The organism is Nonomuraea sp. B10E15, assembly GCF_039871615.1.
In the GTDB taxonomy this organism is placed as follows: Bacteria; Actinomycetota; Actinomycetes; order Streptosporangiales; family Streptosporangiaceae; genus Nonomuraea.
Map to the genome: position 1 here is coordinate 1 of NZ_JBDPMB010000042.1, position 42,352 is coordinate 42,352.

The following is a 42,352-nucleotide window of genomic DNA, read 5'->3' on the forward strand; positions in this document are numbered from 1 at the left end:
CACGTCCGGTGGGTGCAGGCGAGCACTTCCCGCTCAGACCGACAGATCCCGTTGAAGACCCGAGGTCAGTCAGAGGGTGGGTCAGGACTGGCGGGAGGTGCTCCCCTACATCATCTCTGTCAGCGGGTGAAGCTGATCTCCACCCTGCGGTTCCTGGCGCGGCCCTTGGGGTTGTCGCCCCCGTCGGGCAGGACGTTGGGCGCGACGGGGTCTTCCTCGCCGTGGCCGGCCACGGCGAAGTCGGTGTCCGGCACGAGCTCGCCGAGCGCGTCGCGCACCGCGTTCGCCCGTTCGCGCGACAACTCCAGGTTGTAGGAGTCGGAGCCCTTGGTGTCAGTGTAGCCGTCGATCTTCACCGGCTTGCCCGCCGCCTCGGCCTTGAGCAGCTCGGCGGCCTGCGCGAGCCGGCTCTTGGCCTTGCCGGTCAGCGTGGCCTTGTCGAAGGCGAACAGCACGTCGGCGGCCACCGTGATCGTGCGTTCCCTGCCGCTGGTCTCGTTGGTCACCGACTCGTCGAGGTTGGAGATCCGCTCGGAGATGTCGAGGATCTTGCCGCTGATGTCGAGCACCGGCGCGGTGGCCGGCTCCCCTCCTCCCACGGGCACCTGGACGGGTTGCGAGGGCGAGGGGGTGGGCGTGAGCGTCACGAGCAACAACAGGACGAGCGCGCTAGCTGATCGGTACATTCGCCAGCGTCCCCACGTTCGGAATGTGCACGTCCACCGAGCCCACGTCCGCGGGCGGCGCGGCGAACGTGGCGGAGAAGACCGCGCTCTGGTCCTGCCTCAGGAACAGGGCTTCGATCCGGCTGCACACGCATTTGCCCTCGCTGTCCAGCGCCACGAGGTGCTTCTTGGCGTTCTTGACGTCGACGAGGTGGACGCCGTCCACGGTCGGCCTGGGCGAGGGGACGGCCGAGAAGGCGTTGTTCACCTGCCACCCGAGCGGGTCTCCGCCCTCCTTCGTCACCGTGACGGTGAAGGTGAGGTTGACGAACCGCTCCCTGCGGATCAGCTGGACGATCTCCACCTCGAACGTGTGGCCGTCGAACGTCCCTTCCCGGCCGGCCAGGACCTGGTCAGGAGGGATGGTGGCCGGCGTGGTGGCCGGTGTGGTCGCCTGCTTGACCGGCTCGGACCTGGAGGGCGCGTCCTCCTCCGTGGCTCGCGGCGAGGATGGCTGGCCGAGCTGGCATCCTGTGACGAGCACGGGAACAAGCACGGTGGCGAGCACGGAAGTGAGAACTTTCGTCAGCCTGATGCGGCCGGAATTATACCGATATTTCAGGTCGATGATCGAGAGGAACTCGCCGCCTCCCACATCCGCAGGTACGCCTCGGCGCCCGCCGCCAGGTCCCGCACGATCTCGTCGCCGGCGATGATCCGCATGTCCTCGATCCAGTCGGGTACCAGGCCGTAGTTGGCGACCCCGTCGGTGTTGACGTCCCACACCCGCTCGCCGGTGCGCAACCGGTCAAGGCGCTCGCCGCCGTCGAAGGTCGCGAACGGGTACGTCACGGGGTTACCGGAGTTGCCGGCCCTCGGCCCGGGCAGCCTCCCCATCCCGTTGACGTCCAGGCCGTAGCCGTAACCGGCGATCCGGTGCTCCCGCCGGAGCGGCTCGGTGCGGGCCCACTCGGCGACGAAGTGCTCGGCGTCGTGCCCGTACTGGGTGATCATGCCGCCGAGTGCGTAGACGCGCCCGAAGAAATGCGGGTCGGTCCAGCTGTGGGAGGAGATCACGCCCGGGTACCGGGCGGCTTCGAGGAGGTCGAGCGTGCGTTCCGCGGCCTTCACACTCATGTGATCGATCTCGACCAGCATGCCGCGTTCGATCATGCCCTTGACCATGTACTCGCCGAGCTCGGTCAGGCCCCTCGTGTTGCAGTGCGGCGCCGGCGGATAGAGCGGGAGCGAGACGCCGGGCGGGAGCAGGCCGGCGATCGGATCGGGCAGGACGCCGCCCGGGTCGATCGGGTTGTCGTGCGCCGGGCCGGTGCAGGTGCGGGCCTGCCAGAACGACCCGCCGCTGAGCAGGTTGCCCAGGTTGACGATCGCGCCCTGCGTGCCGGAGTCGAAGCGCACGCCGCACAGCGCGTTGTCGTACTTGTGGCACACGAACATGCTGCGCACGCCGAGCGCGTGCATCTCGTCGAGCCCTCGGTCGATCTGTCCCCTGGTGCAGCGGGGGATGCCGAGCAGCGTGCGGCAGCCGAACGGCTCGGAGGTCTCGACGCCCAGGACGACCGCGAGCTTGCCGGCCTGGACGACCTGCCTGGCTTCGGCCGGGTCGCGCACGATGCGGAACCAGCCCTGCCCGGGGCCTCCGTGCTCGGCGTCGATGTGGTCCTGCAGCTCGCGGGCCCGCTCGGCCTGCCGCCTGATCGAGGCCATCTCGTCGCAGGCGTTCCGCTTCAGCGGGTAGATGACGCAGAGTTGCCGGTTGGCGACCAGGTGGTTGACCATGACGCGGAGCCCGCCCCGCCAGGCGCGTTCCACCCACGTGTAGTACGCCTGCTGGTGGGTCAGGGAGTCGTGCGCCGGCCAGTCGCGGAACGTGGGCCAGCCGACCGGGTCGTGGGTCCCGGTCGGCGACCCGGTGCGGGTGAGGTTCTCGTACCAGGCGAGCTCGCCGTTCGGGTGGTGGTCGGCGCAGTCGGTCAGGGCCTTCTCTACGCCCTGCGCGTGGAACGGCCGCCCGCACATCAGCAGGCCGCCGAACGCCTCGTAGGAGAACAGGTGGCTGTGGGCGTCGACGAACCCGCGGACCTCGGCCTCCGCCGCGGCGGGGCTGGTCCGCGGGATCGTCAGCGTGCCGGTCACGAGGAGCAGCACGGCGATGGCTGCGAGGGCTGAGCGGCGGGACATCACACCTCGCCAGGCTGGGGGGTCGCTGCCCTCCCAGCATCCGCCGCCGTCACCGGCCCCGCAAGGCCCAAACATGAGCGGGTCTCATGTGCCTAGGGTGATCGCGTCGAGGTTGAGGTAGTTGCCGGCCCCCAGCTCCATCCGGATCGTGTTGTGCCCGCGCGCCAGCCTGACCCCGTCGAGCACGGCGGTGCCCCACTGGCCCCAGCCCTGCGTGGCGGGGAAGCGCAGGTCGCCGGCCTGGGCGCCGTTCACCAGGACGCGGCGCCCCGCGTCGCCCGCCCCGGCGGCGTAGCGGAAGCGCAGCTGGTGGCGCCCGGCGCGGCCCACGTTCACGTGAATGGTCAGCGCCTGGTCCGCGGCGTTCCAGCCGGCGAGATAGCCCCTGCCGGTGAAGCCCGGCTGGCTGCTCTCCCCTCCGATGCCCTCGGAGCGCGCGTTCTCGGCCTCGTACACGCCGTTCTCCGGCTGGAGCCCGCCGTTGCCGTCGGGCTTGACGAGCTGGAGCATGCTGACGGGGGCCGCCGCCGTCAGGCTCTGCAGGAACGTGTCAGGCGCGGGCGCGGACCAGTCGGGGCCCATCAGGCCGTCGGAAGGACGCCGGTGCTGCCACGCCTGGGTGGCGTTGCGCTGCAGGAACGGCAGATACCTCGTCTGGCCGTGCCGGGTGACCAGCACGTTGAGATAGCGGACCAGCAGCGCCTTGAAGCCGCCACCGTCGTTGACGCCCTCGTGCAGCAGGGTGCCGCCGTTGGTGAGGTTGGCGGTGGCCCAGTCGGCGGCGGCGCGGGCGTCGGCGAGGTAGGAGGCCTCGCCCGTCGCCTCGTGGAGCGCGGCGGCGGCGCCGATGTAGGTGCCGAAGTTGTAGGTGAAGTCCCACTTGACGAGCGTGCCGTCGGCTTCGAAGTGGTCGTGGACGTGCCCGTCCTCCTGCAGGTTCTCCTTGACCCAGGCGAACAGGCCCCGCGCCCGCGACAGGTAGGAGGCCTCGCCCGTCGCGGCGTGCAGCTTCGCGGCGGTGATCGCCGCGGGGGCGTTGGTGGCGACGTTCTTCTGGTCGCGCACGTCGTTGCGCCACCAGATGCCGCCGCCGTGGGTGTCGTCGCGCTCGGCCCAGATCCGGTCGAACAGCTCCTTCGACCGGTTCAGGTACGTCTCGTCCCCCGTCAGCTCGTACGCCCGGGCGCTCGCCAGCGCCCACCACCCGAGGTCGTCGTTGAAGTCGTTGGCGAAGTCCGGGTAGTAGGCGACGAAGCCGGCGTACACGTCGTCGACCATCCGGCGGTACTCCGGGCTGCGGGTGCGCTCGTAGGCGTCCATCACCAGCTCCCACAGCTGCGCCTCCCACCAGAAGTCGGTGTAGAGCCCGTCCTCCGGTCCGTGGGCGTGCTCGTGCACACGGTGGTCGCTGTTGGTGTAGAAGTACTTCTTCTCCGGGTCCCAGAAGGCGTCGACGAAGGCCGACATGGCGGCGTCGGCGTCCCGGGGGACGGTGGCGTGCGCCGGCTGGGCGGCGAGGCCGGCCTGCAGCAGGGCGAATAACGCCACGCAGGCGGCGGTCATGCGCGCTTTCACGATGCTCTCCTCAGTCGAGGTTGTTCTGGGTCAGGACGCGGTCCCCCTGCTCCTGGGCCTTGGCCAGGGACTGCTGGGCGGTGGCCTTGCCGCCGAGGAACAACTGCAGGTTGGGGATGAGGGCGTCGTCCTCCATCGGCGGGTAGCCGGCGCAGGCCGGCCGGACCTTGGCGTACTCGAGCGTGTCGAGGATCGGCTTCCAGAACGGGTCGCCGGTGAAGAAGGGATCCTTCGCGGCCTCCACGTTGCCGGGGATGTTCAGGCTGGTCCTGGCCCACTTCAGCGCGTTGTCCTTCTCGGCCGTCCACCACTTGACGAACTCCCAGGCGGCGTCCTTCTGCTTGGCCGCGCGCGGGATCACCAGGCCGAACCCGCCCATGAGGCTGGCCTGGTCACCCTGCGGCCCCGCCGGCGGCGGCACGATGCCGAAGTCGAGGTCCTTGCCGTACTTGCGGTAGGTGGTGATGTTCCACGGGCCCGTGAAGATCATGGAGACCTTGCCGGTGGCGAACGCGTCGGTGCCTTCTCCCAGGCCGGTCTCGAACCCGGTCTGGTAGACGCCGCCCTTGATCATGCGGCTCCATAGGTCGAGCGCCTGCGCGCCCTGCGGGCTGTTGAAGGTCGTGCGGGAGCAGTCGTCGGTGACCATCTGGCCGCCGGCCTGGCGCAGGTACATGCTGAACAGGCCCGCGTCGTCCATCGACAGCCCGGCGCGGACGAGCTTGCCGCCCTCCCGCCTGGTCAGCTTGATCGCCGCCTGCTCCAGTTCGGCCCAGGTCCGCGGCGGCTCCACCCCGGCCTCCTTCAGGTGGGCCTTGTTGTAGAACAGGGCCCGCGCGTCGACGGTCAGCGGCAGGCCGTACACCTTGCCGTCGTGGGTCAGCTCGCGCACCGCCTCGCCGTAGAACCGCTCGCGCTCGACACCGTCCTTCTTCATCCGCTCGTCGAGCGGCTCCAGCACGTTCTTGGGCGCGTACGTGGCCGTGCGCCAGCGGTCCCAGAACATGACGTCGGGCGCCTGGCCGGAGGTGGAGGCGGTGAGGAACTTGGTGAGTATGTCCTCCTGCACGACGTACTCGACCTGGATGCCGGGGTGGGTCTTGTTGAAGGCGTCGGTCATCGTCCTGAACTGCTGTTCGCCTTCGCCCGACCAGTCGCCCCAGAAGGTCAGCTCGACCACCCCGCCGGAGCCGGAGGAGTCGTCGGAGGACGGGGCGCAGCCGGTGGAGATCACGGTCAGGAGGGCGACGGTGGTGACGGCCGGCCGCCCGGGCAGAGTCCAGCGCATCGGCGGCTCTTTCCTTTCTCGGAGATCACAAGGGGTGTCACTTCGAGCCCGTGCCGGTGAAGGCCAGGCCGCGGGTGAGGTAGCGCTGTCCGAAGGCGAACAGCAGGAGTGTGGGCACCATGGCGACGATGGATCCGGCCATGAGCGGCCCGTAGTCGGTCTTCTGGTTGAAGGAGAAGGCGGCCAGGCTCATCTGGATCGTCATCATGTCGGGGTCGTTGAGCACGATCAGCGGCCACAGGAAGCCGTTCCAGCCGGCGACGAACGTGAACACCGACAGCGTGGCCAGCGCCGGACGGCACAGCGGCAGGTAGATGCTCCAGAAGATGCGGAACTCGCGGCACCCGTCGACGCGTGCCGCCTCGCCCAGGTCCTTGGGCAGCGCCAGGAAGAACTGCCGCATCATGAACACCGCGAACGCCCCGACCGCGCCGGGCAGGATGACCGCCCAGTACGTGTTGAGCAGCCCGGCCCCGCCCTGGCCGGCGAGGTCGTTGCCGCCTGCCAGCGGCATGCTCCTGACGATGATGAACGACGGCACCAGCGTCACGACGGGCGGCACCATCATCGACGCCAGCAGCAGCCGGAACAGCAGCCGGTTGCCGCGGAAGGCCAGCCGGGCGAAGGCGTAGCCCGCCAGCGCCCCGAGCAGCACGTTGGTCGCCACGCCCGCGACGGCCAGCAGCATGGAGTTGGCGAAGTGCCGGGCGAACGGGACGGTGGTGAACGCCGACCAGTAGTGCTCGAAGGTGATCGAGCCGGGCAGCCACTTGACGGGCAGCGCGATGATGTCCTCGTCCGGCTTGAGCGACGTGCTCAGCGACCACAGGAACGGCAGCAGCATGAACAGCCCCACCACGGTCAGGACGCCGTAGAAGGCCGTGCAGCCGAGCGCGAGGCGGATCGTTCTGGTGGTCCTGCTGGTGGTCATAAGCATCACTCCGGCACCTGGTCGCGGTTGACCCGCATGTTGATCACCGTGACGGCGACGATGATGATGAAGAGGGTGAAGGCCTGGGCCGAGGCGTAGCCCATCTGCAGCCGGTTGAAGCCGGTCTCGTAGATCTGGTAGACGGGCGTCAGCGTCGTGTTGCCGGGACCGCCTTTGGTCATCACGTACGCCTGGTCGAAGAGCTGGAACGCGCCGATCAGCGACAGGGTCGTGACGAAGAACGTCGTCGTGCGCAGCGAGGGCCAGGTGATGTGCAGGAAGGACCGCCAGCGGCCGGCCCCGTCGAGGGCGGCGGCCTCGTACAGGTGGGCGGGGACGTTCTGCAGGCCGGCCAGGTAGATGAGCATGTTGGAGCCCACCCCCTGCCACAGCGTGACGATCACGATGGACACCATGGCCGTGCTGCCGTCGCCCAGCCAGGCGGGGCCGGGGATGCCGAGGTAGCCGAGGATCTCGTTGACGGGGCCGTAGTGGCTGTTCAGCATCCACGCCCATACGGTCGCGGCGGCGACGGGTGAGGTGACGACCGGGATGAAGTAGACGGTGCGGAAGATCGCCATGCCCGGGAGCCGCCGGCTGAGCGCCAGCGCCAGCACCAGCGAGAGGGCGATCATGGCGGGCACGAACATGGCGCAGTAGTAGAGGATGTTCTTCAGCGTGGTGAAGAACGTGTCGTCCTCCAGGAGACGGGCGTAGTTGGCCAGGCCGGCCCAGGACGGAGGCGTGAGCACGTCGTACGCGGTGAAGCTGAGGCCGAAGGCTCCGACCACGGGCAGCACGGTGAAGACGAGGAACAACACCATCGCCGGCGCGGTGAACACCATCCCGGCGCGTGCCTGGTGGCGGCCCAGTGCCGAACGTTCGGGGGGCCGGCGGTGGGGAGCAGGGCCGGCGGCGGGCCCGCGGATGTCCGGCCCTGTGGCGAGCGTCCTGGTCACGCGGTCTCCTTCGGGACTTCCCGGAGATGTCACTTGTGGGAAAGGTAGAAAGCATGTTGATATAAGTCAATATGTTGGAGATACCAGGACGAAATATCTCTGCAACGGAGACCAGCAAGACGGGCAGGTAAGATGGTATATATCTAGCTTTCGCTGACATACCAACTTTCGTGGCCTAAGGGGAAGAGTGGTCGCAAGAGGCCCGCTGCTCTACGAGCGGATCATCGATTACGTGCTGGACGAGATCAGGCGGGGCGCCCTGGTCCCGGGAGACCGTGTCTCCTCAGAGATGGAGCTGGCCGAGCAGTTCGAGGTCAGCCGCATCACCTCGAAGCGCGCCCTGGAGCTCCTCAGACAGGCGGGCGTCGTCGAGCGGATCCGCGGCAAGGGCTCGTTCGTCGCCGGCGAGCTGCCCGACCTCGACCAGCTCGCGATCCCGGCCCAGGGAGCCGCGGCCGAGCGCGCGGCACCGGGCGAGCGGGCTCCCGGCGCGATCGCGCTGATCTATCCCGACGCGTCGGAGGCGTACGGTCTCGAACTGCTCGCCGCCGTGGAGGAGCGCTGCGCGGAACACGGGATCGCCCTCGTGATCAAGCGCACCCGCGGCGACCAGGCGGAGGAGGAGCGCGCGATCGCGTCCATGGTGGACGGCGGCCTCGTCGACGGTCTGATCGTCTTCCCCGTCCACGGCGAGTACTACAACGCCCGCCTGCTGCGGACCATCCTCGCCGGCTACCCTCTGGTGCTGGTCGACCGCTATCTGGCGGGCATCCAGGCCTGCGCCGTCCACACCGACAACGTGGCGGCCGCCCGCACCCTCACCGACCGCCTGCTCGATCTGGGGCACCGGCACATCGCGTTCGTCTCGCCCCCGCCGGAGAACACCTCGAGCATCGAGGAGCGGCTGGAGGGGTTCCGCACCGCCCTGGCGGGGCGCGGCCTGCCGCTCAGCCACCAGCACCTGCTGACCGGCCTGTCCAGCACCCTGCCCGGCGCCTTCAGCGCGGAGAACGTGCGGGCCGACGTGGAGCGGGTCCGCGCCTTCCAGGAGCGCGAACCCGAGGTCACCGCGTTCGTGGTCTGCGAGTACAACCTGGCGCGCGTGATGGACCGGGCCGTGGCGGCCCCGCCCGGCCGCGCCAGGCCCCTCATCGCCTGCTTCGACTCCGCCGGCGACCCCGTCGCCGGGCCCGCCTTCCTGCACGTGCGCCAGGACCAGCGCGAGATGGGCAGGCGCGCGGTCGACCTGCTGCTCGCCCAGACGCGCGGCGAACCCGTGCCCTCGCGATCCATCGTCCCCTTCACGATCGTCGAGGCCCACGACCAGCGCGAGCCGCGCTAGAAGCGGCCCCCGGACTCAAGGACCACCCGCAACGACGAACGGAGAACGCCTGGTGTCGCCCGAGCCCGATCCCCGCACCCTCTGGAACGACCGCGCCGACGTGGCGCAGCGCAGCCTGGATCACTATTTCGCCGCCCCCGGCCGCCAGCTGTACGACAACTGGCACCCGCTGGGTCCCGGCGACAACGACGTCTTCAACTACTGGTGGCTGGCGCACGCCCTGGACGCGCGGGTGGACGCGTACGAGCGGACCTCGGACCCGTCGTGGCTGGACCGGGCCAGGGAGATCCACGACAACATCCTCGCGCGCAACGACGGGTCGCTGTTCAACGACTACTTCGACGACATGCTCTGGTTCGGCCTGGCGATCCTGCGGCTGGCCGACGCCCGCGGTGACGACGGGCTGCGCGCCGAGGCGGCCGCGATCTGGCGGCACGTGCTGGACAACGGCTGGAACGAGCACGAAGGGGGCGGCATCGCCTGGCGGGTCCCCCAGCCGTACTACAAGAACACCCCCGCCAACGGTCCCTTCGTGCTGCTCTCCGCCCGCCTGCACCGGCACACGGGCGACCCCGCGCAGCTGGACTGGGGGCGGCGGGCGATGGACTGGCTCGAGCGCGTGCTGGTGCGGGAGGACGGGTTCGTCCACGACGGCATCAACCGGCAGCAGGACCACGCCATCGACGAGCAGTGGCGCTTCACGTACAACCAGGGTCTGTACATCGGGGCCTGCGTGGAGCTGGCGGGCGCTCTCGGGGATGACGACTACCTGCGGCGGGCCACCAGGACGGCGCGCACGGCCCTCACGGAGCTGGCCCCGGCCGGGGTCTTCGCCGACGAGGGCGGCGGCGGTGACGAAGGGCTGTTCAAGGGTGTCTTCTACCGGTACGCCCGCCTCCTGGTGGACGCGGCCGACGTGCCGGACCTGCGGGACTTCATGCTGGCCAGCACTGAGCGGGTGTGGCGGTCGTGCGCCCGCGACGGCACGATCCTGGCCGGGCCGGTGTGGACGCGCGCGGCGGACGGCAAGGTGCCCCTGTCGGCGCAGCTGAGCGCCGTCATGGCCACCGAGGCCTGCGCCGCCCTCGTCTCCTCCCCCGTCGCCCCCGCCTGACCGGGCGGCGAGCCGTTCCCCGTCCCCGCGGGACCGAGCCGGCGGGGAGGGGTCAGTCGGAGGTGGTGGTGCGGCGGCCCCGGGCCGGGGGTTTCTTGCGGCCGGCCACCAGCGTGTCGCCCGGCGTCGGCGCCGGGTCCTCGCCGCTCTTCTGCTCACCGGAGCGCGGACGCGGGTGCGGCGCCGTGTCCTCCGTGGCCTGGGCGTCGGGCGCGGGTTCGGATTTGCCCGTCTTGGTGGGCTTATCCCTGGCATCTGGCTTGTCTGGCTTGGTGTCGGGTTCGCGGAGTGAGGCGATGACGTTGTCCGCCTCCCTGTCGGCGGCGAACTCGTCCGCCGCCTCCGACTCCCGCCGCCGGATCACCACCATGTGGTCCACCGAGGCCCGTCCCGCCCCCACCACGGCCAGCAGCAGGGACGCCGCGCCGAGGAGGATCAGCTCATTGAGGCTGATGGGGTTGAGCGGCGGCGCGACCAGGAAGACGGCGAGCGCCTCGGCGAAGAGGATCAGCCCGGTGACGGAGACCGCCAGCCCGGCGATCAGTAAGGCGCCGCCGATGAGCTCGGCCAGCATCGTGATCGGAGCCCAGGCGCCGGGGGCGGGGGCGCCCTGTTCCAGGAACTTCTCCCCGGTGATCTTCAGCCCGTCTTCCAGCTTGGCCCAGCCGTTGGCGAAGAAGATACCGCCCACGCCGATGCGGGCGACTAAAGCGGCAAGATCGCTCAAGGCCTGTCTCACGGTAATTGTCTGCCCTGATCGGGACATGGCACACCTCAATCACGGCTGAGCAACGTGGCCACCGCGACGGCGGTCAGGCTCAGCAGAACGACGCTCACGACCACGGTCGTGTGCAGGGCGTTGACGAAGGCCCACCGGGCGGCGTCGAGCAGCGCGCCACCGGCTCGGCCGCCGACCTCGTCCGCGACGTGCGCGGCCGAGGCGAGCGACTGCCTGGCCTTGTCCATGCCGCCCGCGGACACTCCGGGCACGGCGGGCAAGCCGGGGGCGTACACGATGGCGGTGATCGTGCCGAGCACGGCCACGCCCAGGCCGGCCCCCAGCTCGTAGGCGGTCTCCTCGATGGCCGCGGCCCCACCCGCCTGGGACTCGGTCGCCGACGACATGATCGTGTCGGAGGCGGCCAGGAGCGCCACCTGCACTCCGAAGCCGATGCCGACGAAGCAGATCGCCAGCATCACGGGATGGCCCTCGACCCCCCAGCTCAGTGTGGGCGTCAGCGCCAGCGCGACGAGGCCGAGACCGCCGCTCATCGTGGCCCGCATGCCGATCCTCGGCAGGATGTGGGCGGCGGCGAGCCCGCCGGAGATGGCGGAGATGACCAGCGGCAACATCCGGACCGCGGCGCGCAGCGGGCTGTCGCCGAGCACGAGCTGAAGGTATTGGGCGAGCATGAGCTGGAGCCCGACCAGCGCGAACACGCCGAGCAGCACGCCCGCGACCCCGGTGGCGAACTCGCGCCGCCGGAACAGTCCGATCTCCAGCAGCGGCGTCGGCAGCCGCGTCTGCCGCCGGACGAAGGCGGCCAGCAGCCCGAGCCCGGTCAGGAACACCAGCACGGACGCCCACAACGGCATCAGGCTGCCCGAGCCCGCCTCCTTCAGCCCGAACGCCAGCGCCAGGATCCCGAGCACGGAGAGCACGGCGCTCATCGCGTCCCACGGCCGGTCCTTGTGCTCGCGCGAGTCCGGCAGCAGCCGGACGGCGGCGGGCAGCAGCACCAGCAGGATCGGCACGTTGATCAGGAAGACCGCGCCCCACCAGACGCCGACGAGCACGCCGCCGACGAGCGGCCCGACGGCCGCGCCCGCGGCGGCGACCGCGCTCCAGACGCCCAGCGCGATGGCCCGCTCGCGCCGGTCGGTGAACACCTGGCGGATCAGCGACAGCGTGGCCGGCATGATCATCGCGCCGCCGACGCCGAGTAGCGCCCTGGCCAGGATGAGGGTCAGCGGCGTCGGGGCGAACGCCGCGCCCGCCGAGGCCAGGCCGAACAGCGCGAAGCCGCACAGGACCATGCGTTTGCGACCGTACTTGTCACCCAGCGTGCCGAACATGATCAGCAGGGGCGCGACCACCAGCGAGTAGATGTCGATGATCCACAGCAGCTGCACGGCGGAGGGTTCGAGCGCGGCCGTGAGCGCGGGCACCGCGATGTGCAGGACCGTGGCGTCCACGGTGATCAGCAGCAGGCTCAGGCACAGGAGCACGAGGATGGACCAGCGGTGGTCCCGGTGCTCCCGGTCCGCAGTCCGTACGAAAAGTGCGGCCTGTGTGACGGTCATGGGCCTCCTTGCAGGCCGATCCGTGTCCAGGGCCCGCACGTGCTCTCGGGTCGGCGCGTGGGATTGCGGCTCGGCACTCGCTCCTTCCGAGGCCTCGCGCCCGGCTCCTCCGCTCCGGCTTGCGTGGCAGCTTAGGCCATGTCAGGCACTTGTCGTAGCGGTATCGCCTGATCCAGGGTCACACACGAACCTCTCTAGAGAGATACAGCCATATGTCGGTATCTATCCAACGATCGTTCGCGAAGCGATCATGGGACCGTGGGGACCGATCAACATGGCAGAAAAGGCAATCTTCCCGACCGGTCCTCCCGCGAGTGGTGCGCCGAGGCCCTGGCCAGGCTGAACGCCGGCCGTCCCGACTCCGCGCTCGACGCCGCCCGGAGGGCGTCCGGCCTTGATCCGTCCGCCGAGTGGGCGCACCGGCTCATCAGCCTCGCCCACGAGCGGCTGGGCCGCGACGCCGATGCCGTGCCCGCCGCGGAGCGGGCCGTCGAGCTCGCCCGCGGCTCCTGGCCGGCCCGCCTGCGCCTGGCCTCGATCCTGCGCCGCGTGCCCGGCCGCTGGGGCGACGCGGCCGAGCACGCCACGCTGGCGGCGAAGTTCGCGCCCGAGGAGGCCGGCCCGAGGGTCCTGCTGGGCGATCTGGCCCTGCTGCGCGGCGATCACGCCGCCGCCGAGCGGTCCTACCGCGCCGCGCTCGCCACCGAGCCCGGCCACCCGCAGGCCCGCGTGAACCTCGGCCTGTCGCTGCTGCGCTGGGACCGCCCCCGCCCGCACCACGATCCCGCATGGCCGGTGCACCCGCGCGACACCGGCAGGGCGAGGCGCGCCCTGGAGGTCTGGTCCCGCCAGGCACGCCTGCTGGTCGCCCTGGCCACGGTCGCGATAGCCGCGGCCGCGCTGCTGACCGGCTGGGGCGCGCAGGCAGAGCTCGGCGGCTTCGCGGTGCTGGCCCTGCTGGTGCCGCTCACGGTCAGGCAGGCCAGGCGGGTGGGTCTGTGGCGGTACGTGCGGCCGATGCTCTGCCGGGACCCCTGGCTCGGCGCGCACCTCGTCTCGGCGGCGGTGTCGGTGGCGGCGTTCGCCGCCTGGCTGCTGCTGGCGGCCATGCCGGCGCTGCCGGCCGCGTTCGACCCCGTCTGGGCCGGTCTGGCGGGCATCGCGGTGCTGGGCTGGCCGGCGCTGGCCGCCGTACGCGCCCTGGCCGAGGCATGGCGTGGCCGCCCGCTGCGGGCGCTGGCCGCGTCGGCGCGGGCCCAGGAGAGCGAGCGCACCGCCAGGCGGAACACCGGCGTGACGCTCTGGATCCTGCTCGTCAGGACCTGGACGGTGCTCGTTCCGCTGCTCGGCGGGGCCCTCGCCGTGGAGCCCACGGCCGCGCTGGCGGCGGTCGCGGTGCCGTACCCGATGGTGCGCGGATACCTGCGCGCCCGGCACCGCGGAGACAGGTGGCTGCTCATCGCGACGGGCCTCGTCGTGCTGTCCGCCGTGGCGAGCGCGGCGGGCGGGCTGCTCGGGTCGGCGTGGGCGTGGCGGACCGGGCTCGGCGGCCTGGGCGTGGCGATGGGCGTGTTCCTGGCCCGCGCGGCGCGCGCGTGGTGGCGCGGCGGCGCCGGCCCGTGGCGGGCCTCCCTCCTGATGTGCGACCTGCCCATGGGCGCCGAGCCGTCCGTCCCGCTCGACCCGGAGGTGCGCCGGACCTTCTCGTACGCCCGCAGCATCGTCCTGTCGTACGCCGACTCCCTCGGTCCCCGGGTCGCGGGCGCGGTGGCGTCCGTCACCTCGTCGGGCGAGCTGCGGCTGATCGCGGAGACGGAGGCCTGGGACGCCATCGAGGCCGACCCCAGGGTGGCGGTGTTCGCCACGGACCCGTTGCAGCGGCGCTTCTGGGTGGAGGTGCGCGGCATCGCCCAGGCCGACTCGGACGTCCTGCGCATCACGCCCAAGGAGGTGTTCCTGGGCGAGTTTCCCGGCCGCCACCAGCGCCGCCGGACCTGAGCGTGACCGCACGCCGATGGCACGCCGGCGGGACAGGGCGCGGCCCGCCGATCCCGCGTAGAATATTATTCTATGGACGTCCTGCGCACGCCTGAAGAGCGCTTCGCCGGCCTGCCCGGCTTCCCCTACGAACCCCGCTACGCCGACGTCGCCGACGGCCTGCGCATGGCCTACGTCGAGGCGGGCCCCGCCGAGGGCGAGCCCGTCGTGCTGCTGCACGGAGAGCCGACCTGGTCGTTCCTCTACCGGCACGTCATGCCGGAGCTGGCCGCGGCCGGGCTGCGCGCGATCGCCGTCGACCTCGTCGGATTCGGCCGCTCCGACAAGCCGGCCGACCTCGCCGCCCACACGTACGCCAGGCACGTGGAGTGGACCCGCGCCCTGCTGTTCGACGCGCTCGGCCTGAGCGGCGTCACCGTCGTCGGCCAGGACTGGGGCGGGCTGATCGGGCTGCGCGTCGCCGCCGAACACCCCGAGCGCGTCGCCAGGATCGTGGCAGCCAACACGGGCTTGCCGACCGGTGACATTCCCATGCCCGAGGTGTGGCACCAGTTCAAGGCCACCGTGCTCAGGGCCCCGGTCCTGGACATCGCCCGGCTCGTGCAGGCGGGCTGCAGGACGCGGCTGGCCGGGGAGGTCCGCGCGGCCTACGACGCGCCGTTCCCCGGCGAGGCGTACAAAGCGGGGCCGCGGGCCATGCCCGGCCTCGTGCCGATCACGCCCGACGACCCCGCCGCGCCCGCCAACCGCGCTGCCTGGCAGGTTCTCACCACCCTCGACCGGCCGTTCCTGGTGGCGTTCTCGGACGGCGATCCGATCACCGGCGGCATGGCGCCGATCCTGCTCAAATCGATCTCCGGCACCTCCGGCCTGCGGCATCCCGTGATCGAGGGCGCCGGCCACTTCCTCCAGGAGGACGCGGGCACCGAACTCGGCCGCCACGTCGCCGCTTTCGTGACCTCCACCTAGCGTGTCAGGACCGCCCAATCGCCCGTCCGGTGCGGTATAACCGGGGGCGGACCGGGGAGGCGTGATGCGTGAGTCCGACAGGGCCCAGGCGGCGGGGCGGGCCGCGGCGCGGGATCTGTTCGAGAAGGTGCGGCAGCGTTACTACCAGATTCCCCCCGCCGTGCGCCGGGTGCTCTACGTGGTCGTGCTGGTCGCCGCCATGGGCGTGGGCGCCGCACTCGGCTGGGACCTGCTGCGCACCTTCCCGCTCGTCCTCATGGCGCTCGCGTTCGTCGCGCTGACCATGCGCTTCCCGCGCGCCGCCGCCACCGCCCTGGTGGTCGCGGGCTGGGTCGTGCTGGCGCTGCCCCTCTTCTCCGGGCTGTTCCCGGCCGGCTCGGGCTCGGTGCACCTCATGGTCGGGCTGGCGCTGCCCGTGGCGGCCGGCGCCCATCTGATCCGCTGGGTGACGCCGTGGGTGAGCACGCTGGTGGCGCTCGCCCCCGCGGGCCTGCTCGCCGTCCCGCTCTCCTTCGCCTCCGAGAGCGTCGCCGTCTGGGTCGCGTACGCCGCCGCCCTCGCGGTGCTGATCCAGCGCTTCCTGCTGGCCCGCAAGGCCAAGGCCGAGCGCGCGGCGGCCGAGGAGCAGCAGGTCCGGGTCAGGGCCCGCGAGGGGAGGCCGGAGTCGCCACAGGACAGATCCGCCGCGCCGCCGCAGATCTCCGTCGAAGAGGCGCTGGGCGAGCTGGAGAGCATGGTCGGCCTGTCGCCGGTCAAGGAGCAGGTGCGCTCGATCGCCGCCTCCATCGAGGCGTCCAGGCTGCGGGCCGAGGCCGGCTACACGACCGGCCGGCCCACCAGGCACTTCGTCTTCGTCGGCCCGCCCGGCACCGGCAAGACCAGCGTGGCCCGCGCGCTGGCCAAGATCTTCTACGCGTTCGGCCTGCTGGAAACCCCCTACGTCGTCGAGGCGCAGCGGGCCGACCTGGTGGGCGAGTTCCTCGGCGCCACCGCGATCAAGACCAACGAGCTGGTCGATCGCGCGCTGGGCGGCGTGTTGTTCATCGACGAGGCGTACGGGCTGGTCAACTCCTCCGACGGGCAGCCCGACAGGTTCGGCGCGGAGGCGGTGCAGACCCTGCTCAAGCGGGCGGAGGACGACCGCGACCGGCTGATCATCATCCTGGCCGGCTACGAGCAGGAGATGGGCTCGTTCCTGTCCAGCAACCCCGGCCTGGCCAGCAGGTTCGCCACGCGTGTGCGCTTCCCCGGCTACTCCCCCGCCGAGCTCGTCGAGGTCACCGAGCTGCTGCAGAAGCGCAGGGGCGACACGATGGGCGACGACACCAAGCGGGTGCTGCTCGGCCTCTTCGACGACGTGCACCGGCGCGGCCTGGTCGACGAGCTAGGCAACGCCAGGTTCGCGCGCAGCCTGGTGGAGGCCGCCGCGCAGGCCCGCGACGTGCGCGTGGTGGGCGCCGGCGGCACTCCGAGCACGCACGACCTCGTCACCACCACGACGCCCGACGTCACCAAGGCGTTCGAGGAGCTGACCGCGCGGTTCCGCGGCTACGTGGCCACGCCCACGCTGGAGGAGGCGCTGGCCGACCTCGACAGGATGGCCGGCCTGGAGCCCGTCAAACGGCAGGTGCACGCCATCGCCGCGCAGCTCCAGGTGGCCAGGATGCGGCAGGAGCGCGGGCTGCCCACCCCGCCGCAGATGCGGCACTTCGTGTTCGCCGGCCCGCCCGGCACCGGCAAGACCACGGTCGCCAGGGTCCTGGGCCGGGTGTTCGCCGCGCTCGGCCTGCTGGCCAGGCCCGACGTCGTCGAGGCGCACCGGGCCGACCTGGTCGGCCAGCACCTCGGCGCCACCGCCATCAAGACCAACGAGCTGGTCGACCGGGCGCTGGGCGGGGTGCTCTTCATCGACGAGGCCTACAGCCTGGTCAATCCCGGCTACCAGGGCGGCGACGCGTTCGGCGCCGAGGCCGTGCAGACCCTGCTCAAGCGCGCCGAGGACGACCGCGACCGGCTCGTGATCGTGCTGGCCGGCTACCAGCGCGAGATGGACTCCTTCCTGGCCACCAACCCCGGCCTGGCCAGCCGGTTCAACCAGCGGGTGGCCTTCCCCAGCTACTCCCCCTCCGAGCTGTCCGAGATCGCGGTGCTGCTCGCGGAGCGGTCCGGCGACTCGTTCGACGAGGAGGCGCTGCGCCGGCTCGACGAGGTGTTCGCCTGGGTGTGCGAGGAGCGGCTGATCGACGGGCTCGGCAACGGCCGCTTCGCCCGGTCGCTGTTCGAGCGCGCCGCCATGCGCCGCGACGTCAGGCTGGCCGCGCACGCCTCGCGTGGCGGTTCGGCCAGCTCCGCCGACCTGACGACGATCACGAGCGAGGACGTCCGCACCGCCGTGGACGAACTTTCCGGCCGGTAATCCACCACGACGCTCACCCTGTGTAGCAAGATGAGCACGACGGGTGGCTCGGCGTCGAAGGGGGAGCGATGGCGGGGTTCCTTGCCCGCAGGTTGCTCAACTACGCCGTGCTCGTCGTGGTGGCCGCCAGTCTCGCCTACCTTCTGGCGGCCACGGCCCTCGACCCCCGCTCCAACTACGCCGACCGCACGCCGAAGCCGCCGGCCGCCGTGGTCGACGCCCAGCTGACCGCGCTCAACCTCAACGACAGGACACCCCTGCTGCAGCGCCACGCCACGTGGGCGGCGGGCGTGCTGCACGGCGACTTCGGCAGGTCAGTCGGAGGCACACCGGTCAACGACGACCTCAAACGCCGCATGGGCGTGACCTTCCGGCTGGTCGTGCTGGGGCTGGCGTGCGGGAGCCTGCTGGGCGTGCTGGCCGGCGCGCTGGCCGCGGCCCGGCAGTACGGATGGTTCGACCGCATCTCGACCGGCCTGTCGTTCGTGGTGCTCGCCGTGCCGGTGGTGGTGCTGGCCAACATCCTGATCCTGGGGGCCACGTGGGCCAACGAACACGTCTTCGGCCGCCAGGTGTTCCTGGTCAGCGGCGAATACAGCGACGGCCTCGACACCGGGTTCTGGGGTCACGCGCTCGACCGGCTGCAACACCTGATCCTGCCGACCGTCTCGCTGTCGGTGGGGCTCATCGCCGTCTTCAGCCGCTACCAGCGCAACATGATGCTCGACGTGCTGGGCGCCGACTACGTGCGCACCGCCATGGCCAAAGGGCTGAGCAGAAGGAGGGCGCTCATCCGCCACGCGCTGCGGACCGCGCTCATCCCCGTGGCGACCTACTTCGCGTTCACGTTCGGGACGCTGCTGACGGGGGCCACGTTCACCGAGAAGATCTTCGGCTGGCACGGCCTGGGCGAGCAGCTGATCAACTCGATCTTCCGCAACGACGTCAACACCGTCGCCGCCATCTCCCTCCTGGCGGCCGTCGCCGTGTTGTGCGCCTCGCTGGCCGCCGACCTGCTGCACGCCGCGCTCGACCCGAGGGTGCGGGCACGATGACGCTGTCCGAGGAGGAGCTGGCCGAGGAGCTTCGCGACGGCGTCATGGCGGGCGCGCCGTCCAGGACGCGCCTGATCGCCGGGCGGTTCTTCCGCTCAGGGCAGGGGCGGCTCGGGTTCGCGGTGCTCGCGCTGATGTTCCTGCTGGCTTTCGCGGGGCCTCTGGTCAGCCCGTGGAGCTACCTCGACAAGGACTTCACCGCGTTCCTGCAGCCGCCGTCGCCCGACCACTGGTTCGGAACGCTCCAGACGGGCGCCGACGTCTTCGCGGTGACGCTGCGCGGCATGCAGAAGTCGCTGGTCGTGGGGCTGCTCGCGGCGCTGGTGTCCACGGCGTTGGCGGCCGTGGTCGGGGCGTTCGCGGGCTATTTCCTGGGATGGACCGACCGGACGCTGACCTGGGTGAGCGACCTGCTGCTTGTGCTGCCCGCGTTCCTCGTTCTGGCGATCATGTCGCCGCTGTTCGGGTCCGGCCGGTGGCCGCTGTTCGTGATCACGCTGGCGCTGTTCCTGTGGATGGTGACCTCGAAGGTCGTCCGCGGGATGACGATCTCGACGAAGGAGCGGGAGTTCATCCAGGCCGCCCGCTACATGGGCGTGCCTCCCGTGCGGATCATCTTCCGCCACGTGATCCCCAACCTGTCGTCCCTGCTCATCGTGGACGCCACGCTCAACGTCAGCACCGCGATCCTCACCGAGACCTCGCTGTCGTACTTCGGGTTCGGCATCCAGCCGCCGGACGTCTCGCTCGGGACGCTCATCGCCGACGGCTCGCGCACGGCCGTCTACGCGCCGTGGACGTTCTGGTTCGTCGCGGGGCTGCTGGTGGTCACCGTCCTCGCGGTCAACCTCGTCGGCGACGCCCTGCGCGACGCGTTCGACCCCTCGTCGAAGAGGGCGCGATGAGCCCGGTGCTCGACGTGCGCGACCTCAGCGTGTCGTTCGGCGGCGTGCCCGCCGTGCGCGAGGTGAGCTGGGCCGTACGCCGCGGCGAGGTCCTCGGCATCGTCGGCGAGTCGGGATCGGGCAAGTCGGTCACCTCGGCTGCCGTCATGGGGCTGCTGCCCCCGGGCGCGCGCGTCACCGGGTCCGTACGCCTGCACGGCAGGGAGCTGATCGGCGCACCCGCGCGGGAGCTGACCTCCTGCCGCGGCAAGGCCATGTCGATGGTGTTCCAGGACCCGCTGTCCGCGCTGACGCCCGTCTACCGGGTGGGCGACCAGATCGCCGAGGCCGTGCGCGTGCACCAGCGGGTCGGCAAGGAGACGGCCATGGTCAGGGCCGTGCAGCTGCTGGACCTCGTCGGCATCCCGCGCCCCTCGGAGCGGGCGCTGGCCTTCCCGCACGAGTTCTCCGGCGGGATGCGGCAGCGCGTGATGATCGCGATGGCCATCGCCAACGACCCCGATGTGATCATCTGCGACGAGCCGACCACCGCGCTCGACGTGACCGTCCAGGCGCAGGTGCTGGAGGTGCTCAAGAAGGCGCAGCAGAAGACCGGCGCCGCCATCATCATGATCACCCACGATCTCGGAGTGGTGGCCGGCTTCGCCGACCGGGTGCTGGTGATGTACGCCGGCCGGCCGGTCGAGGTGGGCGGCGTGGACGACGTCTACTACCGGACGCGGATGCCGTACACGGTGGGGTTGCTCGGCTCGATCCCGCGCGTCGACGAGGGCGGGCGGCGGCCGCTGACGCCGATCGAGGGCAGCCCGCCGTCGCCGGCCGCGCTGCCGCCCGGGTGCCCGTTCGCGCCGCGCTGCCCGATGCGGGTCGACGCGTGCGAGGAGCGCGAGCCGCCGCTGTTCGAGGTGGGAGACGGGCACCGCGCCGCGTGCATCCGCTGGAAGGAGGTGGCCCCGTACGCCGCCGGCGCGCCGGAGGCCCCCCGCGCCGCGCCGCGACAGCCGCGGCGGCCGCGGCGCGCGGTGCTGGAGGTGCGCGGCCTGGTCAAGGACTATCCGCTGCTCAAGGGGGCGCTGTTCAGGCGCAGGATCGGCACCGTGCACGCGGTGGCCGGGATCGACTTCGATTTGCGCCAGGGCGAGACGCTGGGACTGGTCGGCGAGTCGGGCAGCGGCAAGACCACCACGCTGACACAGATCCTCGAGCTGGCCCCGCCGCAGCGGGGCAGCATCACCGTGCTCGGCCACGACACCGCCCGGCTCGACGCCGCGCGGCGCACCGAGATCCGGCGCGACATGCAGGTCGTCTTCCAGGATCCGCTGGCCTCGCTCGACCCGCGCATGACGGTGCACGACATCCTGGCCGAGCCTCTGCGCACCCACGGGCAGCGGCGTCCAGGACGGCGGATCGCCGAGTTGCTCGCGCTGGTCGGCCTCGACCCCTCGCACGCCGCCCGCTACCCGCAGGACTTCTCCGGCGGGCAGCGGCAGCGCATCGCCATCGCCCGCGCGCTCGCGCTGGAGCCCCGGCTGCTCGTGCTGGACGAGCCGGTCTCTGCCCTCGACGTGTCGATCCAGGCCGGCGTAATCAACCTGCTCGGCTCGCTCAGGGCCAGGCTCGGCCTGTCCTACCTGTTCGTGGCGCACGACCTGGCCGTGGTGCGCCACATCGCCGACCGGGTGGCCGTGATGTACCTCGGCAGGATCGCCGAGATCGGGCAGGTGGACGCCGTCTACCGGGCTCCGATGCATCCGTACACGCAGGCCCTGCTGTCGGCGATCCCGCTGCCCGATCCGGTGCGTGAGCGCGCGCGGGACCGGATCCTGCTCGAAGGCGACCTGCCCAGCCCGGCTGACCCTCCGACGGGCTGCCGCTTCCGCACCAGATGCCCGAAGTTCCGCGCGGAGCTCACCGGGGACGAGCGCAGGCTCTGCGTGGACGTCGAGCCCGAGGTACGCCCGCTGGGCGCGGACCAGGGCGCGGCCTGCCACTACGCCGAGCGGCGCGACGTCGTATGACCAGGAGGTAATCGCTCGATGAAAGCATCACGTCTTGTCGTGGCCGTCACCGTGACGGGCTCGCTCCTGCTGGCTGCCTGCGGCGGCGGGGGCGGCTCGGGAGGCGGCGGCACGGCGGGGGACGACCGTGCGCCGAAGGCCTACGACGTCAACCCGCAGCCGCGCGACAAGGTCGAGGACGGCGGCACGCTGCGGTGGGGCATCAACGAGTTCCCCGCGCAGTGGAACAGGAACCACGTCGACGGCAACCTGGCGATGGCCGCCGTGGTCAGCAACGCGCTGCTGCCCTCGCCGTTCCTGTCGGACGAGAAGGCGGAGATCACGGTCAACGACAACTACGTGATCGACGCGAGGGTGACCGAGCGGCGGCCCCAGCAGGTGGTCACGTACACGCTGAACCCCAAGGCCAGATGGTCCGACGGGCGGCCGATCACGTGGGCCGACTACCGGGCGCAGTGGCGGGCGCTGAACGGGCGCGACCCTGACTTCCGCATCGCCTCGTCCACCGGCTATCAGGACATCGGGCAGGTGGCGCGGGGCAAGAACGACTTCGAGGTGGTGGTGACGTTCGACCGGCCCTTCGGGGACTGGCAGTCGCTCTTCTCGCCGTTGCTGCCCGCCGCCGCCAACCGCACGCCCGAGTCCTTCAACAACGCCTGGCTGAACAAGATCCCGGTGTCGGCCGGTCCGTTCAAGTTCGGCGGATTCGACCAGACGGCCAAGACGATCACGCTGGTACGGGACGAGACCTGGTGGGGTGACCGGGCCAAGCTCGACAAGATCATCTACCGGGCGTCGGAGCAGGACGCGCTGATCGGCGCGTTCGGCAACGGCGAGCTCGACGTCGTCGACCTCGGCCCGTCCGCCCCGGATCTCGCCCGCGCCAGGGCCGCCCAGGGCGCGCAGGTGCGGCAGGCGGCCGGCCCCGACTTCCGGCACTTCACCTTCAACGGGTCGAGCGAGCTGCTCAAGGACCGCGATGTGCGGCTGGCCGTGCAGCTCGGCATCGACCGCCAGGCCATCGCCCGGTCCGACATGCAGGGGCTGGACTGGCCGATCGCGCTGCTGAACAACCACTTCTTCATGAACACGCAGGAGGGCTACCAGGACAACGCCGGCGCCCTGGGCGTCTACAACCCGGAGCGGGCCAAGAAGCTGCTGGACGCGGCCGGCTGGAAGCTCGCGGGCGCGGGCGGCACGGTCAGGCAGAAGGACGGCAGGCCCCTCGACCTGCGCTTCGTGGTGCCGTCGGGGGTGCAGCTCAGCAAGTCGGAGGGCGAGCTGGCGCAGAGCATGCTGGCACAGATCGGCGTGAAACTGACCATCAAGGCCGTGCCCAGCGACGACTTCTTCAGCAAGTACGTGATCCCCGGGAACTTCGACATCACGCCGTTCGCCTACATCGGCACACCGTTCCCGGTCTCGAGCAGCTACGGCATCTACGCGAACGCGCCCGACGGGAAGACCTGGAACGCGAACTTCGGGCGCGTCGGTTCGGCGGCGGTCGACGAGGCCATGAGCCGGGCCGCCCAGAGCCTGGACCCGGTGCAGGCCCGCAAGGAGACCAACAAGGCGGACCGGCTGATCTGGGAGCTGGTGACCGTGCTGCCGCTCTACCAGCGGCCGCAGATCGTCGCGACCCGGGAGACGCTGGCCAACGTGGGGGCGCGCGGCTTCTACGACCTCCGCTACGAGGACATCGGTTTCATGCGCTGACGCGCCCGGCCGGCCGCTCGCCCCGCCCCCGCGCCGCCGGTGGCGGTGGCGGCGGCCGCCGTCAGGTGGACGCGCCGGCCGTGACGCGGTCGACGAGGCCCTTGGTCCCCTCCTCCCGAGCGCAATGGGCGCAGCAGTACCAGTGCTCGCCCGACTGGACGCCGTGCCCGATGACCTTCGTACCGCAGTGCTCGCAGATGGGCGCCATCGCCTCGATCGCGCACTGGAAGCAGTCGAAGGTGTGCACGGCCCCTTGCGCGCGCACCTCGAACGCCATGTCGTAGTCGTTGCCGCAGGTCTCGCAGACAGCCATGATGATCCCCTTTGCACTGGATCCGCAGTTCGTGGGTCTCCTTTCCCCAAACAGCGGCCGTATTCCGGCCGTCCGTCACGGCCCGCGCACCACGAAGCGGCCTATCAGCGGCAGGCCGAGCAGCCCGAGAGCCGCCAGCGCGGCGGGCAGGCCGAGCCAGCCGCTGAGCCCGGCGACCAGCAGAGGGCTGGCCACGAACCCGGTGTACGAGATCGTCGACACCCACCACACCAGCGTCCCGCCGGCGTCGTCGGCGGCGGCCCGGCTGAGCAGGGCGGGCACCATGGGGCCGAGCGCCAGCCCAGCCAGCGCGAACCCGGCCATGGAGACCGGCACGCTGCCGCCCAGACCGGCCAGCACGATGCCCGCGCCGCCGCCCGCCCCCGCCACCAGGTACAGCGCCCTGAGCGGCGTCCTTGGCAGCGCCTGCACGATGAGCCGCCCGGCCGTCAACGCCCCCATGTAGACCGCGGGCGCGGCGCTGGCCGTCAGCGGGGACGCCCCGCGGTGCTCCTCCAGCAGCAGCACCGACCATTGCTCGACCGAGTTCTCGATGGTCAGCACGCAGGCGGCGAGCGCTCCGAGCAGCGCCGCGGCCCCCACGAGGCTGCGCCGGTCGATCTCGGAGGAGGTGACCGGCAGACCGCGCCCCAGCGGCAGCGCGAGCAGCGTCAGCGAGGCGGCGATCACGATCAGGCCGATCGCCACGAGCACCGCACCGGCGCTGAGACCGAGCGAGCGGGCCAGCCCGGTGGCCGGCGCGGCGGCGATGACCGCGACGGGGAAGGCGGCGTGCACGGGCTGGAAGAGCCGGCGCCCGCTCTCGCGCTCGGCCCGCCCCGTGGCCAGGTTGAGCGCGATGTCGAGCGCGCCGCTCGCCGCGCCGACCAGCAGGAGCGCGAGAGCCAGCTGCCAGGCCGTGCCCGCCAGCCCGATGCCCGCCACGCTCAGCGCGAACAGCACGGTGAACCCCAGCAGAGCCGCCCGCTCGCGCCCGCGCGCGAGCCTGCCGGCCAGCGCCATCGCGGGCAGCGCCCCCACCGGTACGGCGCTCAGCGCCAGCCCCAGGTCGCTCGCCGACAACCCCAGCTCAAGCTTGACGGCGGGCAGCAGGACCGACCACGAACCCCAGAACACACCCCACACCGCGCAGACCGCGATCAGCGGCATGATGACCAGCACCCCTTGAAATTTTGGTCAAGTCACAGTAAAGATCGACGATGTCCTTATTGCCGCCTGCCGAAAGGACACACGTGCTTATCCGCACGGTCATCGCGACCGCCCTGGCCGCCACCGGAATCGCCGCCCTCCCCTCCGCCGCTTACGCCGGATCGGCCGCCTACACCCCCGAGCGCGTCTGCGGCCCCGGCTTCCACCGGGTCAAGGACGGCCACCGCGCGATGAAGACCCGCGCGGGAGCGGTGTTCGGGCACGTTTATCTGATGTATAGCAAGCGCAGCGGCAAGAACTGCGTCGCCGCGATCAAGACGGCGTACAAGGGCGCCCGCACGGTGACCGGCGCCCACCTCGAGGTCCGGGGCGGCGGCCGGAGCGAGGACGTGCAGAAATACCGCTACTACGCCGAGACGGGCCACATCGACGGCGCCTGGAAGTGCGTGCGCTACTCCGGCTGGACCCGCGACTCCAGCAACCGCGTCGAGGCCTGGGGCGGACGCGCGGCTTGGGGCAACTGCAAAGGCTAGACCCGCCACCGTGTTCTGCGCGGTCTTCTGCGCGGTCTCCTGCGCGGCGGAGCAGCTCCTGCACGACAGCGAGCAGCTGCCTTCGTGCTGGTCAGGCTGCGTGCCGGCCAGGTCACCAGCTGCGGGTACTGTGTGGAGACGCACAGCCGCGACCTGAGAAGGCCGGCGAAAGCGACGAGCGTCCATGGCCGGTGGCGGCCTGGCGCCAGGCCATCGGCTGCACCCCGGCGGAGCGCGCCACGCTCGGGCCGGCGGAAGAGGCGGGCGCCTGAGACCGGATCGGGGTCGCCGCGCGGTTCACACCGGGCACCCGAGACACCTTCTCTGTCGGGAAATGCATTGAGCCGATCAGTGAGCCCCGGTTAGGTTGGCGCGCATGGCGGGTGACGAGTGCCCGGCATGCCGCCGTCAAGCGGCGCGGCGCATCGTCGCAGGAGACAGGGCACGCGTTCAGAAAGGGGGACGACCGTGAAACGCGTGAGAGTCGTGAAGTCGACCGCCAAACGGCGCCCGCGGCCGGCGGTGGAGCTGGACCTGCGCTCGCCTGCGGGTCGCACGCTTCCCTACTGAACTGCTCCTTACGCCGAATTTACGGGGGTTTCTGTAGACACAGAAATAACAAGGACATCACGGGGGGCTCACGATGACGAGGCTGGTGGCGGTGCCGCCACACATCGCCAGGCACAAGGTCCGCTATATCCGCACAGCGGACCGCCGCAAGCCGCCCGCCGACCCCAAAGTGATCGATCTGCGGGCCTACACCGGCAGAAACGTGATCCGTTTTCCCGGCGGCCCCACCTCCGCCGCCTGACGGCCCTCCCGGGGCTCCGGCGTCAGCGGTACAACTTCTCGGCGTAGGCCTTGCCGTAGTAGGTCTCCAGCTCTTCCACGCTCTCCTCGACCACCTGCACCTCCTTGACCAGCCTGGCGTGCGAGGGCAGGACGTCGGGGCGCCAGGTGCCGGGCTTCCACAGCGCGGAGCGCAGGAACGACTTGGCGCAGTGGAAGAAGATCTGCTCGATCTCCACCACGAGCGCGAGGTGCGGCCGGTGACCCTTGACGATCAGTTCGTCGAAGAAGGGGGCATCGCGTACGAGCCTTGCCCGGCCGTTGATGCGCAGGGTCTCGTTGCGGCCGGGAATGAGGAAGATCAACCCCACATTCGGATTCTTCAGGACGTTGAGGAATCCGTCCGCCCGGCGATTCCCCGGGCGGTCCGGGATCGCGATCGTGGTGTCGTCGATGACATGCACGAACCCGGCGGGGTCCCCCTTGGGCGAGACGTCGCAGGCGCCCTTGTCGTCCGACGTGGCGACCAGGCAGAACGGCGAGGCCGCCAGCCAGTCGCGGTCGCGCTGGTGGAGGCGCACGCGCTCCTTGTTCGCGGCCCTCGGCATCACCTCGCCGAGGAGCTCGCGCAACTCGTCCTCGGACCCGATCTCCGCCCAGCTCATCTGATCTCCCTTCGAGGGTTTCCCCTATTTTGTCAGGGAATCGGGCCGAGCATCCTGTGAGCTTGCCCGCAGTACGAGCTCCGCGCCCGGGCTCGAACGGGCGGGCCGGGGCCGGCCGTGGTGGGACAGGAGGGCGGCCCCGGCGCGGTGCCGTTACTCGACGCGCAACGTGGTCCAGTGGGACGGCTTGCCTTCGTACATCGCGTCGTTGCAGTTGCAGTTGCCGCAGCCAGGGATCATGTCCGGTCCTTTCCTCGCCTTGCCGGATGAGGTCTCGTACCCGGCGTGACGGACGCGTACGCTGGCGTGCCTGCCAGAGTTCCGGACCCCGCGGGCCACATCACCACACCGCTACCAGCGCCGGGCGTGCGCCATCGCCGTCAGGTACGCGTCGCGCTCGGCCGCGAACCGGGCGGGGTCCATGCCCTGCCGCTCGGCCCGCAGGTGCAGCATGGTCAGCTCGGTCGCCGCCTGCTGGTAGTCGCTCATGGCCCGGCCGAGCCCCGCCTTCCTGGCCCACTTGCGCGCCTGCTTACGGCCGGGCAGCGTGCTGAGCATCCTGACGTCGGCCTCGGTGACCAGCCCGGTCGGCGCGTAGCCGGGCAGGTAGGCGCCCATCCTGGCGACGAGGTGACGGCGTTCGGCGACGGTCACGGCGATCAGGGCGACCAGCGCCACCATGATCACCAGGTAGGCCAGGCCCAGCCAGGCCAGCGATCCCGTGGTGGCGGCGCCGTTCCAAAGTGCGTGCAGGAAGACGGCGGCCAGGTAACCCAGCGGGATCGCGGCGTACCTTCCCGCGGTGCGCCGGGTGAGCGCGTACGCGACCCCCACACCGATCATGGAGGTGTAGACCGGGTGGCCGAGCGGGTCGATCAGGCCCCGCACGACGAACAACTGCACCGCGCCGCCGGCGCCGTCCTCCGCGAACGCCAGCAGGTAGTAGCCGACGTTCTCCACGGCGGCGAAGCCGAGGCCGGCCATGGAGGCGTACACGATGCCGTCGGTCAGGCCGTCGATCTCCCTGCGCCTGCGCAGGAGCAGGAGCAGCGCCGAGCCCTTGAGCGCCTCCTCGATCACCGGGGCGAGCACGACGGCGCCCACGTCGTCGACGACCGCGGCGCCGAACCCGGCCCGGACGAACAGCTGCTGCCCCACGACCGTCAGCGCGATGCCCAGCACGATCGCCAGCCCCGCGCCCCACGCGAACGCGAACGCGAGGCTGAGCTTGGGCTCGGGCTCCAGCCGGTCGAGGGAGAGCACCGCGGCGAGCAGCACCGGCAGCGGCGCCACGGCCAGCAGCGCGGCCAGGCCGAAGCCGACGGGACCGCCCGACACCAGCATGACCGCCAGCACCAGCAGCGCCAGCACGCCAGAGACGACCAGGCCGATCAGCAGGGCCTTGCTGGGGCGCTGGGAGAGGATGCTCTGGGGCGGAGCTGTCATCGTGCTGCCTCACTTCCCGTTCGGTCCGCCCACTATGCGGGCCGCGCATCTACAGGCGCTTAACGGTCACTTGATTCGCGGTAATAGGGGTCGGCCACGACGGGCTCGCCGTCGGTGTACGAATACACCTCCCGGCCGGAGATGAACACCCTCCGCGCCCGGCTCATGACGTCCAGCGGGTCGCCGGACCAGATGACCACGTCGCCGTCGAGCCCGGGGCGCAGGGAGCCGACCCGGTCGTCGAGGCCCATGATCCTGGCCGGGTTCACGGTGATCGACCGCAGCGCCTCGGCCGGGTCCATCCCCTCCTTGACCGCGAGCGTGGCCTGGTGGACGAGGAAGTGGATGGGCACGACGGGGTGGTCGGTGGTGATGGCCACCTCTACGCCCGCCCGTGCCAGGATGCCGGGGTTGCGCAGCGAGCGCTGCCGCAGCTCGACCTTCGACCGGCTGGTGAACAGCGGGCCGATGATGACCGGAACGTTCCTGGCGGCGAGGGTGTCGGCCAGCAGGTGACCTTCGGTGCCATGATTGATCACCACCCGGTAGCCGAACTCCGCCGCCAGCCTGAGCGCCGTGGCGATGTCGTCGGCCCTGTGCGTGTGCTGGCACCACGGCAGCTCGCCGTCCAGCACGCGGACGAGGATCTCCAGCGTGCCGTCGCGGTCGAACGGCTTGCCCTCCGCCTGCGCGGCCGCCCGCCTGGCCCGGTAGTCCTGCGCCTTCATGAACGCGTCGCGGATCACCGCGGCCACGCCCTGCCGGGTGGAGGGCAGCTTCTTCTGGTCGCCGTACACGCGTTTGGGGTTCTCGCCCAGGGCGCTCTTGACGCTCACCGGCTCCCTGATCAGCATCTCGTCCGCGCTTCTGCCCCAGCACTTCACGGCGACCGTCTGCCCGCCGATCGGGTTGCCGGAGCCCGGCTTGATCACTGCCGTGGTCACGCCGCCCGACAGCGCGTCGGCGAAGCCCAGGTCGGCGGGGTTGATGGCGTCGAGGGCACGCAGGCGGGCGCCGTTCGGGTCGGTCATCTCGTTGGTGTCCTGACCGGCCCAGCCCTCCGCCTCCTCGTGCACGCCCAGGTGGCCGTGGGCCTCGACGAAGCCGGGCAGCACCCACCCGCCGCCCGCGTCCACCACGGAAGCCCCCTCCGGCACGGCCACGTCCCGGCCCACCGCGGTGATCTTCCCGTCCTCGATGAGCACGGTGCCGCCGTCGATGGGGTCTCCGTCGACCGGAACGACAAATCCGCTGATGATAGCGAGTTTCATGACCCGTAACTTACAGGTGGGCGGGTAGGGGCTCTGAATGACGATCTCCCACCTGTACAGGCGATGGCTGCTCGAGATGTGGAACGGCGACTTCGAGCTCGCCCACGAACTGGTCACCCCCGGCTTCACCGGGCACTGGCCAGGCATGGAGGTGTCGGGGCCGGGCGAGCTCATCGAGGTGCTCAGGCAGGGTTACGCCCCCTTCGACGACGTCGCGGTCACGCTCGACGTCGGCCCGATCCCGGACGGCGACCTGGTGGCGGCCAGGTGGACGTTCACCGGCGCCTACCGGGGCGGTCTCCCCGGCGCGACCGTGGCCGAGGGGACCAGGGTGGCCTTCAGCGGGCACGACATCCTGCGGGCCGAGGGCGACAGGTTCGCCGAATACTGGGTGATCTCGGACGCCCAGACCTTCAGCAGGGAACTGGGGATAGGCTGACATATCTCTCTATGTCGGTGCACCCTAGGTCGTGCACGCGGTACGTACAGGATGGTGCATGTCACAGGAGTACGCGCCCGAGGCGGGCCCGCCACCCCGCTCGCTGAGTGACGGCGAGCTGTCCCAGCTGCTGAGCGGTCAGCGATTCGGGGCGCTGGCCACCAACAAGAGCAGCGGCCACCCGCACATGTCCACCGTCCAGTACACGTGGGATCCCCAGCAGCGCGTCGTGCGCATCTCCACCATGGGCGAGCGGCTCAAGGTCAGGCACCTCCACAAGGACCCGCGCGGCGCCCTCTACGTGGCCAGCGACGACTTCGCCTCCTACGCCGTGGCCGAGGGCGAGGCGGAGCTGTCGCCGGTGACCACCGATCCGGGCGACGAGGTGGGACTGGAGCTCCTGGCCATGCAGCAGCACGTCGGCGACCCCACCACCTTCCTGCGCCGGATGGCCGATGACCGGCGGCTGGTGATCAGGCTCAGGGTGTCGCAACTGTACGGGACCGCTCTGGCCACGCCCGCCGGATAGCGCGGCGCCGGTTGTAGGCCACCGACGCGATCACGACCAGGACGAGTGCCAGGTCGACGGCCGCCGACCAGCGCATGGCCGCGACGTGGCGCCCGCCCTCCGCGACGGCGAAGAAGAGCGCGCCGATCACGGCCACGCCGCCCGCGCCCGCGAACTGCTGGGCGGTGCTCAGCGCTCCCGACCCGATGCCGGCCTGGTGGGGCTCGACCTCGACCAGCGCCGCCCCGATGAGCTGCGGCAGCACCAGGCCGTTGCCGGCGCCGACGAGCATGAGCGCGACCAGCACGTACGGCAGCCCCTGGCCGGCCGCCACCAGGAGCAGGACCAGCCCGAGCACGACCACCAGTCCGCCCGCGATGACGACGATCAGCCCGCGCCTCCTGACCAGCCGGACCCCGAGCAACGAGGTGAGCGTGAACATCGCGCCCATCGGCGCGAATGCCAGGCCCGCCTCGAACGCCGTGAGCCCCAGCCCGGTCTGGAGCAGCAACGTCAGCGTGAACATGAACGAGGCGAAGTACGCCATGAAGGCGACGATCGACCCGACGCCCGCCAGGTAGGAGTGGACCCTGAGCAGGGCCAGGTCGAGCACCGGCTGCCCGCCGCGCGCTCCGAGCGCCCGCAACCAGCGCCAGGTCAGCGCGAACACCGGGACGCTCGCCACCATGCACGCCCACGTCCAGAGGGGCCAGCCCAGGCTGTTGCCGAGGCCCATGGGCACCAGCAGCAACGCCACCCCGGCCGCCAGCCCGGCCGCGCCCGGCACGTCGAGCCGGGACCGGCGTTGCGTCTCCACCTCCGGGAGCAGCCGCCAGGCCAGCGGCACGACGACCAGTCCGACGGGCAGGTTGATGAGGAAGACCGCCCGCCAGCCGAGCCCGAGCACGTCGGCCGTCAGCAACAGGCCGCCCAGCACCTGGCCGGCGATCGAGCCGAGGCCGCCCGTCGCGCCGTACCAGCCGATGGCACGTGCCCGCTCGCCCGGCGGATAGACGGCGGAGATCGTGGCCAGCACCTGCGGCACCATGGCGGCGCCCGCCAGCCCCTGCAGCAGGCGGGCGGCGACGAGCTGGGCCGGGGTCTGCGCGACCCCGGCCAGCACCGACGCCACCGTGAACGCGGCCACTCCCCAGACGAACACGCGCCGGTAGCCGTACCGGTCGCCGAGCCGCCCGCCGGTGATCATTCCGGCGGCGTACGTGAAGGCGTAGCCGGCCACGATCAGCTCCAGGGCCGCGGGGCCGGCGTGCAGGTCACGTTCGAGGGAAGGGGCGGCGACGTTCACCACGAAGAAGTCGAACTGCGCCATGAACCAAGCCGACAGAAGAACGGCCAACGCCCCGCGATAATGCACATTTCAGATTAAAGGGTCATGAACGTCGACGCTGCGGCAGGCCCGCGTGTCGGATGCTCACCACCAGGGCACCGCAGGGCTACTCTGCACTCAACTGCACGTCATGCGATCTTGTGACTGTCGAGTCGTAGGCCTCTCCCCAGCAGAGGAGACCCATGTCCAGACGACTCGCCCTCATCATCGCGACCACCCTCGCCGCCCTGACCGCGCTCACCGGGACCGCGCCCGCAACCACCGGCCGGCCGGTGGCCGACGTCGCCCACCGAAGCGCCTCCGCGTACACCGGCCGGCCGGTCGCCAACGTCGCCCACCGGGGCGCGTCCGCGTACGCCCCCGAGAACACGATCGCCGCCTTCGAGCTCGCGGACGAGCAGCGGGCCGACATGTTCGAGCTGGACGTCCAGGAGACCAAGGACCACCGGCTGGTCCTCATGCACGACACCACCCTGACCCGCACCACCGACGCCGAGGAGGTCTTCCCCGGCCTGTCGCCGTGGAACGTCGGCGACCTCACCTACTCCCAGATCCGCGACCTCGACGCCGGCTCGTGGCTCTCCGGCGAGCACGCGGGCGAGCCGGTGCCCACGCTCGGCGAGGCGCTGCGGGCGATGAGCGGCTCGGGCATGGGCCTCCTCCTCGAGGTCAAGGCCCCCGACCGGTACCCGGGCATCGAGGCCCGCATCGCCGCCGAGCTGCGGCGCAACCCCCGCTGGCTGGCACCGGGTCGGCTGGTCGTGCAGTCGTTCGACTGGGATTCGATGCGGACGTTCCACCGGCTCATGCCCGGCGTGCCGATCGGGCTGCTCGGCACGCCGGCGACCACGGAACTGCCCTCGCTGGCCACGTTCGCCGACCAGATCAACCCGCCGTACACCACGCTCACGTCCGCGTACGTCCGGCGCGTGCACGGGCTCGGCATGGAGGTCCTCACCTACACGGTCGACGACCCGGACGACATGCGCCGGATGATCTCGTACGGGGTGGACGGCATCATCACCAACAGACCCGACGTGCTGCGCGACCTGACCGACGCCTGACCTCCAGGCGACCCCCTTCCCACCGCCGGCCTCCCGGCCCTACCTTCCGTGCCCGACCGCCTGTCCCTGACCGGTCCCGGAGCTGGTGGCCGTTCCGTGGTCAACCCGGATGGGCCCCGGCCAGGCGGTCGAGGATCTCGGCGAGGATGGGCTCGGTGGTGGCGAAGTTGAGCCGTACGTGGCCTGCGCCGCCGGGGCCGAAGTCCGCGCCTTCGTTCAGCCGTACGCCGGCCTCGCGCTCGAAGACCTCGGCCAGGCCAGGCCTGCCGACGCTCAGCCAGGCCAGGTACGTCGCCTCCGGCACCCGGTAGCCGAACGTCTCCGGCAGGCGGGCCGCGATCGTGTGCCGGTTGCGGTCGAGCAGGGCGAGGGTCCGTTCCAGCCAGGCGTCCCCGTGCCGCCACGCCGCGACCGTGGCCTCGACGCCGAACACGTTCGCGGAGCCGTACACGAAGGGCGGCTGCGCCTCCAGCGCCTTGCGGGCGCCCGGGTGACCGAGGTGGGCGACAGAGCAGCGGATGCCGCCCAGGTTGAACGCCTTCGTCGCGGACGTCAGCGTGACGGTGCGGTCGGGGAGGATCGTGGCGAACGGGATGTGGCGGTACGGCTCGTACACGAGGTCGGCATGGATCTCGTCGGCGAGGACCAGCAGATCGTGGCGCTCGGCGTGCTCGGCCAGCTCGGTCAGCTCCGCGCGGGTGAAGGCCCTGCCGGTCGGATTGTGCGGGTTGACCAGGAGGAGCACCCGGCAGCCCGTCAGGTCGGGCACCTCGAAGCGCCACGAGTCGCCGTCGGGTTCCATCTGGATGGGGCGGAGGGGGCGTTCCATGAGGTCCAGCGTCGACAGGAACGGGTGGTAGGCGGGGGTGTGCAAGGCGACGCCGTCGCCCGGCTCGGTGCAGGTGTGGAGGAACACCTGGAGCGCCTGGTTGAGGTCGTTGAACGAGCGTACGAGCGCGGGGTCGGCCGCCCAGCCGTACCTGACAGCCATGCGCTCGGCGAAGGCCTCGGCCAGCGGCCCCGCGGAGGGATCGGTCAGCCAGGCCGGATAGCCGAGGTCGCCGCCTGCCCGGCGCCGCAGCGCCTCGATCACCTCTGGTGCGGTGGGAAGATCCATGTCGGCGATCCAGGCGGGGATCACGTTCGGCTCGACCGCTGCCCATTTCAAACCGTCGTGTGTGGCTTTGACCCCTTCAGGGGTATATGCGTAATCCACCCACCCATTTTAGGATTCTCGAATGTTGATGAGGTGCTGCCGCCGGTTGTGGCAGGCTGGGCGGCCATGATGCCCCACTCGAAGATCGATGCCATTGTCGAGACCTACCTGTCGATCGCCGACATGGAGGCGCCCGGCTTGGTGGAGGGGCTTTACCTCGAGGGCTCGGCGGCCCTGGGCGACTACCGGCCGAGCACGAGCGACGTGGACTTCATCGCCGTCACGGCCGCCGCCCCGCCCGAAGACGTGCTGGAGCGCATCCACACCCGGCTCGGCGCCCACCCCTTCGACGGTGTGTACCTGACCTGGGACGACCTGCGCCGCAGCCCCGACGGCCTGGGCACCCGTCCGCAGGCGCAGCACGGCAGGCTCAACCGCCGGGGCGCGCTCAACCCGATCACCTGGCACACGCTGGCGCAACACGGGCTGACCTGCCGCGGGCCCAAACCGGACGAGTTCGAGATCTGGAACGATCCTGACGCGCTGGCCGCCTGGACCGACGACAACCTCGACCGCTACTGGCGACGGCTGGTGAGCCGGGCCTCCCGGCTGGCCACGCCCTGGGGCCTGATCTGCCTGGGCGGATACGGCACACTGTGGGTCGTCACGGGCGTCGCACGCCTGCACTACACGCTCGCGACCGGCGACATCACCTCCAAGACAGAGGCCGGGCGGTACGCGTTGGAGGCGTTCCCCGAGCGCTGGCACCGCGTGGTGAACGAGGCGCTGCGCGTACGCGAGGAGGATACCGCGGCACCGACGCTCGGCAGCCTGACCTCGGGGCTGGGTGACCATTTCGGCGCTCCCCGGCAGTCGCTCTACGGCTCTCCGTTCGAGCGCAGGAAGGACGTGCTGGGCTTCGCCGGGCAGGCGATCACGTCCGCGCACGCGTTGTACGCCGCCCGCTGACCGGCATCGCTGCACACGACCCGCAGGCGCTCGTCGCGGCGTTGGCGCCGGTCACGCCCGGGATCGCGAAAGGCCCCGACCGCGTGTCCCCGGAAACGACGCGATCGCGTACGCGTGCGCACGGGCAGTCCCGTGAACGTGCGCACCGGGGGTTTCGCCCGCCGGCCGGGGACTGCGGCGGGGGTGGAACGCCCGCGCTTAGGACTCTTCGAGGACGGGCCGGCGAGATGGCGACAAGCCCGGGAATGATGGGCCGTGTCGTCCCCCGTGGCATGTGTGCTGGTGGCGCGCGCCGTCATCGCGGCGCGTGCGGTTGGACGCGCGCCTGGTCACCCCGGCGGGCTAGAGCCGCCGGAGAACCGCCACGACCTTGCCCAGGACGCTGGCCTCGTCACCGGGAATGGGCTCGTAGTTGGGGTTGTGGGGGACGAGCCAGACATGGCCGTCCTTGCGCTTGAAGGTCTTGACCGTGGCCTCGCCTTCGATCATCGCGGCCACGATGTCGCCGCTCTCCGCCACCGGCTGCTGGCGGACGACCACCCAGTCGCCGTCGGCGATGGCCGCGTCGATCATCGAGTCACCGGTGACCTGGAGGAGGAAGAGGGTGCCCTCACCGACGAGCTGCTTGGGCAGGGCGAAGACGTCTTCGACGCTCTCCTCGGCCAGGATCGGCCCACCGGCGGCGATGCGCCCGACGAGCGGCACGTAGGCGGCCGTGGGGCGGCTCACGGTGGACTCGACGTCGGGGGCGGCGTCAGGATCGACCCACATCACGGGCTCACCGGGCAGCCGCACCTCGAGCGCGCGGGGCCGGTGCGGGTCACGCCTCAGATAGCCCTTGCGCTGCAACGCCGTCAACTGGTGGGACACGCTGGAGGTGCTGGTCAGCTGCACCGCCTCGCCGATCTCGCGCATGGAGGGCGGATAGCCGCGCTGTTGCACCGAGTCGCGGATCACTTCCAGGATCTTGCGCTGCCTGGGGGTCAGGCCCAGGGAATCTCGCCGTCGCACCGCGAGGTCGCTGACCCCGTTCGTGTCATCCCGCTCGGTCATGCTCTTCCTCCTCGCCTGGCGGCCCGCCTCACCGGCGAACCTCCCAGTCCGTGGTCTTGATGTCGCACACAGCGACCGTATCTCTGTTGAAGATCATCTTCAAACAATTGTTCGAGTCTTCCTCGAAAATATCGCGTGCGTGGTGTACAACATCGTACGGGAGTTCGATCGACATCGTGTTCGATTTGCTGATCTTTATTTGGCCTTTTCCTCGGGCCACACGGCAGGAGGTCATCCATGCGAACACCCACAAACATGGACACGACCAGCGAAGACGCCAAACAGCTCACCCTCATCGCCGATGCCACGCAGAGCAAGGATCGACGGGGAGACAATACGCGTACACAGCCCGTCGCCAGCGGTAATTCCGGCAAGAGGTTGGGGTCCCGTTCGAATAGCGAAGGAAGATCCCATTTGCGCCTCGTCCCGCCGCCCCGCACGGGCGGAGCGACCGACGACACCGTGCCGCCGGTCCGGTCCGCCGCCGACGGCGACCCGACCGTCTCCACCCGAAGACGCGCCGCGAACGCGGGCGCGGGAGCCGGCGGCAGGGAGAAGCGGGCCTCAACCGCGGCCTCGCGACGGATGGGGGCCACGAGCCGGTATGGGCCGAGAGGCTTGAACACGACAGGGGCCGAGCCCCCGGCAGGAGCCGGCCCTCTCACCGACGCGGAAACCCGGGCCCAAACGCACCCCAGGGCCGAAACCCGGAGGCTCGGGCCCCGGACCACCCAGACGAGAAGCCGGAGGACCCCTGCCGGGGCAGCCCAGACCGAAACCCGGAAGACCGCGCCCGGGACACCCCGGGCCGGGAGCCGGAGGAGCGGGCCCGGGACGACGCGAAACGGCGGCCGGAGAGCCCAGAGCGAGGCGGGAGGGGCCTCGACGAGGGCCGATATCGGGGCGAAGGGCGAGGCCCGGACGCGGAGGGAGACCGGAGCGAAGAGGAAGGCGGGGGCCGGAAAGTTGATCGCGCGGCTGCGGAGTCGCCGAGCGGCGGAACGGCGGCAGCGGCGGCAGCGGCAGCCGGCCCCCGCCACGTTGCGCCGCCGGACCACCCCGCCGCTACGGCTGACCAGGCGCGGGCGGGTCGTGCTGGTGGTGGCGGCCGCGCTGCTGTCCCTGGGCGGGTTCTGGCTCGGTACGCGCACCGCCGGGCACGCCGCCGTCCACGTCATGATGCCGGCCCACGCGGGGTTGCCGTGGGTCGAGGTCCGTGAGGGAGACACACTGCGGGTGATCGCCGACGCCCTCTCCCGTGGCGGGGATCCCGCAGTCCTGGTGGAGGAGATCAAGCGGCTGAACGGCCTGCCCGATTCCCTCATCCGCCCCGGCAGCCGTCTCTACCTCCCGAAAGACGAGGCCACCTTACGCTGACCGCTGCCGGCCAGCTCTCCCGCCGCCCTCGTTCGGCCGGCTCACCTGCCGTCCACGCCCGGTGAGCTCACCACCGTCCCGCCGCGACCCGCGGACGGCGGCTGGTCGCCGGGAGCCCGCCGCACGGCGCCGCGGAGGCAAGGGCCCGGGCGGAGGCGACATGGGCGCGCAAGCAGGGGGCGTGGTGGTCGAAGTGACCTCCGGTAGCGTTGTGAGGATCGTTCGCCGAAGAGGCCGCGCACAACTCTTGTGACACGCTCAACTGGGCGAACGCCCCTCGCGAAGGCACGACACGCCCGGGACAGAAGAGGATGGCGGGCTGATCAGCGACTTCGGTGCGATGGAGTGGCTCAACTTGCGTTCATGGTCGCACGCTTCTACGGTTGGACCACAACATCTAGTAGTTACACCGATGTAGGTTCACCACACCTTGTGGTTATGCCACCGTTCCGTGGTCAGCCATGGAGCGTGCGCGAGCGTCCCCTCGTGCGGGTTCGGATTCGTGGTGAAGCAGGGGCCTTGGAGGCGAAAGAGTGCACTGCCCGTTCTGTCGCCACCCTGACACCAGGGTCATCGACAGCCGTTCGACGGACGACGGTGCGGCCATCAGGCGCCGGCGCACCTGTCCCGAGTGCGGGCGCAGGTTCACCACGCAGGAGACCGTACTGCTCATGGTGAGCAAGCGCAGCGGAGTGACGGAACCGTTCTCGCGGGAGAAGGTCGTCGCAGGCGTGCGGCGCGCCTGCCAGGGCAGACCCGTCAGCGAGGACTCGCTGGCGCAGCTCGGGCAGCGGGTGGAGGAGGCCATCAGGGCCAAGGGCGCGGCGGAGATCCCCTCCAACGAGGTGGGCCTGGCGATCCTCGGCCCGCTGCGGGAGCTCGACGAGGTGGCCTATTTGCGTTTCGCATCGGTGTATCGCGGTTTCGAGAGCCTGGCGGACTTCGAAGCCGAGATCTCACAGTTGAAGGCGGAGAAGGGGGAGTCATGACGGAGACGGCCAGCGGTTCAGTGGCGCGCGGGGGCAAGCGTCCGCGTAAGGGACTGAAGATGAAGCGCATCTTCACCAAGCCCGGTGTGCACCCGTATGACGAGATCCAGTGGGAGCGCCGCGACGTCGTCATGACCAACTGGCGCGACGGCTCGGTCAACTTCGAGCAGCGGGGTGTCGAATTCCCCGCGTTCTGGTCGGTCAACGCGGCCAACATCGTGACCACGAAATACTTCCGCGGCGCGGTGGGCACCCCGCAGCGCGAGTGGAGCCTGAAGCAGTTGATCGACCGGGTCGTCGGCGTCTACACGAGGACGGGCATCGAGCACGGCTACTTCGCCGGTGACGAGGACGCCGAGATCTTCGACCACGAGCTGAAGCACGCGCTCGCCCACCAGGTGTTCGCGTTCAACTCGCCGGTCTGGTTCAACGTCGGCACCCAGTCGCCGCAGCAAGTGTCGGCGTGTTTCATCCTCTCCGTGGACGACCAGATGGAGTCGATCCTGGAGTGGTACAAAGAAGAGGGCGTGATCTTCAAGGGCGGTTCGGGCTCCGGGGTCAACCTGTCCCGCATCCGTTCCTCCAAGGAGCTGCTCTCCAGCGGCGGCACGGCCAGCGGCCCGGTGTCGTTCATGCGCGGCGCCGACGCGTCCGCGGGGACGATCAAGTCCGGCGGCGCGACCCGCAGGGCCGCCAAGATGGTGGTGCTCGACGTCGACCACCCCGACATCGAGGAGTTCATCGAGACCAAGGCGCGCGAGGAGGACAAAGTCCGCGCGCTGCGCGACGCCGGGTTCGACATGGACCTGGGCGGCAAGGACATCGTCTCCGTGCAGTACCAGAACGCCAACAACTCGGTGCGCGTCTCCGACGAGTTCATGCGGGCGGTGGAGAAGGGCGGCGACTTCGGCCTGCGCGCCCGCCTGACCGGTGAGGTCATCGAGAAGGTCGACGCCAGAGGCCTCTTCCGCAAGATGGCCAAGGCCGCCTGGGAGTGCGCCGACCCCGGCCTGCAGTACGACGACACGATCAACGACTGGCACACCACCCCGGAAACCGGACGTATCACGGCAAGTAATCCCTGCTCGGAATACGTGCATCTGGACAACTCGTCCTGCAATCTGGCCAGCATCAACCTGCTGAAGTTCCTGAAGGACGACAACTCCTTCAACGTCGCCGACTTCGTCAAGCTGACCGAGCTGATCATCACCGCGATGGACATCTCGATCTCGTTCGCCGACTTCCCGACCGAGAAGATCGGCGAGACCACCCGCGCCTACCGGCAGCTCGGCATCGGCTACGCCAACCTGGGCGCGCTGCTGATGGCCACCGGGCACGCCTACGACTCCGACGGCGGCCGGGCGGTGGCCGGGGCGATCACGTCGCTGATGACCGGCGTGTCCTACCGGCGCAGCGCCGAACTGGCGGGCGTGGTGGGGCCGTACGACGGATATGCCAGGAACGCCGAGCCGCACAAGCGGGTCATGCGCAAGCACGCGGCGGCCAACGACGACCTGCGCACGGTGGGCTCCATGGACGCGAAGATCCACTCCGAGGCTTCGCGCCAGTGGTCGGAGTGCCTCAAGCTGGGCGAGAAGCACGGCTACCGCAACGCCCAGGCCAGCCTGCTCGCCCCCACCGGCACCATCGGCCTCATGATGGACTGCGACACGACGGGCATCGAGCCGGACCTGGCGCTGGTCAAGTTCAAGAAGCTGGTCGGCGGCGGTTCCATGCAGATCGTCAACCAGACGATCCCGCGGGCGCTCAAGCAGCTCGGCTACCAGCAGGAGCAGATCGAGGCCATCGTCGAGCACATCGCCGAGCACAGTCACGTCGTCGACGCGCCCGGCCTGCGCCGGGAGCACTACGAGGTGTTCGACTGCGCGATGGGCGAGCGGGCGATCGCGCCCATGGGTCACGTGCGGATGATGGCGGCCACGCAGCCGTTCCTGTCCGGCGCCATCTCGAAGACGGTCAACCTGCCCGAGTCGGCCACGATCGACGACATCGAGCAGGTCTACGCCGAGGGCTGGCGCCTCGGCCTCAAGGCCCTGGCCGTCTACCGCGACAACTGCAAGGTCGGCCAGCCGCTGTCGGCGGGCAACGGCTCCAAGAAGGAGGAGCCGCAGGCGGAGCCCGAGGTCAAGGTCGTCGAGGTCAACCGGCCGACCCGCCGGCGCATGCCCAACCAGCGGCCGAGCATGACCACCCGGTTCACCGTGGGCGGCGCCAAGGGCTACATGACCGCCTCCTCCTACCCTGACGACGGGCTCGGCGAGGTCTTCCTCAAGATGTCCAAGCAGGGTTCGACGCTGGCGGGCGTCATGGACGCGTTCTCCGTGGCGATCTCCATCGGGCTCCAGTACGGAGTGCCGCTGGAGACGTACATGAGCAAGTTCGTGAACATGCGGTTCGAGCCGGCCGGCATGACGGACGACCCGGACATCCGGATGGCCACGTCGGTGATGGACTACATCTTCCGCCGCCTGGCGCTCGACCACCTGCCCTATGAGGAGCGGGCGGCCCTGGGCATCTTCTCGGCGGCCGAGCGGGCGGCGCAGCAGCGGGGCGAGGACCCCGCGGCGCTCCAGGAGCCGGTCGACCGCGAGGCGCTGGCCCAGTCGGCGCCCATCGAGACCAGGACCCAGCCCGAGGCGGAGCAGCCGGTCGCCGAGCTGACGCTGGAGAGCCACCAGCGCTTCACCGCGGACGCGCCGCTCTGCATGACCTGCGGCACCAAGATGCGCCCGGCCGGCAGCTGCTACGTCTGCGAGGGCTGCGGCTCGACCAGCGGCTGCAGCTGAAAACAGGCCAAGTTGTAGCGGATACAACATTCGGCGTTGTACGCCTAACGAGATAGCTGCTGGTCAAGAGGGGTGGCGAGGTATGTTGCCTGGCCGCCCCTACACCGCCCGGCCTAGCTGGGCCGGGCGCAAGCAATCAGGAGCAACAACGTTGCATTAGATGCAACGCAGTGGAAGCGGGTCTCGGATGCCCCAAATCGAACATGCTGATCTCGTTGCGTTCGCCGGTGACAAGGTCAATCTGAAGAAGTCCGAGGTTGACGATCAGCGTGCGCAGGTCAACAGGCTTCGTGAGCGGATCGAAGCGAAGGTGGCCGCTTCGCCCGGTTATGGTTTCGTGAAGGCTCTGCACGCCGGTTCGGTAGCCAAGGGCACCGCTTTGCGGAGCGTCAATGATCGCGACCTAGCTGTCTATGTGAAGGCGGAGCTGGCGCCTGACGATACGCCGGGGCTCGTCAGCTGGGTTCGCGACCGGGTCGTCGAAGCGTATCCCGTTCTGTCCGATGATCAGATCGTCGCAAACACCCACTGCGTCACTGTGACCTTCGCGGGCACCGGGCTTGAGGTAGACGTGGTTCCGGTCCTCTATGAGGGAGAGCCGGATGACGTTGGCTATCTCGTGAACAAAGTGAGTGGCGAGAGGTTGAAGACCAGCGTTCGCCAGCATCTGGACTTCATCCGGGGTCGGAAGAAGGCGCACCCGGTGCACCTGACGCAGCTCATCCGGTTCACAAAATGGTGGGCCCGCCTACAGAAAAGGCGCGATGGCGAGTTCAAGTGCAAGAGCTTCATGGTTGAACTGTTGTGGGTTCACCTCGCCGATAATGGGTTGGACCTCAACGACTACACCGCAGCGCTCGAGCAGTTTTTCGAGCAATCGTCAAGACCTGTGGATCAAGATCTTCTAGGCGGCTCTCGACTGGTCCTCGATCGCCGGTGATTCCGCGGGCCGCTCGACGAGCTTGCCCTTGACGAAGGTCGCCCCGGCACGGACCAGA

General features: G+C 70.5%; 36 protein-coding genes. 19 read left to right on the forward strand and 17 right to left on the reverse strand.

The window, feature by feature from the left end:
* Positions 1 to 119: 119 nt before the first annotated feature.
* The 7 genes from ABGB14_RS48710 to ABGB14_RS48740 all read right to left on the reverse strand — a co-directional run bounded on the left by ABGB14_RS48710 (position 120) and on the right by ABGB14_RS48740 (position 7,620).
* The gene (locus tag ABGB14_RS48710) at positions 120 to 686 is read right to left on the reverse strand and encodes an OmpA family protein (RefSeq protein ID WP_347650706.1); all 567 of its coding nucleotides are present in this window, start codon (positions 684 to 686) and stop codon (positions 120 to 122) included.
* The gene (locus tag ABGB14_RS48715; RefSeq protein ID WP_347650707.1) at positions 670 to 1,209 is read right to left on the reverse strand and encodes a hypothetical protein; all 540 of its coding nucleotides are present in this window, start codon (positions 1,207 to 1,209) and stop codon (positions 670 to 672) included. The genes ABGB14_RS48710 and ABGB14_RS48715 overlap by 17 nt, the downstream gene beginning before the upstream one ends.
* 74 nt (positions 1,210 to 1,283) lie before the next feature.
* Positions 1,284 to 2,867: a Coagulation factor 5/8 type domain-containing protein gene (locus tag ABGB14_RS48720; RefSeq protein WP_347650708.1), complete on the reverse strand. Its 1,584-nt coding sequence runs from the start codon at positions 2,865 to 2,867 to the stop codon at positions 1,284 to 1,286.
* Positions 2,868 to 2,951: 84 nt separating this feature from the next.
* Positions 2,952 to 4,442, reverse strand: a complete 1,491-nt coding sequence (locus ABGB14_RS48725; protein WP_347650709.1) for a glycoside hydrolase family 76 protein — start codon at positions 4,440 to 4,442, stop codon at positions 2,952 to 2,954.
* A 10-nt stretch (positions 4,443 to 4,452) separates the two neighbouring features.
* On the reverse strand, positions 4,453 to 5,730 hold the full coding sequence (locus tag ABGB14_RS48730; RefSeq protein ID WP_347650710.1) for an ABC transporter substrate-binding protein: 1,278 nt from the start codon (positions 5,728 to 5,730) through the stop codon (positions 4,453 to 4,455).
* A 37-nt stretch (positions 5,731 to 5,767) separates the two neighbouring features.
* A complete protein-coding gene (locus ABGB14_RS48735) occupies positions 5,768 to 6,661 on the reverse strand; it encodes a carbohydrate ABC transporter permease (protein ID WP_347650711.1) in 894 nt (297 codons plus the stop codon).
* A 5-nt stretch (positions 6,662 to 6,666) separates the two neighbouring features.
* Entirely contained in the window at positions 6,667 to 7,620 is a 954-nt protein-coding gene (locus ABGB14_RS48740; RefSeq protein ID WP_347650712.1) for a sugar ABC transporter permease, read from the reverse strand.
* Positions 7,621 to 7,807: 187 nt separating this feature from the next.
* Between ABGB14_RS48740 and ABGB14_RS48745 the strand changes: the two genes are divergently transcribed.
* Complete coding sequence (locus ABGB14_RS48745; protein ID WP_347650713.1) at positions 7,808 to 8,962, forward strand: substrate-binding domain-containing protein; 1,155 nt, start codon at positions 7,808 to 7,810, stop codon at positions 8,960 to 8,962.
* Between the two features lie 52 nt (positions 8,963 to 9,014).
* Positions 9,015 to 10,076, forward strand: a complete 1,062-nt coding sequence (locus tag ABGB14_RS48750; RefSeq protein WP_347650714.1) for a glycoside hydrolase family 76 protein — start codon at positions 9,015 to 9,017, stop codon at positions 10,074 to 10,076.
* Between the two features lie 52 nt (positions 10,077 to 10,128).
* Here ABGB14_RS48750 and ABGB14_RS48755 read toward each other — a convergent pair whose 3' ends face one another.
* A complete protein-coding gene (locus ABGB14_RS48755; RefSeq protein ID WP_347650715.1) occupies positions 10,129 to 10,803 on the reverse strand; it encodes a DoxX family protein in 675 nt (224 codons plus the stop codon).
* 47 nt (positions 10,804 to 10,850) lie between these two features.
* Entirely contained in the window at positions 10,851 to 12,380 is a 1,530-nt protein-coding gene (locus ABGB14_RS48760) for an MFS transporter (protein WP_347650716.1), read from the reverse strand.
* Positions 12,381 to 12,638: 258 nt separating this feature from the next.
* Between ABGB14_RS48760 and ABGB14_RS48765 the strand changes: the two genes are divergently transcribed.
* The 7 genes from ABGB14_RS48765 to ABGB14_RS48795 all read left to right on the forward strand — a co-directional run bounded on the left by ABGB14_RS48765 (position 12,639) and on the right by ABGB14_RS48795 (position 23,457).
* On the forward strand, positions 12,639 to 14,378 hold the full coding sequence (locus ABGB14_RS48765; protein WP_347650717.1) for a hypothetical protein: 1,740 nt from the start codon (positions 12,639 to 12,641) through the stop codon (positions 14,376 to 14,378).
* A gap of 72 nt (positions 14,379 to 14,450) precedes the next feature.
* Positions 14,451 to 15,347, forward strand: coding sequence for a haloalkane dehalogenase (locus ABGB14_RS48770; RefSeq protein ID WP_347650718.1), 897 nt, complete (start codon positions 14,451 to 14,453; stop codon positions 15,345 to 15,347).
* A gap of 64 nt (positions 15,348 to 15,411) precedes the next feature.
* Positions 15,412 to 17,763, forward strand: coding sequence for an AAA family ATPase (locus ABGB14_RS48775; RefSeq protein ID WP_347650720.1), 2,352 nt, complete (start codon positions 15,412 to 15,414; stop codon positions 17,761 to 17,763).
* A 68-nt stretch (positions 17,764 to 17,831) separates the two neighbouring features.
* Positions 17,832 to 18,818: an ABC transporter permease gene (locus tag ABGB14_RS48780; protein ID WP_347650721.1), complete on the forward strand. Its 987-nt coding sequence runs from the start codon at positions 17,832 to 17,834 to the stop codon at positions 18,816 to 18,818.
* On the forward strand, positions 18,815 to 19,723 hold the full coding sequence (locus tag ABGB14_RS48785; RefSeq protein ID WP_347650722.1) for an ABC transporter permease: 909 nt from the start codon (positions 18,815 to 18,817) through the stop codon (positions 19,721 to 19,723). The genes ABGB14_RS48780 and ABGB14_RS48785 overlap by 4 nt, the downstream gene beginning before the upstream one ends.
* Positions 19,720 to 21,741 (forward strand): ABC transporter ATP-binding protein, encoded by a 2,022-nt coding sequence (locus ABGB14_RS48790; protein ID WP_347650723.1) that lies wholly within the window; start codon positions 19,720 to 19,722, stop codon positions 21,739 to 21,741. The genes ABGB14_RS48785 and ABGB14_RS48790 overlap by 4 nt, the downstream gene beginning before the upstream one ends.
* Positions 21,742 to 21,759: 18 nt before the next feature.
* Positions 21,760 to 23,457 (forward strand): ABC transporter family substrate-binding protein, encoded by a 1,698-nt coding sequence (locus ABGB14_RS48795; protein WP_347650724.1) that lies wholly within the window; start codon positions 21,760 to 21,762, stop codon positions 23,455 to 23,457.
* A 61-nt stretch (positions 23,458 to 23,518) separates the two neighbouring features.
* Here ABGB14_RS48795 and ABGB14_RS48800 read toward each other — a convergent pair whose 3' ends face one another.
* Together ABGB14_RS48800 and ABGB14_RS48805 are read right to left on the reverse strand one after the other, a co-directional pair.
* Entirely contained in the window at positions 23,519 to 23,770 is a 252-nt protein-coding gene (locus ABGB14_RS48800) for a hypothetical protein (RefSeq protein ID WP_347650725.1), read from the reverse strand.
* A 75-nt stretch (positions 23,771 to 23,845) separates the two neighbouring features.
* Positions 23,846 to 24,952 carry an MFS transporter gene (locus ABGB14_RS48805; protein WP_347650726.1) on the reverse strand — a complete coding sequence of 369 codons (1,107 nt, stop codon included), beginning with the start codon at positions 24,950 to 24,952 and terminating at the stop codon, positions 23,846 to 23,848.
* Positions 24,953 to 25,023: 71 nt separating this feature from the next.
* Between ABGB14_RS48805 and ABGB14_RS48810 the strand changes: the two genes are divergently transcribed.
* Positions 25,024 to 25,473 carry a hypothetical protein gene (locus tag ABGB14_RS48810; RefSeq protein ID WP_347650727.1) on the forward strand — a complete coding sequence of 150 codons (450 nt, stop codon included), beginning with the start codon at positions 25,024 to 25,026 and terminating at the stop codon, positions 25,471 to 25,473.
* Positions 25,474 to 26,116: 643 nt separating this feature from the next.
* Positions 26,117 to 26,284 (forward strand): hypothetical protein, encoded by a 168-nt coding sequence (locus tag ABGB14_RS48815; RefSeq protein ID WP_347650728.1) that lies wholly within the window; start codon positions 26,117 to 26,119, stop codon positions 26,282 to 26,284.
* A 22-nt stretch (positions 26,285 to 26,306) separates the two neighbouring features.
* Here ABGB14_RS48815 and ABGB14_RS48820 read toward each other — a convergent pair whose 3' ends face one another.
* The 3 genes from ABGB14_RS48820 to ABGB14_RS48830 form a co-directional block, all read right to left on the reverse strand.
* A complete protein-coding gene (locus tag ABGB14_RS48820; protein WP_347650729.1) occupies positions 26,307 to 26,927 on the reverse strand; it encodes a pyridoxamine 5'-phosphate oxidase family protein in 621 nt (206 codons plus the stop codon).
* 351 nt (positions 26,928 to 27,278) lie between these two features.
* Positions 27,279 to 28,373 (reverse strand): PrsW family intramembrane metalloprotease, encoded by a 1,095-nt coding sequence (locus tag ABGB14_RS48825; protein WP_347650730.1) that lies wholly within the window; start codon positions 28,371 to 28,373, stop codon positions 27,279 to 27,281.
* A 59-nt stretch (positions 28,374 to 28,432) separates the two neighbouring features.
* Complete coding sequence (locus ABGB14_RS48830) at positions 28,433 to 29,644, reverse strand: amidohydrolase (RefSeq protein WP_347650731.1); 1,212 nt, start codon at positions 29,642 to 29,644, stop codon at positions 28,433 to 28,435.
* A 37-nt stretch (positions 29,645 to 29,681) separates the two neighbouring features.
* On the opposite strand from ABGB14_RS48830, the gene ABGB14_RS48835 reads away from it, so the two are divergent.
* Positions 29,682 to 30,083 (forward strand): ester cyclase, encoded by a 402-nt coding sequence (locus ABGB14_RS48835; protein ID WP_347650732.1) that lies wholly within the window; start codon positions 29,682 to 29,684, stop codon positions 30,081 to 30,083.
* A gap of 58 nt (positions 30,084 to 30,141) precedes the next feature.
* Positions 30,142 to 30,612, forward strand: a complete 471-nt coding sequence (locus tag ABGB14_RS48840) for a TIGR03618 family F420-dependent PPOX class oxidoreductase (RefSeq protein ID WP_347650733.1) — start codon at positions 30,142 to 30,144, stop codon at positions 30,610 to 30,612.
* On the opposite strand, the gene ABGB14_RS48845 is transcribed toward ABGB14_RS48840, so the two are convergent.
* Positions 30,563 to 31,921, reverse strand: coding sequence for an MFS transporter (locus ABGB14_RS48845; RefSeq protein WP_347650734.1), 1,359 nt, complete (start codon positions 31,919 to 31,921; stop codon positions 30,563 to 30,565). The genes ABGB14_RS48840 and ABGB14_RS48845 overlap by 50 nt on opposite strands.
* Before the next feature lie 200 nt (positions 31,922 to 32,121).
* Between ABGB14_RS48845 and ABGB14_RS48850 the strand changes: the two genes are divergently transcribed.
* On the forward strand, positions 32,122 to 33,003 hold the full coding sequence (locus tag ABGB14_RS48850; RefSeq protein ID WP_347650735.1) for a glycerophosphodiester phosphodiesterase family protein: 882 nt from the start codon (positions 32,122 to 32,124) through the stop codon (positions 33,001 to 33,003).
* Positions 33,004 to 33,103: 100 nt separating this feature from the next.
* On the opposite strand, the gene ABGB14_RS48855 is transcribed toward ABGB14_RS48850, so the two are convergent.
* Positions 33,104 to 34,219 carry an aminotransferase class I/II-fold pyridoxal phosphate-dependent enzyme gene (locus tag ABGB14_RS48855; RefSeq protein WP_347650737.1) on the reverse strand — a complete coding sequence of 372 codons (1,116 nt, stop codon included), beginning with the start codon at positions 34,217 to 34,219 and terminating at the stop codon, positions 33,104 to 33,106.
* A gap of 66 nt (positions 34,220 to 34,285) precedes the next feature.
* Here ABGB14_RS48855 and ABGB14_RS48860 point away from each other — a divergent pair, with 66 nt between their 5' ends.
* Positions 34,286 to 35,128, forward strand: coding sequence for an aminoglycoside adenylyltransferase domain-containing protein (locus ABGB14_RS48860; protein WP_347650738.1), 843 nt, complete (start codon positions 34,286 to 34,288; stop codon positions 35,126 to 35,128).
* Between the two features lie 342 nt (positions 35,129 to 35,470).
* On the opposite strand, the gene lexA is transcribed toward ABGB14_RS48860, so the two are convergent.
* Positions 35,471 to 36,181 (reverse strand): transcriptional repressor LexA, encoded by a 711-nt coding sequence (lexA, locus tag ABGB14_RS48865; RefSeq protein WP_347650739.1) that lies wholly within the window; start codon positions 36,179 to 36,181, stop codon positions 35,471 to 35,473.
* Positions 36,182 to 37,147: 966 nt separating this feature from the next.
* Between lexA and ABGB14_RS48870 the strand changes: the two genes are divergently transcribed.
* From ABGB14_RS48870 to ABGB14_RS48885, 4 genes are all read left to right on the forward strand, one after another.
* Positions 37,148 to 37,558 carry a LysM peptidoglycan-binding domain-containing protein gene (locus ABGB14_RS48870; protein WP_347650740.1) on the forward strand — a complete coding sequence of 137 codons (411 nt, stop codon included), beginning with the start codon at positions 37,148 to 37,150 and terminating at the stop codon, positions 37,556 to 37,558.
* A gap of 533 nt (positions 37,559 to 38,091) precedes the next feature.
* Positions 38,092 to 38,547 (forward strand): transcriptional regulator NrdR, encoded by a 456-nt coding sequence (gene nrdR / locus ABGB14_RS48875; protein ID WP_347617844.1) that lies wholly within the window; start codon positions 38,092 to 38,094, stop codon positions 38,545 to 38,547.
* Complete coding sequence (locus ABGB14_RS48880) at positions 38,544 to 41,354, forward strand: vitamin B12-dependent ribonucleotide reductase (RefSeq protein WP_347650741.1); 2,811 nt, start codon at positions 38,544 to 38,546, stop codon at positions 41,352 to 41,354. Before nrdR ends, ABGB14_RS48880 begins: the two co-directional genes overlap by 4 nt.
* Before the next feature lie 187 nt (positions 41,355 to 41,541).
* A complete protein-coding gene (locus ABGB14_RS48885) occupies positions 41,542 to 42,294 on the forward strand; it encodes a CBASS oligonucleotide cyclase (protein ID WP_347650742.1) in 753 nt (250 codons plus the stop codon).
* The last annotated feature ends 58 nt before the right edge of the window (positions 42,295 to 42,352 follow it).

What these genes read in the sequence shown, in the direction of transcription:
- ABGB14_RS48710 (WP_347650706.1), bottom strand. Translation starts at nt 686, where the DNA reads ATGTACCGATCAGCTAGCGCGCTCGTCCTGTTGTTGCTCGTGACGCTC.
- ABGB14_RS48720 (WP_347650708.1), bottom strand. Translation starts at nt 2,867, where the DNA reads ATGTCCCGCCGCTCAGCCCTCGCAGCCATCGCCGTGCTGCTCCTCGTG.
- ABGB14_RS48730 (WP_347650710.1), bottom strand. Translation starts at nt 5,730, where the DNA reads ATGCGCTGGACTCTGCCCGGGCGGCCGGCCGTCACCACCGTCGCCCTC.
- ABGB14_RS48735 (WP_347650711.1), bottom strand. Translation starts at nt 6,661, where the DNA reads ATGACCACCAGCAGGACCACCAGAACGATCCGCCTCGCGCTCGGCTGC.
- ABGB14_RS48760 (WP_347650716.1), bottom strand. Translation starts at nt 12,380, where the DNA reads ATGACCGTCACACAGGCCGCACTTTTCGTACGGACTGCGGACCGGGAG.
- ABGB14_RS48770 (WP_347650718.1), top strand. Translation starts at nt 14,451, where the DNA reads ATGGACGTCCTGCGCACGCCTGAAGAGCGCTTCGCCGGCCTGCCCGGC.
- ABGB14_RS48775 (WP_347650720.1), top strand. Translation starts at nt 15,412, where the DNA reads ATGCGTGAGTCCGACAGGGCCCAGGCGGCGGGGCGGGCCGCGGCGCGG.
- ABGB14_RS48780 (WP_347650721.1), top strand. Translation starts at nt 17,832, where the DNA reads ATGGCGGGGTTCCTTGCCCGCAGGTTGCTCAACTACGCCGTGCTCGTC.
- ABGB14_RS48785 (WP_347650722.1), top strand. Translation starts at nt 18,815, where the DNA reads ATGACGCTGTCCGAGGAGGAGCTGGCCGAGGAGCTTCGCGACGGCGTC.
- ABGB14_RS48790 (WP_347650723.1), top strand. Translation starts at nt 19,720, where the DNA reads ATGAGCCCGGTGCTCGACGTGCGCGACCTCAGCGTGTCGTTCGGCGGC.
- ABGB14_RS48795 (WP_347650724.1), top strand. Translation starts at nt 21,760, where the DNA reads ATGAAAGCATCACGTCTTGTCGTGGCCGTCACCGTGACGGGCTCGCTC.
- ABGB14_RS48800 (WP_347650725.1), bottom strand. Translation starts at nt 23,770, where the DNA reads ATGGCTGTCTGCGAGACCTGCGGCAACGACTACGACATGGCGTTCGAG.
- ABGB14_RS48815 (WP_347650728.1), top strand. Translation starts at nt 26,117, where the DNA reads ATGACGAGGCTGGTGGCGGTGCCGCCACACATCGCCAGGCACAAGGTC.
- ABGB14_RS48820 (WP_347650729.1), bottom strand. Translation starts at nt 26,927, where the DNA reads ATGAGCTGGGCGGAGATCGGGTCCGAGGACGAGTTGCGCGAGCTCCTC.
- ABGB14_RS48825 (WP_347650730.1), bottom strand. Translation starts at nt 28,373, where the DNA reads ATGACAGCTCCGCCCCAGAGCATCCTCTCCCAGCGCCCCAGCAAGGCC.
- ABGB14_RS48830 (WP_347650731.1), bottom strand. Translation starts at nt 29,644, where the DNA reads ATGAAACTCGCTATCATCAGCGGATTTGTCGTTCCGGTCGACGGAGAC.
- ABGB14_RS48835 (WP_347650732.1), top strand. Translation starts at nt 29,682, where the DNA reads ATGACGATCTCCCACCTGTACAGGCGATGGCTGCTCGAGATGTGGAAC.
- ABGB14_RS48840 (WP_347650733.1), top strand. Translation starts at nt 30,142, where the DNA reads ATGTCACAGGAGTACGCGCCCGAGGCGGGCCCGCCACCCCGCTCGCTG.
- ABGB14_RS48845 (WP_347650734.1), bottom strand. Translation starts at nt 31,921, where the DNA reads ATGGCGCAGTTCGACTTCTTCGTGGTGAACGTCGCCGCCCCTTCCCTC.
- ABGB14_RS48850 (WP_347650735.1), top strand. Translation starts at nt 32,122, where the DNA reads ATGTCCAGACGACTCGCCCTCATCATCGCGACCACCCTCGCCGCCCTG.
- ABGB14_RS48860 (WP_347650738.1), top strand. Translation starts at nt 34,286, where the DNA reads ATGATGCCCCACTCGAAGATCGATGCCATTGTCGAGACCTACCTGTCG.
- lexA (WP_347650739.1), bottom strand. Translation starts at nt 36,181, where the DNA reads ATGACCGAGCGGGATGACACGAACGGGGTCAGCGACCTCGCGGTGCGA.
- ABGB14_RS48880 (WP_347650741.1), top strand. Translation starts at nt 38,544, where the DNA reads ATGACGGAGACGGCCAGCGGTTCAGTGGCGCGCGGGGGCAAGCGTCCG.
- ABGB14_RS48885 (WP_347650742.1), top strand. Translation starts at nt 41,542, where the DNA reads ATGCCCCAAATCGAACATGCTGATCTCGTTGCGTTCGCCGGTGACAAG.